The 51,883-nt window shown below is 46.0% G+C and carries 44 protein-coding genes and 1 riboswitch; of the genes, 16 read left to right on the forward strand and 28 right to left on the reverse strand.

Going from position 1 to position 51,883, the window contains the following annotated elements:
- The 10 genes from VST71_10100 to VST71_10145 all read right to left on the reverse strand — a co-directional run.
- The coding region (locus tag VST71_10100; protein MEC4686067.1) for a precorrin-2 C(20)-methyltransferase at nt 1-354 on the reverse strand (354 nt) is incomplete at its 3' end.
- Complete coding sequence (locus VST71_10105; GenBank protein ID MEC4686068.1) at nt 347-1,177, reverse strand: ABC transporter substrate-binding protein; 831 nt, start codon at nt 1,175-1,177, stop codon at nt 347-349. The genes VST71_10105 and VST71_10100, both read right to left, overlap by 8 nt.
- Entirely contained in the window at nt 1,174-1,923 is a 750-nt protein-coding gene (locus VST71_10110; GenBank protein ID MEC4686069.1) for an ABC transporter ATP-binding protein, read from the reverse strand. The genes VST71_10105 and VST71_10110 overlap by 4 nt, the downstream gene beginning before the upstream one ends.
- Complete coding sequence (locus VST71_10115; protein MEC4686070.1) at nt 1,916-2,893, reverse strand: iron ABC transporter permease; 978 nt, start codon at nt 2,891-2,893, stop codon at nt 1,916-1,918. Before VST71_10115 ends, VST71_10110 begins: the two co-directional genes overlap by 8 nt.
- A gap of 35 nt (nt 2,894-2,928) precedes the next feature.
- Nucleotides 2,929-3,666, reverse strand: coding sequence for an ABC transporter permease (locus VST71_10120; GenBank protein MEC4686071.1), 738 nt, complete (start codon nt 3,664-3,666; stop codon nt 2,929-2,931).
- A complete protein-coding gene (locus tag VST71_10125; GenBank protein MEC4686072.1) occupies nt 3,659-4,537 on the reverse strand; it encodes an ATP-binding cassette domain-containing protein in 879 nt (292 codons plus the stop codon). Before VST71_10125 ends, VST71_10120 begins: the two co-directional genes overlap by 8 nt.
- Entirely contained in the window at nt 4,534-5,097 is a 564-nt protein-coding gene (locus VST71_10130; GenBank protein ID MEC4686073.1) for a PepSY-associated TM helix domain-containing protein, read from the reverse strand. Before VST71_10130 ends, VST71_10125 begins: the two co-directional genes overlap by 4 nt.
- Before the next feature lie 2 nt (nt 5,098-5,099).
- Nucleotides 5,100-6,071 (reverse strand): sirohydrochlorin cobaltochelatase, encoded by a 972-nt coding sequence (locus VST71_10135; protein ID MEC4686074.1) that lies wholly within the window; start codon nt 6,069-6,071, stop codon nt 5,100-5,102.
- Between the two features lie 32 nt (nt 6,072-6,103).
- Nucleotides 6,104-7,408 (reverse strand): LbtU family siderophore porin, encoded by a 1,305-nt coding sequence (locus VST71_10140; protein MEC4686075.1) that lies wholly within the window; start codon nt 7,406-7,408, stop codon nt 6,104-6,106.
- Nucleotides 7,409-7,541: 133 nt separating this feature from the next.
- A riboswitch (cobalamin riboswitch) is annotated at nt 7,542-7,844 on the reverse strand.
- 71 nt (nt 7,845-7,915) lie between these two features.
- Complete coding sequence (locus VST71_10145) at nt 7,916-8,560, reverse strand: precorrin-8X methylmutase (GenBank protein ID MEC4686076.1); 645 nt, start codon at nt 8,558-8,560, stop codon at nt 7,916-7,918.
- Nucleotides 8,561-8,776: 216 nt separating this feature from the next.
- Here VST71_10145 and trpA point away from each other — a divergent pair, with 216 nt between their 5' ends.
- From trpA to lptD, 4 genes are all read left to right on the forward strand, one after another.
- Complete coding sequence (gene trpA / locus VST71_10150) at nt 8,777-9,550, forward strand: tryptophan synthase subunit alpha (protein ID MEC4686077.1); 774 nt, start codon at nt 8,777-8,779, stop codon at nt 9,548-9,550.
- Between the two features lie 112 nt (nt 9,551-9,662).
- Entirely contained in the window at nt 9,663-10,496 is an 834-nt protein-coding gene (accD, locus tag VST71_10155; protein ID MEC4686078.1) for an acetyl-CoA carboxylase, carboxyltransferase subunit beta, read from the forward strand.
- Complete coding sequence (locus VST71_10160) at nt 10,493-11,965, forward strand: folylpolyglutamate synthase/dihydrofolate synthase family protein (protein ID MEC4686079.1); 1,473 nt, start codon at nt 10,493-10,495, stop codon at nt 11,963-11,965. Before accD ends, VST71_10160 begins: the two co-directional genes overlap by 4 nt.
- A 108-nt stretch (nt 11,966-12,073) precedes the next feature.
- Entirely contained in the window at nt 12,074-14,020 is a 1,947-nt protein-coding gene (gene lptD / locus VST71_10165; protein ID MEC4686080.1) for an LPS assembly protein LptD, read from the forward strand.
- On the opposite strand, the gene VST71_10170 is transcribed toward lptD, so the two are convergent.
- From VST71_10170 to VST71_10190, 5 genes are read right to left on the reverse strand one after another with little or no spacing between them, the layout of a single operon-like run.
- Nucleotides 14,007-14,525, reverse strand: a complete 519-nt coding sequence (locus tag VST71_10170) for an adenylyl-sulfate kinase (protein MEC4686081.1) — start codon at nt 14,523-14,525, stop codon at nt 14,007-14,009. The genes lptD and VST71_10170 overlap by 14 nt on opposite strands.
- Before the next feature lie 29 nt (nt 14,526-14,554).
- Entirely contained in the window at nt 14,555-14,866 is a 312-nt protein-coding gene (locus VST71_10175; protein MEC4686082.1) for a c-type cytochrome, read from the reverse strand.
- A gap of 32 nt (nt 14,867-14,898) precedes the next feature.
- Nucleotides 14,899-15,726, reverse strand: a complete 828-nt coding sequence (locus VST71_10180) for a M48 family metallopeptidase (GenBank protein ID MEC4686083.1) — start codon at nt 15,724-15,726, stop codon at nt 14,899-14,901.
- Nucleotides 15,723-16,175: a YbjQ family protein gene (locus VST71_10185; GenBank protein MEC4686084.1), complete on the reverse strand. Its 453-nt coding sequence runs from the start codon at nt 16,173-16,175 to the stop codon at nt 15,723-15,725. Before VST71_10185 ends, VST71_10180 begins: the two co-directional genes overlap by 4 nt.
- Before the next feature lie 10 nt (nt 16,176-16,185).
- Nucleotides 16,186-16,500 (reverse strand): YbjQ family protein, encoded by a 315-nt coding sequence (locus tag VST71_10190; protein MEC4686085.1) that lies wholly within the window; start codon nt 16,498-16,500, stop codon nt 16,186-16,188.
- A gap of 263 nt (nt 16,501-16,763) precedes the next feature.
- Between VST71_10190 and trpC the strand changes: the two genes are divergently transcribed.
- Nucleotides 16,764-17,546, forward strand: coding sequence for an indole-3-glycerol phosphate synthase TrpC (trpC, locus tag VST71_10195; GenBank protein MEC4686086.1), 783 nt, complete (start codon nt 16,764-16,766; stop codon nt 17,544-17,546).
- Nucleotides 17,547-18,016: 470 nt separating this feature from the next.
- Here the strand turns inward: trpC and VST71_10200 are convergent, their stop codons facing one another.
- The gene (locus VST71_10200; GenBank protein MEC4686087.1) at nt 18,017-18,310 is read right to left on the reverse strand and encodes a hypothetical protein; all 294 of its coding nucleotides are present in this window, start codon (nt 18,308-18,310) and stop codon (nt 18,017-18,019) included.
- Nucleotides 18,311-18,428: 118 nt separating this feature from the next.
- On the opposite strand from VST71_10200, the gene VST71_10205 reads away from it, so the two are divergent.
- Genes VST71_10205 through VST71_10215 form a run of 3 tightly spaced genes read left to right on the forward strand, consistent with a single transcriptional unit; the run spans nt 18,429 to nt 35,568 of the window.
- Nucleotides 18,429-26,060, forward strand: a complete 7,632-nt coding sequence (locus VST71_10205) for a SpvB/TcaC N-terminal domain-containing protein (protein ID MEC4686088.1) — start codon at nt 18,429-18,431, stop codon at nt 26,058-26,060.
- A gap of 58 nt (nt 26,061-26,118) precedes the next feature.
- Nucleotides 26,119-35,385 carry a neuraminidase-like domain-containing protein gene (locus VST71_10210; GenBank protein ID MEC4686089.1) on the forward strand — a complete coding sequence of 3,089 codons (9,267 nt, stop codon included), beginning with the start codon at nt 26,119-26,121 and terminating at the stop codon, nt 35,383-35,385.
- A gap of 30 nt (nt 35,386-35,415) precedes the next feature.
- On the forward strand, nt 35,416-35,568 hold the full coding sequence (locus VST71_10215) for a hypothetical protein (GenBank protein ID MEC4686090.1): 153 nt from the start codon (nt 35,416-35,418) through the stop codon (nt 35,566-35,568).
- Here VST71_10215 and VST71_10220 read toward each other — a convergent pair.
- The 4 genes from VST71_10220 to VST71_10235 form a co-directional block, all read right to left on the reverse strand.
- Nucleotides 35,551-35,994, reverse strand: a complete 444-nt coding sequence (locus VST71_10220) for a hypothetical protein (GenBank protein MEC4686091.1) — start codon at nt 35,992-35,994, stop codon at nt 35,551-35,553. The two genes, VST71_10215 and VST71_10220, sit on opposite strands and share 18 nt — an antisense overlap.
- Nucleotides 35,995-36,048: 54 nt before the next feature.
- Nucleotides 36,049-36,249, reverse strand: a complete 201-nt coding sequence (locus VST71_10225; GenBank protein ID MEC4686092.1) for a hypothetical protein — start codon at nt 36,247-36,249, stop codon at nt 36,049-36,051.
- A gap of 190 nt (nt 36,250-36,439) precedes the next feature.
- Nucleotides 36,440-36,640, reverse strand: coding sequence for a cold-shock protein (locus VST71_10230; GenBank protein MEC4686093.1), 201 nt, complete (start codon nt 36,638-36,640; stop codon nt 36,440-36,442).
- Nucleotides 36,641-36,927: 287 nt separating this feature from the next.
- Nucleotides 36,928-37,935 (reverse strand): NAD-dependent epimerase/dehydratase family protein, encoded by a 1,008-nt coding sequence (locus VST71_10235; GenBank protein MEC4686094.1) that lies wholly within the window; start codon nt 37,933-37,935, stop codon nt 36,928-36,930.
- A 102-nt stretch (nt 37,936-38,037) separates the two neighbouring features.
- Between VST71_10235 and VST71_10240 the strand changes: the two genes are divergently transcribed.
- On the forward strand, nt 38,038-38,793 hold the full coding sequence (locus tag VST71_10240) for a LuxR C-terminal-related transcriptional regulator (protein MEC4686095.1): 756 nt from the start codon (nt 38,038-38,040) through the stop codon (nt 38,791-38,793).
- Between the two features lie 98 nt (nt 38,794-38,891).
- Nucleotides 38,892-39,839 carry a 4-hydroxythreonine-4-phosphate dehydrogenase PdxA gene (gene pdxA / locus VST71_10245; GenBank protein ID MEC4686096.1) on the forward strand — a complete coding sequence of 316 codons (948 nt, stop codon included), beginning with the start codon at nt 38,892-38,894 and terminating at the stop codon, nt 39,837-39,839.
- A gap of 20 nt (nt 39,840-39,859) precedes the next feature.
- Here the strand turns inward: pdxA and VST71_10250 are convergent, their stop codons facing one another.
- Nucleotides 39,860-40,267: a secondary thiamine-phosphate synthase enzyme YjbQ gene (locus VST71_10250; GenBank protein MEC4686097.1), complete on the reverse strand. Its 408-nt coding sequence runs from the start codon at nt 40,265-40,267 to the stop codon at nt 39,860-39,862.
- Nucleotides 40,267-41,268, reverse strand: a complete 1,002-nt coding sequence (lpxK, locus tag VST71_10255; protein MEC4686098.1) for a tetraacyldisaccharide 4'-kinase — start codon at nt 41,266-41,268, stop codon at nt 40,267-40,269. Before lpxK ends, VST71_10250 begins: the two co-directional genes overlap by 1 nt.
- 205 nt (nt 41,269-41,473) lie before the next feature.
- Between lpxK and rsxC the strand changes: the two genes are divergently transcribed.
- The 6 genes from rsxC (at nt 41,474) to VST71_10285 (ending at nt 47,085) form a co-directional block, all read left to right on the forward strand.
- The gene (gene rsxC, locus VST71_10260) at nt 41,474-42,781 is read left to right on the forward strand and encodes an electron transport complex subunit RsxC (GenBank protein MEC4686099.1); all 1,308 of its coding nucleotides are present in this window, start codon (nt 41,474-41,476) and stop codon (nt 42,779-42,781) included.
- A gap of 115 nt (nt 42,782-42,896) precedes the next feature.
- Entirely contained in the window at nt 42,897-43,907 is a 1,011-nt protein-coding gene (locus VST71_10265) for an RnfABCDGE type electron transport complex subunit D (GenBank protein MEC4686100.1), read from the forward strand.
- Nucleotides 43,904-44,572: an FMN-binding protein gene (locus VST71_10270; protein MEC4686101.1), complete on the forward strand. Its 669-nt coding sequence runs from the start codon at nt 43,904-43,906 to the stop codon at nt 44,570-44,572. The genes VST71_10265 and VST71_10270 overlap by 4 nt, the downstream gene beginning before the upstream one ends.
- Nucleotides 44,544-45,188: an electron transport complex subunit RsxE gene (gene rsxE, locus VST71_10275; protein ID MEC4686102.1), complete on the forward strand. Its 645-nt coding sequence runs from the start codon at nt 44,544-44,546 to the stop codon at nt 45,186-45,188. The genes VST71_10270 and rsxE overlap by 29 nt, the downstream gene beginning before the upstream one ends.
- A 47-nt stretch (nt 45,189-45,235) precedes the next feature.
- On the forward strand, nt 45,236-45,832 hold the full coding sequence (locus VST71_10280) for an Rnf-Nqr domain containing protein (protein ID MEC4686103.1): 597 nt from the start codon (nt 45,236-45,238) through the stop codon (nt 45,830-45,832).
- 77 nt (nt 45,833-45,909) lie between these two features.
- A complete protein-coding gene (locus tag VST71_10285; GenBank protein MEC4686104.1) occupies nt 45,910-47,085 on the forward strand; it encodes an RnfABCDGE type electron transport complex subunit B in 1,176 nt (391 codons plus the stop codon).
- 12 nt (nt 47,086-47,097) lie between these two features.
- Here VST71_10285 and VST71_10290 read toward each other — a convergent pair whose 3' ends face one another.
- From VST71_10290 to VST71_10315, 6 genes are all read right to left on the reverse strand, one after another.
- Nucleotides 47,098-48,369 carry a Ni/Fe hydrogenase subunit alpha gene (locus VST71_10290; protein MEC4686105.1) on the reverse strand — a complete coding sequence of 424 codons (1,272 nt, stop codon included), beginning with the start codon at nt 48,367-48,369 and terminating at the stop codon, nt 47,098-47,100.
- Nucleotides 48,369-49,109, reverse strand: coding sequence for a hypothetical protein (locus VST71_10295; GenBank protein ID MEC4686106.1), 741 nt, complete (start codon nt 49,107-49,109; stop codon nt 48,369-48,371). The genes VST71_10290 and VST71_10295 overlap by 1 nt, the downstream gene beginning before the upstream one ends.
- 1 nt (nt 49,110) lies before the next feature.
- The gene (locus VST71_10300; GenBank protein MEC4686107.1) at nt 49,111-49,938 is read right to left on the reverse strand and encodes an FAD/NAD(P)-binding protein; all 828 of its coding nucleotides are present in this window, start codon (nt 49,936-49,938) and stop codon (nt 49,111-49,113) included.
- Nucleotides 49,935-50,948, reverse strand: a complete 1,014-nt coding sequence (locus VST71_10305; GenBank protein ID MEC4686108.1) for a 4Fe-4S dicluster domain-containing protein — start codon at nt 50,946-50,948, stop codon at nt 49,935-49,937. The genes VST71_10300 and VST71_10305 overlap by 4 nt, the downstream gene beginning before the upstream one ends.
- A 119-nt stretch (nt 50,949-51,067) precedes the next feature.
- Complete coding sequence (gene phoU, locus VST71_10310; protein ID MEC4686109.1) at nt 51,068-51,736, reverse strand: phosphate signaling complex protein PhoU; 669 nt, start codon at nt 51,734-51,736, stop codon at nt 51,068-51,070.
- The coding region (locus tag VST71_10315) for a phosphate ABC transporter ATP-binding protein (GenBank protein ID MEC4686110.1) at nt 51,736-51,883 on the reverse strand (148 nt) is incomplete at its 5' end. The genes VST71_10315 and phoU, both read right to left, overlap by 1 nt.

Here is a 51,883-nt window from a genome sequence, read left to right on the forward strand (position 1 = left end):
TCCTACCGCCCTCAGCTTTTCGGTAATATAATTTGATGTGCTGAATATGGTCGGGTCACCCATTGTCACATATGATACCACTTTACCCTCTTCTATCAGCCCCTTTATCTTCCGGGCCAGCTCGGTATACCTCTTCGAGAGGTCCTCCCTGTCATTATTCATCGGGAAGTAATACATCAGGATCTTTGAGGGGTCTATGTAATGGAGAATAATATCCCTTGCCACGCTCCTTCCGGTCTTGTCGGACTGGGGTACCACCACGATATCCGACTCCTCAAGTATCCTTCTTGCCTTGACCGTCATGAGTTCGGGGTTTCCCGGGCCAAGCCCGATCGAATAGACGGTATTACTCATTATATTCTCCACGAAAAATTTTATTAAGGTCTATCACGGCCTCAAATGCATTGATGCCGGGCCTTGCAAACTCAAGCTCCGGAACCTTGACTACCTTACTGCGAAGAGACCTGAAAAAAGGCCTTTTCAGGGGGGGCTCCGGATTCTTGTTCATGGGGCCCACCTGATAGATGTAGAAATCAGGGTTTGATTCCAGCACCTTTTCAGGGGAGAGGAGTACATGCTTTTTTTCAACCTTTACAGCATTAACTCCCCCTGCCGCCTCTATGATAGAGGTAATTATGCTCATGCTGCCAGCCACCCTGAGTGATTTTGAGCTGATTTCATATATCACAGAGGGTTTTTTTGACAGGGCTGATACCAAGGAGAGCTTCGCCTGCAACCTCTTCACAAGAACCTCAGCCTCAGCTTCCTTTCCAAGGAGTCTGCCGAGATCTGTTATCTTCACCAGAATCTCTTCAAGACTTCTCGGGTCGTAGTAAAAGACATCTGCCTTAACCCTCTCCGCCATCTCCCTGGGAAAGGCCCTTGCAGAGCCGGCCACAATAAGGTCGGGCCTGAGGGCATTTATCAGCTCAATGTTCGGCCTCAGGTGTGAGCCAAGTTTAACGGCATCATTAAAGGTCTTGTCTGTCCTGGTAATGCCAACCACCCTGTTCCCGGCCCCAAGCTCCTTAAGAATGGGGCTTGCAGCAGCATAAAGCACCACTATCTTCCCGTATGCATATGCAGGGGGTGTTTTTATAAGGGCCACTGTTGATACAGCAATTAAAACAATACAAAAAAACCACAGTCTGAATCCTGAATCCTGAATTCTTCTCATCTTCCCTCCGTGTATACGAATATACCTTTATCATGTCTTAAGAATTTGACGCGCACTCCAAAAATTTCGGAGAGCCTGTCTTCCTGAATCTCGTGACTTCTTGCCTCATAGGAAAGGTCTCCGCCTGTAAAGAAGAGAAACCTGTCAAACTCCCTGAGTGCAAGGGATATATCATGGATTACAACCATAATGAGTTTCTTCCTGCTCAGCTCCTTGAGGAGTTTTATGGAGTCGTGCTGGTGCAGGATGTCTATCCCGCTCAGGGGCTCGTCAAGCAGTATGACCCTGGAGTCCTTGTTAATGGTCCTTGCAAGGAGCACACGCTGTTTTTCACCGCCTGAGAGCTCGTTGAACTGCCGCTCCCGCAGGTGCATGATATCGAGCTCTGTCATGGCCTGCTCGGTTGCCTCAAGGTCTGCATCTGTATAGCTCAGACCGTTTGTATGGATAAACCTGCCTGTAAGAACTACATAAAAGACATCAAAGGGCATGTTGAGGGTGGTCATCTGCGGCAGCAGGCTGATGAGGCCATGCCTTTCAGCTGTTGGAATCTCCTGAAACTCCCTGTCTTCAAGCATGTATTTACCCTCAAACTTCTTCAGTCCTGCAAGCACGGAGAGAAAGGTTGACTTGCCGCTTCCGTTGTTTCCAAGCACGGCCACAAAGTCTCCCTCCTTTAGAGTGACCCTTTCCGCACTGAGCAGAAAATTACCCTGCCTTGCCCTTATCCCTTCAAGTTCAATCAAAGTAGAAGAGCTCCTTCTTTCTCTTTATCAGGAGGTAGAGGAAGAAGATACCGCCTATTGAGGAAGTGATTATCCCTACAGGCAGCTCCTGACCCTCGGAAAGAACGGTCCTTGCAATAAGGTCGTTCAGGATCATGAACAGTGCGCCGAAGAGGAGACTCAACGGTATCAGCTCTGCTGCCTTTACATACTTCAGAAGCCTCACAACATGGGGCACTACAAGGCCTACAAATCCTATAATTCCTGCATATCCGACACTGAAGGCAGTAAGCAGGGCGGCAATAAAAAAAGCCTTCCGCCTCAGACGCGCCACATTCACCCCGCTTGAGGATGCAGTCGTGTCGTCAAAGCAGATGATATCAAGGCTGAGGTAGTCCTTCCTGATTACAAGAAAGGATATTAGAAGGACTCCTGCAAGTATCATCACCTTGCCCATGGAGGCAGACTGAAACCCGCCCATAAGCCAGAAGATAATGGAACTGACTGCATCGTCACTCAGAAACTTCATCAGACTGATGACGGCAGAGGCAAAGGTGCTTATTACTATGCCTGCAAGGAGCATTGTAATGGGTTGAACCCTTCCCCTCACAGATGATATCTTGTAAACCGCCAACAGTCCTGTAAGACCTCCCGCCAGGGCAAACAGCGGTAATATAGCGCCGAACCCGAGCATGATCGCCACAACCGCACCCATTGCAGAGGATGCAGAGACCCCTGTTGTGAATGAATCGGCAAGCGGATTTTTCATAACATACTGAAACAGGGCTCCACTCAATACCAGGGATGCACCCACAAGCCCTGCAAGCAGGACGCGGGGTATCCTTACGTAAAAGAGTATGTCCCTATCCACGCCGGTCATCTCCAGCAGGTCTATCTCCACAGCGCCTTTTGAGACGGCAAGTACTGTGATTACCGCCAGCAGGGATACACTGATGGCTATGGCAAGATTTATTCTCTTCGGATTAGTCATCCTTCACTCAATACCCCGCAAAACAGTTATTGCCGTCATGCCTCCACCCTCCGCACTGCCCACAGCGCCGTATAAAAGAAGAGGGCTGCAAACATCACTATCAGGAAGACAAAGAGGGGGTTAATCTCCCCGCCTGTCAGCGATGCCCTTATCACCTTTGTGGTGTATGTAAGGGGCAGGGCATAGACAATCATCTTGAAGAGATACGGCAGTTTGTCCACCGGGAAAAAGGTTCCGGACAGAAATATCATGGGGGTTATCACGAATGTATTTACCGTTGCCTGTGTTCCATGGTCGCGCACAATCATTGCTATTGTTATGCCCAGCGCTGCAAAGAGAAAGGTGTGCAGCAATATAGCCATGAAAAATATGGGGTTAAAGATCAGCTTTACCCCAAAAAGCATGGCATAGACAAAGATAAGTATGGTGCTGAGCAGCCCCTTGAACATTCCATACGCTGCCTCTCCGAGCACAATCTCCGTGTGAGATATGGGGGCTATAAGAAATTCGTCAAAGACATGGAAGTAGAACCGGGTGATATTCAGCTCCTGTGCAATTCCGTAACTCTGGTTCAGACTGCTCATGGTTATCAGTCCGGGGATAAGAAAGGTGATATAGGGAAGCCCGTCCACACTCACCCCCCTGCCAAAACTCCAGCCAAAGGCTATCAGATACAGGAGCGGTGAAAGGGAGGAGGATAGTATCTGCTTCTTTGCCCTTGTGCGGAAGACGCTCAGTTCCCTGTAAAGAACTCCTTTGAACCCGTTAAACATTTATCCTCCTTCCCGTCAGTTTCAGGAAGACATCCTCAAGTGTTACCTCCCTGACCTTGCAGGAATGGTCGCATCCTTTCAGGCTCTCCAAAGCCTCTTCCCTTGTGGAGAAGAACTTCTCCTCGATCCTGTTCTCAAGGAATATCTCAAGCACATACCCGCCTATATCCTTCTTGAGGTCATCAGGGGGGCCTTCGGCAATAATCCTGCCCCTGTTTATAATCAGGACCCTGCCGCAGAGTTTTTCTGCCTCTTCGATGTAATGAGTGGTAAGGAGTATGGCTGTCCCTTTTACCTGATTCACCTTCAGGATAAGTTCCCAGAGTGTGCGCCTTATCTGCGGGTCAAGACCAACGGTGGGCTCGTCAAGGAATAGTATGCGGGGCTCATGAAGGAGTGCCCTTACAATAACGAGCCTCCTGCGCATACCGCCGGAGAAGGTCTTGACCTGACGGTCCCTGTATTCCTTAAGGCCTGCAAACTCAAGTGCCTCATCAATCTTTTCAATGCGCAGGGGTTTTGGGATACCGTGCAGGATGGCGTGGAGGTAGAGGTTCTGAAAGGCCGTTAGGTCCCTGTCCAGATTACTCTGCTGCGGAACCATCCCTATAAACCTCTTGGCCTCTCCGGGATGACTTGAAAAGTCTTTGCCGTAGTAATAAACTTCTCCTTCCGTGAGCTTTGTAAGCCCTGTAAGTATCTTGATGGTGGTGGTTTTCCCCGCACCGTTTGGACCAAGAAGGCCCAGAAAATCTCCCCCCGCTATCTTAAAACTGACACCCTGGAGGGCTTTTTTCTTTCCGTATTTTTTGACAAGTCCCTCTACACTCAGTACAGTCCTGCCTTTATCACCTGCTGCTGAATTTTTCACTGTGCCAACAACGCTCCTGCTATCAGGATTAATACCCCGCCAAATACCATGATATAGTCAACCATACGATACCTCAGAATTACCAGACCCGTTACTGTTACTGCCAGTATAACCAGAGAGGCCAGATCGGAAAGCAGGAGCCAGAACATGTTGGTCTTAAAAGCCTTGTGGAGGTTATTCAGCCAGTACAGGGGCTGCCGCGGATATTTTTCGATCTTCTCCATTGTTCCTTCTTCAGGGTTGATGATATATGTCGTCTTTCCGTGGGAGCCATAGAGAAACTCTATGGTCTTTCCCTTGCGAATCCTTATCACGACCGGGTCATCACTCCTGTTTATCTGCTTCTTGTAAAACTCCACAAACGACTTCATCAATTCAATGTCAGAGGACGGAACCTTATATTCGCTTTTTTTCCTGATGACAAAATAGTCAAAAAATTCCCTGTGGTTAAGCAATATTCCGGTGATGCAGTAGAAAATGATGAAGGCGGCCAACAGCAGGCCGCCCCATCTGTGTATCTTGCGCATAAGCCGGATCGTCTTTGAATCAAGTCCGGGCACGGTTAGAACTCAAACTTCTTCAACAACCTGACAATACCTTTAATGTATATCCTGTTTACCTCTGGGTAGAAACCGAGTCCCTTATAGTATTCCTTCCCCTTGTAAACAATAGTTGTTGCCTCTGCCCTGAACCCCGCCTTTTGCATCTCGAGGGACCATGAGAGTTCTCCGTCATCCTCGGGTTCCGAGCCCATTATATCATTCATGATATGGTCGCCGGCAACGTACATGAAAGGAATGAACTTCACCTTTTTTGCCTTGCAGGCCTTTGCCTTTGCAAGGGCTGATTCCCTGGATGTTATCCCCTCAACACTTCCCAGAAAGGTATTATCGTACTTCAGGGACAGCACCCTCTCAAGGCCAAGGTAGGTGATGTTACTGCCGACCGCAGTCTCTCCTGTTCCGTGAGAGGCGAGGACATTGCAGCCTTCCTGAGGCGTGAGCAGGTCAGCCTTTAGTACATCTGCCACTTCGTCCAGATCCCACCAGTACTGAAGCAGCGGCTCTCCTACCTTAATCCTCAGGTTGAAATCCTTAAAAACCTCCCGCAGCCCTTCAACCATACCGAGCACGCTTTCATACTCTATTCCGGGAAAGATATGCAGGGGTTGCACCACTATCTTTCTGTATCCCTCATCCTCGAGGTCTGATACTACCTGGGCAAGGCTGCGGTATCTCTTTTTAATCCCGGCCTTTTCGAACTTCTTGTTGGCCCTTTCACGGACTATCTCGGAAGTGAATGCCCAGCGTATCTCGTAGTTTCTGTATTTTGCCGGCAGCTCCTTTTTCAGCTGTTCGTCAAAGAAGTCATAGGTTGCCTGTGCCCTTGTTGTAGTACCAAAGGTGGCAATGACTATTGCCGGGTCTTTCTTCAACGTCATGGTTTTAAGCATGGCGAAGACATTGCCGGTAAAGGCAAAAAGCATAAATATTGTCACTGATGCTACGGTAAGCACTGTATAGCGGGTACTCATTATTAAACCTCCGTTTTGGATCTGTTTGAATTTTAAAAGTTAACGCCCATTCTTGCATAAATCTCATCATTGGCCTCTTTCATATCCTCCGGGCTGTCAACTCTAAACCCGGTATGTCTGTACTCAACAGACAGAAAGGCATTCAGTCCTGATGCCTCATCATTGTAGAAACTGTACCTTGCTCCGGCACTGTAACGGTTTTTAACGCTCCATGCTTTCAGACTGTCTGCGAATCCGTCATCATCAAAATACTCATACCTCAGCGAGACCTCCAGGGGTTCCGAGATGATATGAGCCCTTCTCTCTTCAAACAAACCACCACCTATTACCTCCCTTTTCCTCAATACAAACTCGTAGGCAGCTGCCAGAGACAGCACACCTTCCCTAAACTCCCTGTCGGCTCCGGTATATCTCTCCCTCTTTACTGCCTTCATGTACTCCCCGTCTAACCTAAGGTTTTCAAGGAAGGGCAATACAAGGTTGAACCCCAGGTTCAGTGTTTCGTTCCTTCTTTCCGCACCGGGCTCCGAGAGATACCCTGCAAAGAGTGTCAGCGCTTCTTCAACCGGTTCTGCAGAAACCGATACAATGAATGAACCGACATCGTCTGAGGCATCGGTCCTGCTTACAGCCTCGGTATCAAACAGACCTGATTCAAAGAGATGATGCATCTGTTCTTCACCCTTGTAGACGGTCAGGGAGAGATCAACGCCTGCCGGGCCTGCATATCCGGCAGTTATGCCTGCCCTCTTGGTCTCATATCCGTCCTGGGTCATCGGGTCTGTGATAAGGTGGCTCTCAAACAGCCCAAAAGGCTGTGTCCTTTTACCTGCAACAATATAAAAGGGAACATCTTCCTTCCGGAGAGTAATGACAGCCTCATCAACTGTCAACATCTCATCTCCGGCGTTAATGTCATCTCCTATCCACTCTGAATTAAAGACGGCAGAGGCGATGATCCAGTCAGTCAGTCTTACCCCTATGCCGAGCTCTATCGTCCTCAGATAGAGGTCTGATGTGGAATCACTATCCCCTGCTGTTACTTCCCTGTGCTTCATCCAGCGGTACTCACCCTCTATGGCTCCTTCAATCACAACCCTGTCAGACATTTCAGTCCCGGCAGAAGCGTCAGTCACCGCCTTCTGTTCCTTCATTCCCTCCGATCTTCCGGCAGTAAGCTCCTCATACTCCTGTTCCGTGATAAGCCCCCTCCTCAGCAACAGGTTTAAAAGTGCCTCTGCCTCACCTGCATAGGCAGGAGAAGAGGCGATGAGTAATGTGAGTAAACCGAATGTGCAGATCAATACACAACAGACTGAGAGGGACCTGTTTTGCATTCTTTCCTCCATAGATTTACAGGACTGTCCATCACTAACCCTAACTAAAGTAAAGAGCAGACAGTTTGACTATGGGGGATTATGGGGAAAGACACCAAAAGCGGATAAAACCATCTTCATATGCTCACCTCCCGCGAGGTATTTGCAGATGGACAGGTGTTCCGGCTCAGGGCAGTTAGACAGTTAGCTGCGCATTCGGGTTGCGGGTTGCGAGTTAAACTGACTCTGGTTCCTACTTACCCGCCTTCCCGGGAAACCGTTCGAACAGTTTGAACCGTTCAACTCGTTATCCCAGTGGTTTTTGCAGGAGGTATGTTGCTTGCCTCCTGTACGGGTTTTCGTTCCCTTCACGGCTGCGGGGCAGCGGGGGATTTTCACCCCTCTTCCTCACATCCATCTGTGCCAGCGAGGAAAAGTTCCTGCACTGACGGTTTTTATTGAAACAGATCAGGCCTGTTGTTGTCAAATGGGGGTTGGGAGTGAATTGATGACCTTGCGTAAGGAGATTTAAGCCGGCGTATTACTCCGGGCTATCCTCAAAAGGGCATTGAGTGCCGCAACAGCCACTGAACTTCCACCCTTTCTGCCTCTGCAGCTGATAAAGGGATAATCCTTCTTCATAAGTTCGCTCTTGGACTCTTCCGCCATAATAAAGCCAACAGGTACACCTATTACAAGGTCAGGCTTGAAAAGACCGCTGTCAACCATCTCCATTATCTTCATAAGTGCTGTTGGTGCATTTCCAATGGCAACAATTCCAATCCCGCGTTCTGATTCCACTGCCTTTTCCATTGCTGCCTCAGCCCTTGTCTTGTCCTCGGCCTTTGCATTCTCAATTACATCACTGTCTGATATCATACAGATGGTCTTTCCCCCAAAATTCTCCAGTATCTTCCTGCTGATTCCTGATTCCACCATCTTAACGTCAACAAGGATGTCCCTGCCCTCTTTTATGGCCTTTAGAGCAGCCTCTATTGCGCCGGGATGAAACTCCATCAGTTCTTCATACTGGGGGTCTCCCGTGGCATGGATAACGCGCATAACCACCATGAGTTCCTCTGCGGAAAAACTTCTGCCTTTCAAAAGCCCCTGTATTACCTGAAAACTGTCCGATTCAATGGAAAGCCCTTTGGAAGTGAGATTTTCGATCATTTTCATCCCCCCTTTTTCAATAGTATGAAATTCATAAAAACCTCTGCATTTGAACCCGCCAAAGCCCCCTTTAATGAAGCAATTAGATAAAATAGTCAACCTCTGCCGGAAAAGTCAAATATCAGGAAACTGTGCTATAATATTTTTTATATGTAAAGCAGCGGGCATGGTTTTTCTTGAGGTGGTCTTCATATAAGTGTAAGGAGAAAATGGGTCATGGGCAGGATAGAGAGTCTTTTTGATGATTTAAGGCAGAGTGGCAAAAAAGCATTTATCCCCTATATAATGACAGGGGATCCATCCCTGAAAAAGACGGAAGAACTCGTGCTTTTGCTTGAGGAGTGTGGTGCTGACATCATAGAGCTCGGCGTTCCATTTTCCGACCCTCTTGCAGACGGGCCCACCATACAGATGGCTGCGGAGCGGGCGATCAAGCGGGGGGTAACGCTCAGAAAGGTTCTCGGGGCTGTCAGGAGAGTCAGGAAAAGGACATCTGTACCCATAGTCCTTATGACTTATTTTAATCCTGTATTCAAATATGGACTTGAATCCTTTATAGATGATGCATCCGCCTCAGGAGTTGACGGGCTGATAGTGCCTGACCTGCCCCCTGATGAGGCCAAAGACCTCATCAGACTTGCACGGACCAGGGATATTTCAACCATATTCCTGCTTGCTCCAACCTCAACCGATGAAAGGATAAGGCTGGTCAGCCGTACATCAACCGGTTTTATATATTACGTCTCGATAACAGGGATTACAGGTGCCGGACTTACTATAGATAAAGCCATGAGAAGGATGATTAAAAAGATTAAATCCGTATCCGGAAAGCCTGTTGCCGTCGGCTTTGGGGTGAAGAGACCCGAGGATGCAGAGGCAGTTGCTGAGCTTGCGGATGGTGTAATTATCGGCAGCTCCATTGTAAAGATGATCAACGAAGATGAAAAGGGGCTGAAGAACTATCTTAATTCACTGAGAAGGGCGATATGAAAAATAATGACCATTCGTCATTTATCGTTTACTGTTTTGCAATAGCCAATCAACCCAAATGATAAATGACAAATGGAAAATGACAAATGATAAATGATAATTCTGACTAACTATGGCGTGGTTTAAAAGAACAAAAGAACATAAGGCGGACCGTAAGGTAAAGATTCCCGAAGGGCTCTGGGTAAAATGCGACAACTGCAAAGAGATTATATACCGCAAGGAGGTTGAAAGAAACCTCAAGGTGTGTCCCAAGTGCAACTACCATTTTCGTATAAGCGCAATGGAGCGGCTAAAACTCCTTATAGACAGCGGCTCTTTTCAGGAGATGGACCCTGACCTTGCTTCCTCAGACCCTCTGAGGTTTAAAGACACTATCCCCTATAGTGAAAGGCTGGTAGAAAACCGCAAAAAGAGCGGGCTTAGTGATGCAATTATCAGTGGAGAGATGCAGATAAAGGGGACCCCTGTTGCAATTGCCATTATGGACTTCTCGTTTATGGGTGGCAGTATGGGCTCGGTTGTTGGTGAAAAGGTGACAAGGACGGCAGAGCTTGCCCTTGCCAAACAGATACCCCTTATTGTTGTCTCTGCCTCAGGTGGTGCCAGGATGCAGGAAGGGATGTTTTCGTTAATGCAGATGGCAAAGGTCTCTGCAGCCATCGGCAGGCTTAAAGACAGGGGAGTGCCATACATATCGGTTCTCACAGACCCAACTTTTGGTGGTGTAAGCGCGAGTTTTGCAATGCTTGGAGATATAATTATCGCTGAACCGAGGAGCCTCATCGGTTTTGCCGGACCCAGGGTGATAGAGCAGACTATAAAGCAGCAGTTGCCGCCGGACTTTCAAAGGGCAGAGTTTCTCCTGGATCATGGCCTTATAGATATGATCGTCAGCAGGAAGGACTTGAGAGAGACTATTTCCAGGATTCTTAAGCTTCTGCAATGAGTTACAGAGAGATTCTCGGCTATCTTTACGCCCTCAGACATCACGGGATAAAGTTAGGACTTGAAAATCCCCGAAGACTTATCTCCCTTTCAGGCAACCCTCAAAGGACCTACCATACCGTTCATGTTGCCGGCACAAACGGCAAGGGCTCAACAGTATCAATGATCTGCTCTATGCTGAAAGCGGCAGGCATCAGAACAGGGACTTTCACGTCCCCGCACCTTGTGAGCTTCACTGAAAGGATCCAGGTTGATGGCGAGAGGATCAGTGAGGAGGACGTCCTGAGACTTTCCGTGGATATCAGGGAACGGGTGGAGAGTTCAGGGGATTTAAAACCAACCTTCTTTGAATTCGTCACTGCCATGGCATTAATTTACTTTCGGGGGCAGGGGGTGGAGTGGGCAGTGGTTGAGACAGGCATGGGCGGCAGGTTTGATGCCACAAATGTGATAAGCCCTGATATTACGGTCATTACCCCTGTGGGACTGGACCACCGGGAATTCCTTGGTGAGACACTTGAAGAGATTGCCTACGAGAAGGCGGGTATTATAAAGGAAGGCGTCCCTCTTGTGCTTGCCCCCCAGGCGGGGGATGCACTGAATACTATCCTGAAAGCAGTAAAAGAGAAAAATGCACCTGTCTATAAATACGGTGATGATTTTAGGGCAGAGATACAGGAGATGACACCAGAGGGTGTGAGGTTTGATTATATGAGTTTCGGGGTAAACTCTCAACCCGCAACCCGTAACCCGCAACCCGCAACTGAAATAAAGGGTCTCTTTACCCCTCTTACAGGTTCCTATCAGGCAATAAACGGCGCTGTTGCAGTCAGGACAGCGGAGATAGTCCTGAAATCATACAGAACCCCTGCTGCTGATGTCCCCGGGGTAATCCGTTCAGGACTTGCCGGCACATCCTGGCCGGGCAGGTGCGAACTTGTAGATTTTAAGGGGATGCCGGTACTGCTGGACGGCGCACACAACCCCGAAGCAGCCCATGCACTGTCAGAAACCCTGGGCAATGTTTACCTGTCATCATGCAGGAGAGGGAATTATGACGACCTTATACTCATCTTCGGAGCAATGGCTGACAAGGATATTAAAGAGATACTCAGCCCCCTACTGCCACTTGCCCGTACAGTCATATTTACTTCCCCCTCCTACGGCAGATCTGAAAAACCTGAGACACTGCTCAGAATAGCAAGGGGTCAGGTCTCAACATTCAACATAAATCCTGATTCCTCTCCTGTAGAGGACAAAAGTGAACAGTTATGTCAAATGTTGAGACCTGACCCCTTCCCTCAGACATTTTATGCCACACCGAACATAAAGGAAGCCCTTGAGCTTGCCGCCCGGCTTTATCGCAGAGGTGCCCTCGTTGTTATAACCGGTTCCTTCTATACTGTCGGAGAGGCACGTGAGGTAATGGGAGAGAAGGCCGTTCTTGCGAAATTAAGGGAGCATAGATAAAAGGGGTCAGGTCTCAACATTCAACATAAGTCCCGGTTCCTCTCCTGTAGAGGATAAAAAATGGACAGTTATGTTGAATGTTGAGACCTGACCCCTTCCCTCAGACATATGAAGAATCTGCAATCTATAATTATATTGTTGGTGCTTGGCTTCTTCCTCTTCCCTGCTCTCAGCAGCGCTGAAGAAGTGGAAACTTCCATTGAGGCAGAATTCCTGACGTATGACGCAGCTCAGCAGGTCTATCACCTGAGGGGGCAGGTGCGTATAAGGAGGCTGGATGCCCTTCTTCAGGCTGATGAGGCAGCGTACAGGGAAAAGACCGGAGAGGCCAGGGCCACGGGGAACGTGAGGTATGAGGACAGGTGGGTCGTTATAGAGGCAGCGAATCTTGAGATTAATATGGAGACAAAGCGGGGCATTGTCTATAATGCGCGACTCTTCTTCAAAAAGGATAATTATCATATCAGGGCAGAAGAGATCGAACGGCTTGATGAGAAGAATTACGTCATAAGAAAGGCCACATTTACAACGTGCGATGCACCTCTGCCTGCATGGTGTTTCAGTTCCAAAAAGACCGAAGTCAGGATCGGAGACAGGCTGAAGGCAAAAAATGTGCTCTTCAGGATAAAGGGTCTCCCGGTTCTGTATAGTCCGATACTATGGGCACCCATTTATACTGAACGAAAGACCGGACTCCTCGTGCCCGAGCCGGGGTTCAGAAGCGACAAGGGGTTTTTCTTTCGTCAGCCCCTGTTTCTGGCACTCGCTGACAACAGGGATGCAACTCTCTACTTTGACTTGTACTCCAAGCGGGGTATTGGCGAGGGGCTTGAATACCGCTATATTGAGAAAAAGGCCGGGGCCGGACAATGGTGGCTCTATCACCTGAGGGACAGGACACTTGGAAAGGATTTCTATGAGTTCAAGGGAAAGCACACGCTTTTCAGGAAGGACTGGCTCTCCGGTTTTCTGAATATACACTACATTAACGACAGGAGTTTTTATCAGGAATACAGTCAACAGGTACAGGTGAGGACGCGCAGGTTTCTCGAATCCACTGCAGAGGTGTTTTATCCCTTCAAAAAGGGTAGGGTCTATCTCCTTGGGAGGGCGTGGCAGGACCTCAAGGAGCCTTCTGAAGATGTTATGCAAAAGGTGCCGGAGGCCGGCATTTCACTCTATCCCTCGAAAAAAGGGCCATTATACCTCTCACTGAAAACATCATACAGCAATTTCTACTCAAAAAAACTCCTCAGGGTTCAGAGGCTTGATATCTACCCCAGGATATACCACTCCATTGGTGACTCCATACAGCTTAGCCAGGTCATCGGCCTGAGAGAGACCCTTTACAATATCAGCAACTCGGATGAATTCCCTGACAGCATTAGCCGTGAGGCATTTGACTACAGCATAAGGCTTCACACAAGGCTTCAGAGAAGATACCCTGCCTTTACCCATATCATTGAGCCCGAAGTAGGCTACAGGTTTATCCCCCCCATTGAGAACGATATCCCCCTGCTTGACAGCACAGAACTCTATCGCAGGGTTTCAACTGTTGATTTTGGCTTCAGGAACTACCTATATGGCAGAGACGGCCAAATAGCCTCTGTGCGGCTGACCGGCCTGTACGACATCCTCAAAGCAGACAACCCCTTTGGCCTGATAAGGCTTGAAGCCGCCTTGTTCCACCCCCTTAGTCTCAAACTGGACACCTCTTACAACCCGAACTCCGGTGATTTTGAGCAGATTAACTACAGTGCCTCTTTAAAGACAGGCAGGGTGGGCCTTTCATTTGGACAGAGATACTCAAAGGACGATGATATTCTTTTTTACAGAGGAGGGATATCCCTGCCTGTAACGAGCAGGCTGGCTCTGAATTCCGCCCTGTGGTACGATGCCAAAGGGGGAGGGCTTGAAGATCTGAAGCTCAGTGCAAACTACTCAGCCCAGTGCTGGGGGATAAACATAACATTCAACAGAAGGCCGGATGATTACAGCATTCTCTTTCTTGTTGAACTGAAAGGCCTCGGCACCATAAGGTTCAGCGGTATTTAAGGGCTGTTTCCATAATCCGGACTGCCTCCTCAATGTCCGCAACCTCTGTGTCAATGACCACCTCAGGGTTCAAGGGCTCCTCATAGGGTACTGCCACACCAGGGACAGGCCAACCTTTTTTGCCCTTTTCATATATATCCCTTGGTGCAGCATGGGTCTCTCTTCTGAGCCTCTCCCTTCTCAGGCATTCCGAGATGGAGCACTTCAGGTAGACCTCGGCAAAGTCAGGGATTACCTCCCTTGCAAGCTCGCGCCATCTCCGCATGTTTCCGGTGGCGTCAATGATAACATCATGCCCAAGCTCTATAAGGGTCTTTGCAGTATAGACAATGCAGCGGTATACCAACTCCCTCTCTGTCTCTGAATAGGAAGGCCTGGGGGTGACTATCTTCCTCAGTTCGTCCATCCTCAGTATTAGAAACTCCGGATGTTTCTTTCTGAAGGCCTCAGCCACTGTGCTCTTGCCGCTTCCGGGCAGGCCTGTTATCCATATAGCTTTCGGCATATCCAAACACCTCTCAATAGCTCACCTTTTCAGCTCTTTAAATAATCTATTAATGCCTGAACCTCCTTCTCTGACAGATGTCCGAACCCGGGCATCGTAGAATCCGGAAAGTTTACCCCAGGGTCTTTAATCTGCTGTCTCAACCATTCATCACTCCTCTTCTTGGAAACATCAGTCAAGTCAGGACATATGCTCCCGCCCGCCTCCTTGAATCTGTGGCAGTTGATGCAGCCTTCCTTCTGAAAAAGTGAGGCACCATCAACAGAGCATCCAAATGAAAACAGGGTTACTGCAATCGTAATAACCATGCCGGCACTGAAAACTGTTTTCAGTATGTTCATAATCCCCTCCTGTTGGTGCAGCCGTTACCCCCCTATTGAGACTTACGCCTTAAAGACCCGTCTAAGGGAATCTTTTCCTTAACCTGATAGCCCCTAATCATTATATACTTTTGCAGGGCCTTGACACGATTTAAGGGATATGGATGAGTTGAGAAGAGGTATGCAAGACGGCCGTTCTTTTCCTTTCGGGCAATCCTGTCAAGGAAATCAACGGCTCCGCCTGCATGTCCATATTTCCTGTTTAACAGGTCAACAGCCCAAAGGTCAGCCATCTTCTCCTGTCCCTGGGAAAACCTCATCTCAACATCGAGCAGGGAATTACTCATAAACTTACTGATCGAACTGTCCTGACCAAATACTGGCGCTACCATGGCCAGAAGAACCAGCCTCCGGCCAAGCCCCCTGAGGTGGTCCCTGTGAGCAAAGTGGCCTAATTCGTGGGCGAGGACAAAGGCCAGTTCATTCTCCGACTCCACCTCATCGAGGAGCCCGGAATAAACAACGATATGCCCGCCGGGCAGGGCAAGGGTATTTATCCTCTTGTCCTGAACCAGATGGACCCTGTACTGCCATCCTTTATTTTCCGGTTGGACCGATGAGAGGCTATCAAGAACCTGCTGGAGCCTTTTTTCAGCACCTGTTTCTTCTGTTCCTGTATATGTACTGCCATATAGACTGCCGAGACGTTGCTCAAATTCAGGGGATAGTCCCGGCACGATAAGGTCAACAGCAAGGCCGAGGGCAACATAGACAACAAGGGTTAAGGTCAGGACGCTGCCTAAAAGAAAAAAGAACTCCCTTATAAGAGATGTTCGGGAGATATTGACATTGCCTTCCAATTCCCTGGGAGTATATTTCACTTCCTGAAAGTAACGGCCGTTCCGTAAGCTATTACCTCGATGCTTCCAACCGTTTTTCTCCTGTTGGCATTCTGACCGATAGCAGAAGTCTCGATCCGGAGATTCAGTATGATATCAGCACCCCCGGCCTCTTCTTTCATCCTGAGTATGGCCTCCCTGCGCCCCCTGTCTATAAGGGTTAAGTAGGATTTGACCTCCCCTCCAAAGAGATTTCTCAGTCCGGCTAACATTCGCTTAAAATAATCTATGGAGATCACTACACTGCCATGTACCAGCCGTGCATCCTGAATTTCCTGACCTTTTTCTATAAAATCCCTGGCTGTTACCACAGGGAGCTTCAGGAAGTTGAGTTCCCTCTTTTTAATGGAACGGTAATGTTTCGATTCCGCCATACTGCCGGCAAAATAGCCCAATGATAAAAGCACAACAAATACAATCAGGTCCTGCATACACTCCCCCTTATTCTACACGTACGGCGGTTCCGTAAACAAAAAGTTCCGAGGCCCCCTGAGTTACCGAAGATGTGGCAAACCGGATGTTGATGACTGCGTTGGCGCCGAATTGTTCTGCCTGTTTTATCATGCGTTCCATCGCCTGTTTGCGGGAATCCTGCAGGAGTTCAGTATATCCTTTCAGCTCACCGCCTACGATATTTTTCAGCCCTGCCATTATGTCCCGGCCAACGTGCTTGGCCCTGACAGTACTTCCTGAAACAATACCGAAGTGTTCGGCGATTTTTTTGCCCGGGATTGTCTCAATGTTTGTCAGTATCATCAAATGTCCTCCTTTTATGGTATATAATAATTTTTTTCGTCTATTAAAGAGTTTAACAGTATTTTCGGTCAAATTCTACAAATATTTTTTTATGAAGCCTTGAATATATCTTTTCCTGGTGTGGTTTTTTCACTGAATTCGGGGTCTTATTTTGTGCTCCTCAAGGGCTTTGCCGGTTTATTGTATAATAAAGAACCCGAACACAGAGATATAAAGGTTGTTGGAAGGGATATTCAGTTATTGAGACCTGACAGGAGATGTTTATGAGTATACTTGACGGGATTATCGAGAAAAAGAGGGCAAGGCTTGATGCCTGCAAGGTAAAGACCCCGCTTGTTGAGATCAGGGCAAGAGCCCTTGATGCCCCTGCCCCACGGGGCTTCTCCTCAGCCATAAGGAGGCCCAAAGGGGAAAAGTTACGGCTTATTGCAGAGATAAAAAAAGCATCGCCCTCAAAGGGCCTGATACGGGAGGATTTCGACCCGGCAGGAATTGCCGCTGTCTATGAAGAGAGTGGGGCTTCTGCCATATCGGTACTTACCGAGGAGGATTTTTTCCAGGGCAGTATTGATTACATGCCCATTGTGAAAGAGTCTGCCGGACTGCCGGTGCTCAGGAAGGATTTCATCTTTGATGAATATCAGGTTTATGAGGCCAGGGCCAATGGAGCTGACGCAATCCTGCTTATAGCTGCAATGCTGGGCAGGTCACAGGCTGAAGAACTCTTTCACCTTGCCGGAGAGCTTGGCCTTTCTGTCCTCTTCGAGGTTCATCACTGGAAAGAACTTGACACAGCCCTCCTCATTGACGTCCCGGTCATCGGCATAAACAACCGTGACCTCAGGACACTGGAGATTAACCTCAATACAACCGTGGAACTTTTGAAGGATATTCCTGAAGGAAAGACCGTGGTAAGCGAGAGCGGGATAGAGAGACGCGAGGACGTGGATTTTCTTTCAAAGACCCGTGTGGATGCACTGCTGATTGGTACAGCCTTCATGAAGGCTGAGGATATAGGGAAGAAGGTTAGGGAGCTTTTCAGATGAGAAATCTGTTTCAGAGGTTATCAGTTTACGTCTGAGAATCTAAACTCCGGTACCCAATCCTGATTCCCTGTTCTGAACAAGCAGCTTGGGGCCATCCTTAACTACTTCAACTTACGCCTTATGATATACTGTTGTTGAGTCATGTGCCTTCCTCCTTTGGTTAAGTTATTTTTGTTGGGTTAACTAACCGGAAGGCCTTGACTCATTTTTTTTTCATATGAGTCTTGAACTGTCAACGCTATTCGTGACTATCCCACCCCCCATCTATCATATCCCGCTCCTCGACGACCACACCCAGAACATTCAGGACGACTCTTCGCCCTCTCTCGAACCTCAATTTCTATTGTTGCTTTCCCTTCTCCCTCTACCCAGCTAACCCTTCCATATAAAAATGACTTGATTTTTAGTACCCGGTTTAGGATAACCTTTAGTTGCATCCTGCCTCCTTTGCTCTGTCAGTTGGTTGTTCTTCACTTCCATTTTGACAGACTTGGAGCAGGATGCGCTACTTTATTCCATCTCCCTCTTTCTCTCTCCTCTTCCTTCATCCTTTGCTTTACCCACGAATTTTCCTGAAGAGCCGAAAGTTCAAGTATTAAACGACAGGAGTTCCCCAATGTGAATTTTACCTTTACTACTCTTCCGGATAATGAAATACTGTAGGCAGAAGAAACAACCGGTGTTTTATAAAACACCAAAAGTCTCTCCAAATGCTTTAACCGGGGGAGAACCCCTTTTTTTCTCTCGGGGCCGTCCTGTTTCAACTAAGGATGTGACATGACCTGGCTTTGAGCTACAGCAACTAATTACACTTTAGAGATGTGTTACACTGACAACTTACGGAAACAATTATATAGACAGACAAAATAAACAGGAAATAAAATGAACAAAGAAACAGAAAACCCAAACTCATCTTCCCAATTCCTCAAGCCGGATGGAGGAAAGACAAAATCCAATGCGATTGAGATTCCATCCATTTCTTTGCCAAAGGGTGGTGGAGCAATCCGGGGGATTGATGAGAAGTTTTCCGTGAATGCGGTAAATGGTACAGCTTCTTTTTCCGTACCCCTTCCTTTCTCTCCTGCCCGGGGTGCTTCACCTGCATTAGGGTTGTCTTATAATTCCGGTGCCGGAAATGGTGTTTTTGGTTTAGGGTGGGCGTTGAGTTTGCCAGCTATAAAACGTAAAACCGACAAAAAACTCCCCCGGTATATGGATGAAACGGATTCAGATACCTTCCTTTTTTCTGAGGCTGAAGACCTCGTTCCGGAATTCAGAAAAGAAGCAGATGGCAGTTTTAGCAAGGATCCGGATGGGAACTACATAATTAAGGAAAAAGATTCAGCAGACGGCATATTTACTATTCGATTCTATAAACCCAGAATTGAAGGTTTATTTGCCCGGATTGAGCGGTGGTCAGGCAAAACATCACAAGAGATTAAATGGCGGGTAATTACGAAAGAGAACGTAACGACACTTTTTGGCTGGAGCTCTGCATCCAGAATTTCCGACCCGAAAGATGCAGGCAAAATATTCGAATGGCTGCCTGAATTCGTCTTTGATGACAAAGGTAATTGCTCCCAATATATTTATAAGAAAGAGGATAGTGCAGGTTTTGATGACTCACTCATACATAATCGTAACCGCTTTGAAAGCGGAAACATCACATACACCAATTTATATTTAGAAAAGGTTTTATACGGCAATAAAACCCCTTACAAAATTTTCAACGACCCCTTTCCTCCTGTAACAGATTATTTTTTCCAAACGATATTTGACTATGGTGAATACAATACAAATGCTCCTTACGATATAACAAATGCCTGGAACTTTCGAAAAGATGCTTTTTCAGAATATAAAGCGGGTTTTGAAATCCGCACTGCCCGGTTGTGTAAAAGGGTCCTGCTTTTTCATTATTTCAGTGAATTACCCGGAGGTTCAGCTTTAATAAAATCTGTAGATTTTAATTACGATACCACTACGGAAAAAGATTTCACATTCCTAACCTCCATGACTTTTTTCGGATACATTAAACAGGCCGATGGAACGTATACCCATAAAAACCTTCCTCCAAACGAGTTTGAATATCAAAAACACGATTGGAATAAGGGAGTAAAAACCATTTCAGCGGAAGATTTGATACATGCCCCAGCCGGATTGGATGGAGCACAATATCAATTCACTGATTTATTCAATGAAGGTCTTTCCGGCATACTGACCGAACAGGGTGAGGGTTGGTTTTACAAACACAATTTAAGTGATGGTAAGTTTACACAGGCCAAATTAGTCTCACCCAAACCCTCCTTTGCAGGCCTTGGCTCACAGTTGCAATTGATGGATCTGGATGCGGATGGATGTAAACAGATAGTAAATCTTAATAATGAACCCAAAGGTTACTTCGAATTAAGCGACGAAGAAGAGTGGCAGGCTTTCCGGACTTTTGAAAATCTACCCAATATCAATATGGGAGATACAAATGCCCGCATGCTTGATCTTAATGGGGATGGCAAACCAGAGGTCTTAATTACAGAAGATCATGTATTTACCTGGTATGAATCTGCAGGGAGAAAAGGATTTGAAACTGCTAATAAAACAGTGAAGCCTTTCGATGAAGAAGCCGGTCCGCATATTGTATTTGCTGACCCCGAACAAACCGTTTTCCTGGCAGATATGTCTGGTGATGGCTTAACGGATATAGTAAGGATTAGAAACGGAGAAGCATGTTACTGGCCTAATCTGGGTTACGGAAAATTTGGGAGAAAGGTGGGTATGGATCATGCCCCTGTTTTTGACCATCCCGATTCATTTAATCCCTCTTATTTGCGATTGGCAGACATAGACGGCTCCGGCACTACGGACATCATTTATCTGGGAAAAAACAAGTTTAGCTGCTGGATGAATTTAAGTGGAAACGCATTCAGCGTCACGCCTTTTGAAATAGCTGACTTCCCTGAAATACACAGCCAGGCTAAAATCACGGTTACCGATCTGTTAGGCAATGGCGTAGTTTGTATCGTTTGGTCAAGCAATTTATCCAAAGATGTTCAAGCTCCTTTGAAATACATTGACCTGATGAACAGCAAGAAACCGCATATCATGGTTGCTTACAAAAACAATCTCGGCAAAGAGGTTTCGCTGGAATATACCCCTTCCACCAGGTTTTACATTGAAGACAAGCTTGCAGGCAAACCATGGGTTACCAAACTGCATTTCCCTGTCCATTGCATCTCAAAAACCGAAACGAGAGATACCATATCGGGTTACCGCTTCATCAGCTCTTACAAATATCATCACGGGTATTACGACCATGCAGAAAGAGAATTCAGGGGCTTTGGTATGGTGGAACAAACAGATGCCGAACATTTCGAGCATTGGGTCAAAGGCGATGCCGGCAATATTGTTGACCGGGAACTGCACCAGGAACCGGTCATTACCAAAAGCTGGTTTCATACCGGAGCATTTTTAAGCAGGGAAAAAATACTCAACCAGTTTGCACATGAATACTGGTATGAAGAAATGAATCGGGAGGGCTTTCCCGTAGTGAACCATGAAACGCCTTTGCCCGATGCACGGCTTCTCGCTGCCCCGGGATTGGATGTATCCATCATAGACCACCTCAGCGCACAAGAATGGCGGGAAGCCTTGCGGGCCTGCAAAGGCATGGGCCTGCGTTCGGAAGTCTTTGCAAAGGATGCGCCGCTTGTTAGCGCTACGCCGGCTCAATGCCGGAAAGAATTAACTCCCTATTCCGTTGCTGCCCATAACTGTGTCATAGAACTACTTCAGCCAAAAGGGCAAAACAAACACGCTATTTTTGTTGTTAAAGAAAGTGAAGCCATCACCTACAGCTACGAGCGAAATACAGAAGACCCACGAATTGCCCATACCCTGAATATAAAATTAGATGAATATGGAAATGTATTAGAATCCGCCTCGGTGGTTTACCCGAGAATGATCGCGGATACTTCTTTGCCCATAGAAACACAGGAAACCCAGAACAAAACGCTGATTACTTATGTACAGAATAAATTCACTAATGACATAGATACTGACAATGAATACCGCCTGCGACTGCCTTCAGAAGTAAAAACCTATGAACTGAAAGGTGTGGCAAAAGCCAATCCTTTATACACAGTCGGTGATTTTGAGAACATCTTATCTGCTGCTAATGAAGTAGATTATCATCAAACAGAAACCAATCCTGCACCGGGAACTTCCCAAAAAAGATTGATTGAGCATATGCGAACCACATTTTGCAAAAATGACCTCACCGGAGCTTTAGCTTTATATCAGTTAGAATCAAAAGGACTCCCTTTTGAAAGCTATCAATTGGCTTATACGCCTGCCCTTATTGCCGATCTTTTTGGCGCAAAGGTAAATGCAGCCCTGATGCTGGAGGGTAAATTCACCCACAGCGAGGGCGATGACAACTGGTGGATCCGTTCGGGAACTACTCAGTTTATTGAAGGAGTAGAAACCGCAACTGATGCTCAAAATCGCTTTTACTCACCTATCTCCTATACCGATCCCTATGGCGCTAAAACGCAGGTGAAGTATTACAGTAATTACTTCCTTTTTATTGAAGAAACAGAAGATACATTAGGCAATAGGGCATTGGTTGACCTTTTCGATTTCCGCACCCTTTCACCGAAAAGAATGAAAGATCCTAATGACAATTTTTCAGAAGCATTGTTGGATGAACTGGGTTTGGTGAAGGCTATGGCTGTGTTCGGCAAAGGCAATGAAGCCGATGACCTCACAGGATTGAATGAGTTTTCTTCTCCTGCTGAAAATACATTGGTCAATGATTTCTTCAATGCACCGGCTTCCGATGTATTGGTTACGCATGGTAAGAGTTTATTGCAGCACGCTACTGCACGATTTGTCTATGACTTTGATGTGTATAAAAATTCCGGCAAGCCGGTAGTGGTTGCCTCCATTGTCCGGGAAGAACATTTTCAGAAAAACAACGATTCCCCTGTCCAGCTCAGTTTTGAATATTCCAACGGCTTAGGACAGGTGGTGATGAAAAAAGCACAGGCAGAGCCCGGGTTTGCCAAACAAGTGACAGTCAATCCTGATGACACATATGCCATTTCCGAAATTGACACTTCCACTCTCATCCCAAAACAGCTTCGCTGGATAGGCAACGGCAGAACGGTACTGAACAACAAAGGCAATGCCGTAAAACAATACGAACCTTATTTCTCGGTAACGCATCAATACGAAGACCTGAAAGAATTGGTGGAAACAGGGGTTACACCCATCCTGCATTACGATGCTATGGGGCGGCTTATCAAAACTGAAATGCCTGACAATACTTTCTCCAAAACCGTATTTGATGCATGGAAGCAAAGCATCTATGACCCCAACGATACGATATTGGAATCTTCCTGGTATCATAACCGCACCAATCGCCTGATAGATGCTGAATTGACAGCAGCAGGCAAAGACCCCGGTAGAGAAAAGGTTGCAGCCGATAAAGCCGCCAAACATGCCGGCACACCTGCTATACAACATTTCGATACTTTGGGCAGGTCGGTATTATCTGTTGAGCATAATAGGAACATTGCCACAGATGCCGATGAATTTTATCACACGAAAGTAACTCTTGATACCGAAAGTAACCTACGCCGTGTAACCGATGCTCGGGGCAATGTGGTCATGCAATACAAGTACGATATACTGGGCAATAAAGTATATCAAAACAGCATGGATGCCGGTCAACGCTGGCTGCTCATCAATATTCTTGGAAACCCTTTACGCACCTGGGACGAACGCAACCATGAGTTTCAATATTTCTATGACACCCTGCACCGTCCCATACAAAGCAAAGTAATAAGCGGGGATGGTGATACGCCGCTTGATAATGTGTTTGACAGAATATTCTATGGGGAAAGTGAACCTGATCCAGAACTAAAAAATCTCAAAGGCCAGGTTGTAAAACACTACGACACCAGCGGGGTAATAGAAACGCCTGAATACGATTTTAAAAGACAACCCAAGTCAACGACCAGAAGGTTATTCAAAAACTATAAAGCCGTAGCTAACTGGATAGATGCTAACCTGCTTACAGACCTTGAAGCCGAAAGCTATACCTTTATTACAGAAACAGACTCCCTCGGCAGAATTACCCGGCAAACCGCACCTGATGGCAGTATCATCACCCCTTCGTACAACGAAGCAGGATTGCTCAATAACGAAAGCGTTACCCATGCCGATCCTGCCATTACCACTGCCTACATCAAAGACATTGACTACAATGAGAAAGGCCAGCGTAATAAAATCATTTATGGCAATGATGTCATTACCAAATTTTACTACGATAAAGAGACATTCCGGCTCAAACGTTTAGAAACCAAAAGACAAAACAACGACCCGCTTCAAGATTGGTATTATACCTTCGACCCAGTAGGCAATATAACCCATATTGAAGACAAAAACATTCCGGTGGTATTTTTTGATAACCAAAAAATCACGGGAGTTTCTACCTACACTTACGATGCCCTATATCGACTGGGTGAAGCCACAGGCAGGGAAAACAATGCCCCACTTTCTTTTGATAGCAAAGACAATTGGAGCGATGCTGCTTTTATGCATCATTTGAATCCAGGCGATCCGATGGCTGTGCGGAATTATACACAACAATACCAATACGATGGTGTGGGGAATATTTTACAAATGCGGCACCAGGCAGCCGGTAACAGCTGGACAAGAAACTACAACTACCAGGTTGCAAATAACAGGTTGATTAATACCCAGGTAGGCTTAGAAACTTATACCTATCCACACCATGCTCAGCATGGCTTTATGACTGCCATGCCGCATCTGGAAGACATGGACTGGAACTTTAGAGAAGAACTCATAAAAACCATACGCCAGAGACGTACTGATGGCGGCACACCTGAAACCACTTACTATCAATACGATGGGCAAGGGCAACGAATCAGAAAAATAACCGAAACCCAGGCCGATGCAGGCATTACTCCAACCAAAAAAGAAGAACGAATTTATATAGCAGGATACGAACTCTATAAAAAACATAGTGGCACTCATGCAGGGTTGGAACGAATCAGCCTAAGCCTGATGGATAAGCAACACCGTTTCGTGATGATTGAAACCAGAAATGATGTGTATGATGGAACAGAAAAACATCTCGTTCGATATCAGCTACATAACCATCTCGCTTCTACTTCTTTAGAATTAGATAATGGGGCCCAGGTCATCTCTTACGAAGAACACCATCCATTTGGCACAACAGCCTACCAGGCCAAAAACGAAACCATTAAATCTGTTGCCAAGCGCTATAGATATACCGGCATGGAGCGGGATGAGGAGACAGGGTTGGAGTATCATAGCGCGCGATATTATCTGCCCTGGCTTGGAAGGTGGTTGAGCGCTGACCCGATTGGGATGGGGGATGGGGTAAATTTGTATAGGTATTCTCAAAATAAACCTATAATTAACATTGATCAAAAAGGTACACAGGTGAATTCTGGTGATCCTACAGATCCCAATAATTTTGCTGATTTTGAAAGTTATAGGGGAGCAAATTCTGGCCAACCTGAAGATGTTGTTTGGGCTGTTTGGGTAGATGCAAATCAAGACAATCCTGCCGCATTAGGATCAGGAGTAACCAATTCCCCTACAGCGTCGGATTCGCTTTCATCAGGGACATCATCGGGGGGTGATGAGTGGGAACTCCTCGATAATCCTATCTGGAATGCAACCACCAATAACGCTATGAGCGGTACGGCAGCATTAATTGAGAATGTTAATCCAATCATAGTCAATATGCCAACATTTAGAAATCTACTCATTAGAGTAGGTGGAATGAGAGGGTGGGGTACAGCATTGAGAGCGGAAGATGTTTTATCCTTCCCGGTGTCCAGAGCGCCAGGCCTATTGGGTCCTTCCGGTTCAGTTGCTGGCAGCAACCTCCCCATGGGGATGAGCAGAGTCAGCGCGGTCCTGGCTCCGCTGGGAGTAATAAGCAATGCCGCAGGTATTTATGACGAAATCACTCGACCAAGTGGTGAGCCTGGAGGTTCAGGGCTTGAAAGAGGAGGAAATATTATATCAAATTCGGCAGGCCTTTTCTCTTCCGGAGTGGGTACAATTGCATTAACAGGCTCAGGCTTGACAGCATTAGGGGCTACAAGCACAGGAGCAGCGGTAACAGGATCAGTTGCGGCATTAGGTCCTGCTGCTGCTGTTGCTGGCGCTGGTGCGGGAGGATACGCATTAGGTCGGTTAGGTGATGAAGCTGTTGGTGGATTAATGGATTTGACAGGAGCAAGTGATTTGATTGATAGTGCACGAGGGATTAGGCGTCCTGAAGGACAGCATGGAGACTATAGCATCAGCGGCATGGGTGCTGATGCCGCCACATTAGCTGATCAAGGCGTTACATCAGTAATGCGTAACATTGGGGTGTTTGATGAATCTAGACCTGCATACACTCAGACCTTGGGGTGGCGTTTAGCAAATATTTTGCCCTCCTGGTTGCAGTAATATAGAATTAATGAATTCAAATAAATAATACTGAAATTCAGTATACGAAGGAGATACCATGGCAAAGCAAATAGAAAAACAAAAACCAAACCTCGTTCTCGGTCGAGTAACAGACAAACTCAACCGCCCTTTAGCAAATCTCATCGTGCAAGCATATGACAGGGATATGCGGAGCGAAGAACTATTAGGTGAAAGCATCACCGACAAGAACGGTAAATACGAAATTACCTGGTTGCACAGCCAGTTAAGCGGTAGGGGCAAAAAAGAAGCGGATATTGCCATTAAGGTTTTGACACGGAAAAAGAGAACACTGCTTTTTGCGTCAGACGTGGATGCGGTAAGGTTTAATGCTTCGCCAAGGGAAGAGATCAACATTACTATTAAGACGGCTATTAAGCCTGAAGTGGTGGAGTATGACCATATCTTAAAAGAGGTTGGTTTCCTTGCCAATAAAGTCGCCATCACCGATTTGCAGGAAAATGAACAACACAGAGACATCAGTTTCCTCTCCAGAGAAGCTGAAATACCTGCGGAAAAAATAGAACATTTGGTGGTAGCCCACCGCTTGAGTGAGGCATCTAAAATTGATGCTGCCTTTTTCTATGCCCTGCTCAGGAAAAACACCTTGCTTAAGAACGACTTTGCCAAATCATTCCATGCAAGGTTGATGATTGATATCAACACAGAGATACAACCATTGCTCTATGATGTGGCATTGGCGGACCCAAAAACCATTCAGCGCGATGTGGAAGCTGCCGTGAAAGAAATGATTGTCTCTTCCAAAGTAGCCAAAGAATGCAAACGAAATGTGGAGCAATTGCAACAATACAGAAAGAAGGCGGAAGAATACTATAAAAATGAGCATCCCCGTAAAGTGCTTAACATCATCAGCCGCTTTGTGCTGGAAGATAAAATCAGCGAAATAGGCAAACTCTTCCAGGAAAATAAAAATGACCTGAATGTTTTTCTCAAAAAAGTTACTGACGATTCCTTTTTCAAAAGCGATGAAAAAGCAAAAGAAGCAAAAGCATCCATTGCATTGGGTGAGTTATTAGGTTTTGATGAAGCAATCATATCCCAGGTAAAGGAATCTCAAAAAATCAGAAAAACGGAAGATGTAAGGAAGCTGGCGGTTTTGAACAAAGCCGGCTGGAAAGAGGTTCTTACAAAATCTGCTGCTAAAATAAATTTGGCTGGTAAGCCAATAGACAAAAAACTGATTGATTTACATGCCTCTTCTTTGGTTCGTAAAATGGAAAAAGAATTCCCGACAATTGCGTTTTCAGCTCAATTAGCAAGGGAAAAAAAGAAGAACATTATTTTAAAAAACCACAAAGAAATCACTGAATTTCTTACTATGCATGATGATTTTGATTTGCAGCACAGCAACATAGATCTTTTCCTGAAAAAGAAAAAACTTGCTGCAAAGAAAAATGAAGCCATGCGGGAAGAATTAAAATCCGTACAGCGCGTTTTTAAATTAGTTCCTCACTACAGTAAAACCAATGCTCTTCTAAAACAGAATATACATTCTGCACAAAGCATTGCTGCTATAGGCGAAACCCGCTTTGTAAAAGAAATAGCCCCAAAAGCCGGTATTGAAACAAAAGAAGCCGAAGCCATTTTCAGAAGGGCAGAAAGAACCAATACAGCTGCCATGCTCATAGTTGGTGAACTACAAGACACCATGCGTGCGATGGATGTCCCGGCTTTAGAAATGAAATCTCTTGCCATGAAGTTGGAAGCGGTAAGCAGAGATTTTCCTAATCTAAAGTCGCTGTTCAAACTTACCGATACCTGTGCCTGCGAACATTGCCGTTCGGTGTATAGCCCGGCAGCATATCTGGTAGAGATACTACAGTTTTTGGATAAGAGGAGCGTTACTAACCTTACGGTAACCCCACATGTAACCACCAATCTTGCCAAAGATGTATTGTTTGAACGCAGGCCCGATTTAGGCGAAATTGATTTGGGATGCGAAAACGCCAATACACCTGTGCCTTACATTGACCTGGTGTGTGAATTATTAGAAGAAGCGGTGGCACCGGATGCAGGTATCTTTTATACTGGTTTACTCTCTGACGGAGCGGACCCTTTAACGGGAAAAATTTCAACTGCTTTGCTTGCAGCACTGCAAACAGATGGTATGCCAGTAACAGATCAGGCACAAATTTACCGTACTGAAGAAGCGACAACTGTAAACGCACCCGAAACGCCACCTTATAAGCCCCATTATTTGAGGGACAAAAAAGCGGTTTGCAAAATCATCAACACCGGAGGAAATAATTATAAAGTATTCCGGTTGCGACAAACCCTTTCTTCTGCCGAAGAATTAGCAGCAGCGCCTGAGTATGTGAATGCCAAAGCTTATGATACTTTGCGGAATAATGCTTACGCTTTCAAACTTCCATTTGATTTAAACCATACCGAAGCTAAAGCCTATTTCATGCGATTTGGTATAGAACGCCATACTTTGATGGCGGATTTTCAATCAGCAGGAAATCCGGCTGATGAAGCAATCGCTGCGGAGAAGTTGGGATTGACGAATGCGGAAAGGAAATTGATTGTTACACCTAAGGCCAGCCTAGTTGACCAGCAATTATATTGGAATGCTCCGGCTCAGTGGGGCACGCCTGTTGTTTCTGGGAATGTGGTAGATTACATGAAGGTGGTTGATCACTTCCTTACGAAAACAGGATTGACTTATAAAGAACTGGATTTATTGCTTTCTTTAAAATTTATTGATCCTTCTGGAAATATCTTCATGGAACATCATTATGATGACCCTACAGTAGATAAACCGATTATTTCGTGTGATACAACAAAAAAAGATATTGCCAATCTGGACTATGCGGCATTAGATCGAATTCATCGTTTTTTGATGCTGCAAAAGAAAACGGGCTGGAAATTGGAGGTATTGAATGAAATCATTTCACAAGCTAACCTTGGCAATGGGCAACTCAATGATACATGCTTAATCAAAGCAGCAGACTTAGCAAGGATTTCCGAAGAAACAAGCATTAAAATAGAAGAGTTGATAGGCTTTTATGGTGATATTCCACACCAAACATTGAAAGATGATGCTCCAAAACCTCTATATCATCAGGTATTCTTAAACAAAGCAAAAAATGGGTTTATTGATGACCTGCTGCTGTTACCTGAAGAAAAAACCGGTTCGGAATTGCTAAATGATGTCAAAAATAGCTTATCGGTTTGTCTGCAATTATCAGAACAGGATTTTGATAAAATAGCACTTGCAGGAAACATTACAACCTATGGCTCACCTACATTTGGTGTTAACAATCCAAACAAATTCACCAATCTAAGCTACCTGTTTGCCGCATCAAGATTGATAAAGAAACTGAAGCTTAAGACAGATGATTTCTTAATACTTACCGAACTCACCGGACTGAACATATCCGATTCGCCCGAAAAGACATTGGAATTTGTAGAAGCAGTTGCTGATTTTAAAAAATCTCCTTTAAAAACAGCGGATGTAAAATTCATGCTCCGACATGAAGCGACCAATCTTGCTGACCGGGAAATCAAAGATGATAAGATTACCCAAATACTGGAGAAATTACAAAAGGATTACCAGAGTAATTTTACTGCAAACAAGTCTCCTTTTGATGTCAATTTATCTGCCGACGAGCAGAAAGAAAGATTGCAAACTGCGTTATCCAAACTGAGAGGCATTGGAGAAGAAGATGTAAAAATATTTATTAAATTCATTGACAGGGGCTGGACATCGGCAAATGATGCAAAGACATTTACGGATGACAAACTAAACGGCTTATTTGATACAGCAACTCTTAAAACAAGCATTGATGCTTTAGCAGCAGCACCCGGCCCTGATATCAGCAATGAACAGAAGGATTTAGTCAAAGCCTTCTTAGATGCCATAGCAGATTATCAGTTTCATTTTGGTAAGCTATCCATTCTTGAGCAAAGCCTCTCTACTACTTTTAAGGCAGATTCAGAACTGGTGAAGATTGTTTTGGAATATGCCATATTAAAACAGCCTGCCCCAGGGACCAGCCCCCTATCGGATATCCTGCTTTCAGATACCCTTATTGATGTAGATATTACACATACAATTCCTGTTTTGCCGGTCATTGCCAGCGCTGCTTTTGCTGATCAGTATCGTGCTATCCGGCTGCTGCATAAGTTATTCCCTTTGGTAAACGCTTTTAAATTGGGCAATCAGGAGGTAGCCTGGTTCTTTGAAAATAATACAGCATTGGGATGGCTTATGTTGGATGACATTCCGTATGAAGCAGGACAGATAGCGATTGATTATGGCAAATATGCCGCTTTTGTAGAAATTATTGAGCTATCAAAACAATTGACACCTGTGCCCAACCCTGCAGATGCAGAATCGCCAATCACTTTTCTCACCATTGCAGAAATGCTCTTACCCGCTGGCGCTGCTACCCGACTTCAATTTCTGGAGGCATTTTCATTATTGACAGGATACAACAAGGAAGATGTGGATGCAATTGATGCCCATTTTTTACCGGTATTTGACCTTAGCAAGTATAGATATGTAAAAACATGGAAATCTATAAGCGATTGTACCGAACATCTAAGAAAGTTAGGTTCAACCGTTGCCCAGGTCAAGGAATATATCAAACCGGTATTAACAAGTGCTGATACAAATCTTCTGCGTACTGCACTGAAAGCACGATATGACGAAGATACATGGCTGGGCACACTCAAGGAAATCATGGATGCTATCCGTCCTCAAAAAAGAGACGCTTTAGTGGCTTATCTTTTGGCTGCGAATCCAGAAATGAAAGACGAGAACTATTTGTATGATTTTTTCCTGGTAGATGTTGAAATGGAAGCCTGCATGCCTTCTTCCAGGATTGTACAGGCGCATGGAACCATTCAGCTTTTTGTGCAGCGCTGCCTGATGGGGTTGGAATCTAAAGCGGCAGCCGACGTAGACAACGATAGAAGCTGGGAGCAATGGAAGTGGATGAAAAATTACCGTGTATGGGAAGCCAACCGCAAGGTGTTCTTATATCCCGAAAACTGGATTGAGGCGGAGCTCAGAGATGACAAGTCCTTCTTGTTTACAGAACTGGAAAATGAGTTACTGCAGAACGAACTTACTGAATTTACAGCTGAAGAAGCATTGATCAGGTATCTTGAAAAATTAGACAATATTGCATTCCTTGAAGTGGTAGCGACCTGGTACCAGTCGGATATTAAAACCATGCATGTCTTTGCCCGAACCAAAGGCGGAGACCCGGCCATTTATTACTACAGAAGATTTGAACAGGAGAGATACTGGACGCCATGGGAGAAAGTAGAATTGGATATTACAGGAGACCACCTGTTAGCCTTTGTCCGCAATAACCGCCTGAGTCTGGCATGGCCTGTATTTAGTGAAGAGCCTGATCCTGGACAGGGCGCAACCCTTCCGAACCAAAGTGACCCAACCGAACAGCCTGTTGATAAGCCAAGAAAAAAACTGAAAATACAACTGGCGTTCAGTGAGTTTGCCAATAAGAAATGGCAGCCGAAAAAGATATCGAAGGATGCGATTAAAACACCTCCGGATGCGGACCCCAACAATCCGATTTATACGGATGAGGATATACCGAGGGGTAATTTAAAACTTTTTTACAATGAATTTGCCCAGCAAGTCGTGGTATTCAATACAATTAAAAAATCAGTTTATTATAATGAGTTTGAGACCCAGCCCGTCGACGATGAAGTATTATCCGGCGCTTTTGATATAACAGGCTGTAAGGGTTATCCTGAACTGGCACCGGCTAAACCTTTCACTTTGGACTTTATCCCCAAGTTTAGCGATACAAAATTGATCGATCAGCGTTACAAGGAACAGGCATTAGACTTGACTAATGATCTGTCTGTTTTGAGTGTCCATTCTATTTTAGCAAATATGCCATTTGATGAAATACTGAGTAAAACACCTGGTTTTTTCAGGCTCACGTATCCTCACCAATTTACCAAAATTGACTTTGTGGCCTTAATTTTAGAATTGCTTCATTTGTATTTTTCAGGGAAAGACCGAAATTACCGATCAATTAAAATACCTCTTGGCACATTACTCCCTTACTTTAAAGAAGACAGCATTCATGCCTATGTGATTATTCCAGGGTTCTATAATATAGAAAAGGACGAAAATAGTGGAGATGAAGTCTATGTTAAAAGAACCGGCTCGGATGTGATGCAGCTTATTGAGGATGTTGCAGCCTTCATTAAAAAGATTGTTCTATATCAATCCGACCCAACAGAAGATAAAACCAAAGAGCTGCTTGATGATTTCCAAAAAATTGTGGACGAGCTAAAAGTATATGGCGGATTGAAATATGGGGAGCAGTTCAAAAATATGTACTATCCATTGGTCTGCCAGCTGAGAACCACACTATACAAACATGGAATTTCTGAGTTAATGAGAAGGGAGACTCAGATGCAAACTGCTCCTTTCAATTTTAATATGTATTATCTGCCAAGCCCAATTGTTCCATTGTCCTATCCGGTTGAGGATTTGGATTTCAGCAGTGATGGAAGTTACAGCGTCTATAATTGGGAGTTATTCTTCCACGTTCCGTTTTTATTGGCTACCCGACTCACCAAAAATCAACGCTTTGAAGAAGCGATGACCTGGTTTCACTATATGTTTAATCCAACCGGGGCATTGGAGGGAAGCACACCGCAAAAATACTGGGTAACTAAACCATTTTATTTGACTCAGGATAACGATTATGTCAATCAGCGAATTGATACCTTGCTCTATAAAATTGCCGACCCCAATACATCTGAAAGAAAAGAACTTGAATTTGCCATTGAGCAATGGAGAAACAAGCCTTTCAAACCGCATGTAGTAGCACGTTTCAGGCCTGTAGCCTACCAAAAAGCATTGTTGATGAAGTACATTGACAACCTTACAGAGTGGGGAGATTATTTGTTCCGCCAGGATACGATGGAGTCCATTATCCAGGCTACACAGATGTATATTTTGGCTGATAAATTATTAGGACCAAAACCGCGTACTATTCCTCCGACTATTAAGTCTCCGTATGAAACCTATAACCAGATGGAGGCTAAATTAGATGCCTTTGGCAACGCATTAATTGATTTGGAAAATATTTTACCTGATTTCTCAGCATTGCCTGAAGGTGGTGCGGAATTGCCGCCGGGCCCGGTTACTTTATCCATGCTTTATTTCTGCATTCCGCAAAACGACAAAATGCTGGAGTATTGGGATCGAATAGCTGACCGCTTATTTAAGGTTAGGCATTGCCAAAACATTGACGGTGTTGAACGCACCCTGGCCCTGTTTGCGCCGCCTATTGATCCGGGCATGTTGGTGCGGGCTGCGGCGGCAGGGCTTGATATTTCATCCATCCTGGCAGGCATAAATGCTCCTACGCCTTATTATCGTTTTAATGTGCTTTCTCAAAAAGCAACTGAATTGGCCCAGGAAGTCAGAGGTCTTGGCAGTTCATTATTGCAGGCCTTGGAAAAGAAAGATGCCGAAGCCGTGTCTTTGTTGCGTAGTGAATTGGAGATTAAGGTACTCAATGCGGTAAAAGATATGAAGCTTCTACAAATTAAGGAAGCTAAGGAACAGATTGAGATTCTGAAAAGGACGAAGGCGGTTACGGAAGAAAGGAATAAATACTATTCGAACATTGAAAAGATAATTTCGAAAGAGCAATTGAATCTTGATAAGTTAAGTGAGTCTCATGACTTTCAAATGGCATCTCAAATAACTCAAACATTGGCAGGGGTAGTCGCTTTAATTCCTGATCTTGTAGGTGGAGCTTCTGGATTCGGAGGAAGCCCTCATGTAGTAGTACAATGGGGTGGTCTTAATTTGCTGGGTGCAGCAAAGTCAGCATCAGATGTTTTAAATATTTTTAGTACTGCAGCATCTTATGAAGCTGGGAGAGCGTCTATTTTAGGAGGATATGAAAGAAGATTTGATGATTGGAAACTACAAGAACGCCTGGCTAAAAAAGAATTGGATCAAATCGACAAGCAGATTGTCGCAGCAGAAATTCGCAAAGAACTATCAGAAACAGATTTGAATAATCATGAACTGCAAATTGACAATGCCAAAAAGACCGATGAATTTATGCGTACCAAATTCACCAATAAAGAATTGTATGATTGGATGATCGGGCAAATCAGTTCTGTATATTTCCGGGCTTATCAATTGGCGCACGATTTTGCCAAGAAAGCAGAGCGGAGCTATCGTTTTGAATTGGGGAATGATGATTCTTTTATCTCTTATGGCTACTGGGACAGCATGAAGAAAGGCTTGCAGAGTGCAGACCATCTCATCTACGACATCAAGCGAATGGAAACGAGCTATTTAGATAAGAACAAACGGGAATATGAGATGACCAAACATATTTCTCTTTCCATGTTAGATCCGTTGGCATTGGTAAAACTGAGAGCAACAGGGGTAAGTGATTTTGAAGTGCCGGAGGTTTTGTATGATATGGACCATCCTGGGCAATACTTCAGAAGGATAAAATCCGTGAGTATCAGTTTGCCTTGTGTAGCCGGGCCTTATACATCGATAAGCGCCAAACTCTCCTTGGTTAACAACAGGTATAGAAAAAACACAAATCCTGATAATCTTGCCACAACCGGATATCTCGAAGACCACGGCAATGATGAGCGTTTTGTTTACAATGTCGGAGCTATTCAATCTATTGCTGCCAGCAATGCCCAAAACGACAGCGGCATGTTCGAACTGAATTTCCGGGATGAACGCTACTTGCCTTTTGAAGGCACCGGAGCCATTAGCAGTTGGAGATTAGAACTTCCAAAAGAAGTGCGTCAGTTTGATTACAATACGATTTCAGATGTTATTGTTCATGTAAAATATACAGCCAGAGAAGGCGGCTCGGCACTGCTCGGATTAGCTGAAACTTCATTAAAAACTCGCCTCGCTGCAATCAAGGAACAGCTTAATCAAACGGGAATGCATATCGCCTTGAATATGAAACATGACTTGCCCAATGAGTGGCATTTGCTCAAAAAGAACGGAACTGTAGATTTAAAAATTGATAAGTCAAGGTTGCCTTACATGGCTCAAACCATTGATGCTGCCATAGAAAATGTGATGTTTGTGGTAAAGGTCAAGAATAATCCAGCCACCTTTTTAATCAGTATTAAGGGGACGGCTACTAATCTTGCCAGAATAGATGAATGGAAGCTTTGCCGGGGAAATAATGCGAATATTGACCTGGATACATCATTTGAAGTAGTGATTGCTCCAGCACAATTAAATAATCTTGAAGAATTGATGATGGTTGTAAACTATAGTTTTTAATGCCTTTCCGGTAAGCATGTGTGAGGGCACTTGGATGATGAATATAGCGATGACTCAGGAGGACAACCTGACAGAGAACGCCTTTTCCATCCCTTTGTGGTGGGGAGGAAGAACTGGCTGTTTTCCGGGCATCCACGGGCTGCAAAGGCCAGTGCAGATGAAGAGCTAAACTCCAAGACCTGATTCCCTGTTCTGAACAAGCAGCCTGGGACCATCCTTAAAGAGAATTTCTATTTTATTGATCTGAATTACAGATGAAACTATTCCGATTCCAAACCTGGGATGGTTTATTATCTCATTTTTTTCAAAACTTCCTTCTGTCCTGTATTTTTTGGCATTGGAAAGCTCACTGTCTGTTAATCGGGATATACACTCGTTGTAATTTATTTCCTGAACTTTAACTTTTTGAGGTGATTTTTTCGACTTTATCCGCTTTTTTTCAGATGGTTTAGCGCGAAAGTTGTGTTGCGAATTACAGGTATTGCATTTAACTTTTTTGGGGGAATTAGCGACCATGGCAACAATTGTATGGCCCAGTTCCAGCCTGCACTTTGTACACCATGCCTCAATATGTCCACCTGCTGTGTAACTATTTGTCATGTTTTTCACTTTTAAACCTTTTAAATACCGAATTGAAAGTTATTATCATTTCTACAAAACCGGTTAATCCTCTGTACTACCCGTTACTTCAGGTGTTTCTCCAGATGATTCCGGCTCACTATTTGTCGTCTCCGGTCCTTCAGCTTCCTGAGGAGTATCCTTGGCGCTATTCTGGCGTCTCAGTCTTTTCTCTTCCTGTTTTTTCTGTCGCATCAATTCTTTTTTCCGCTTATTGTTCTTGTACATGGGAGAACGCATTACCATAGTTGCCTCACCTGAATTAATTAATTTTTCTAAACATTAAAAATTCTGAATATCTATTTTCTAAACAGCAGTTACTAAAGTGAAATTTCAACAACCAATTTACCAAAGAGTGTTCCAAGATCGAGAAGCAAGAAGATTTAGCGGCCTATTGAAAAAGCAGGCCCCTTTACCCGGGGCCTGCTTTCCGGATTTACAGTTTTTCGATGTTTGTTGCCTTAGGGCCCTTATCGCCTTCAACGACATCAAAGCTTACTACGTCGCCTTCGGCCAGGCTCTTGAAACCATCGCCCTGAATCTCGGAATAGTGCGCAAAAACATCGGCACCATCATCCTGGGTTATGAAACCAAACCCCTTGGACTCGTTGAACCATTTTACCGTTCCGTTTGCCATACTGATTTACCTCCTTACTTAGTGCTTAATAAACCAAATCCCTGAGGAATCCAGTCCTTAATAAAAAAGGCCACAAAGCACAAAGTCTTTGTGGCCCTACTTGTGACAAAAACTCCTGAAACTTCCTTATTCCTGAATGCTCTTAATTATTATTCCTGATAAAGAATGGCATCTTTTGTTCTCAAAAGTCAAGTGCCAATTACTTCCGGCTGAAGATAACGCTGAGAGATTGCTCTAACAGGTCTCTGAAAGTCCTGTCTGTCCTTCTGTTTGAAGTACCCTTGCCATTACCGATACTCCTCCTTATACCACCTGAGTGTTTTTTTTAGGGCATCCTGCCATGTACACTTTGGGGCAAACCCGAGCTCCTTTACAGCCTTGTCAATAGAAAGATGGAGACCTTTTCCGCTCATAAAGGCCATGGTTCTACACAGTGCAGGTTCCTTTTTTGTAAAACGATGCCCGATCTCCATTAAAAAACCCATTGTCTTTGCAATTGAAAATGGGATATTCCTTGCGGGCCTTTCATAATTCAGCTCATCAGCAATAAAATCAATGATATCCTTCATGGTTACCTTCTTGTCTGATGAAATATGATATATCTGTCCGGCAGCATTCCTGGATTTTACAGAAAGATAAAAGGCCTCAGCCACATCCTTAAGAGAAACAACGGATATAACAGCCTTCCCCCCCTGAATATAAGGCAACTGTTTTTTCTTCAGACCTTCGGCAAGCCCTATAACCATTGAATGGTCTCCACCCCCTTCCCCAATAAATATTCCGGGGCGAATAATTACTGTTTCCATCTTGCCCTCTCCCTGGTGCCTCTCCAGGAGTTCCTCAATTTTGATCAAGATATTCTGGTGGGGCCAGAAGGATAACGGTCTTCGAGGCAGGGATTCTTTTGCATCCTGCAGCCCAAAACCCAAAACCCCCGCTGCACCGGCAAAAATAAATCTTTGCACCCCTTTGGCATCACATCTTTCGATCAGCTCTTTTGTTGGTTCGTAATAGTATCTTTTCTCTTCTTCAGCATGATTATAGAGTGTGGCAAAAGTAGCAGCATGAATAACTACTTCCGTCCCTTTCAATGCTTTATCATAAGAATCCGGCCTGAGAAGGTCACCGTAAATCACATTATTGTTATTGAGTTTTTTCAGGAAATCATCCTTCCTGTCCACACGGGGACGCACCAGACATCTCAGTTCAATATCCGGCTTATCAGCCAGGGCTTCAGCCAAATGACTACCCAGGTATCCTGTGGCTCCTGTAAGTAAAACAGACCGTTTTTTCAATTCTTATCTCCTGTTTCCCGTTCATTGAAATCTCTTTCAGCTTAGAGTATAATTAAGCAGAGAAACAACTACCCAAATTGGTAGGTAGGGGGGACAGTTCTAATGCCGCAACATCTTTCACATGGAGAAAAATCCGTTATTCTTGATATTATTGATAAGGGACTTGCCTGTAAATCCGAGGAGGATTTTAAGACCCGTCTCCTGTTCCCTGTTCGGGAATTGGTTGGTACGGAGATTGCATTATCTATATGGAATAATCCTTCCAATAATAGTGCCGAAGGGGTGATAAACCTGGATTTCCCGGAGGAGTATGTGCAAATCTACCGCCATCATTTTTTCGAGGATCCGGTCTTCAGTATATGGCTCTCAAACCAGAAACCTTTTATTTTTTCGAAAAAATACTGTGGCAATACAAAAAGACCGTTAAAGACTCACCTTAATTGCATTGCAATAAATTTTGATTTTAAGACCGGGAGAGGAATTTTTCATGGCCTGATAGAAAGAGGCCTTCAATTTGGAAGTTATTTCACTTTTAGCCGGCCAAATGAACGATTGGGTAAAAGACATGCCTACATTATGGAACTATTAATGCCTCACCTGCATCAGGCATTGGTCAGGGTTTTAAGAAGGAACGAAAAGCCTTTTTATGGAAATAATGGTGTCCCTCTTACGAAAAGAGAGTTAGAGATACTGAGATGGACAAAGGAAGGGAAGACCGGATGGAAAATCTCTGTTATAATGAACATAAGTGAAAACACGGTGAGATTCCATATCAAAAATATCCTTAAGAAGCTGGATGCCGTTAACAAGACACATGCTGTTGCAAAGGCGATAGAATATAGATGGATCGACCTCTGAATATTTCTCCCTGAAGTCTGCGGCATTTGTTTTTCCCCCGTGGCTTAACAAGCTTTGACGAAATTCGTATTCATACACGGCTGAGCAGGTACATTAAAATGGAGAAGAAAAAGATTGCCATAACCATGGGTGACGCCGCCGGCATAGGGCCTGAGGTGGCTGTGAAGGCCGCCCTGTCGGAAGATATACAAAAGATCTGTCATCCCTGCCTGATTGGCGACAGGGAGGTGCTGGATGAGGCCGCCCGGATATCGGGTGTATGTCTCGACCCTGAAAAAACAGAGGTCATACAGCCCCAACCAGTTGAAAGTTTTTTGAGGGGCGGCCCCTCTCCGGAGAGCGGCAAGGCCTCATATATATACATAAAATATGCTGCTGAGGGATGCCTCAGGGGGGATTTTCATGCAATGGTGACTGCACCTGTCTCCAAGGAGGCCCTGAGAATGGCCGGACTGCCATGGCCGGGACATACGGAGATGCTTGCAGAGCTTACCTCAACAGAAAAATATGCAATGATGCTCGTTGGCGGCCCCCTCAGGGTAGTGCTTGTTACAACCCATATTCCCCTCAAAGAGGTCCCAAAAAAACTCACTGAAGAGACAATTCTCCACAAGATTGAGCTTGCCTATGAGGCCTGCAGGATGTTAGGGGTTAAATCTCCTGCCGTGGCAGTATCAGGCCTTAATCCCCACGGGGGGGAGGGAGGGCTCTTTGGCAGGGAAGAGATTGAGATGATAGGGCCTGCAGTTAAAGAGGCACAGGGCAGGGGGCTTAACGTGAAAGGCCCTTTTCCGCCGGATGTTGTCTTCAGACTCGCCTATACAGGCAGGGTGGATATGGTGGTTGCAATGTACCACGACCAGGGACTTATTCCCCTGAAGATGATAGCCTTTGACCAGGGAGTGAATATAACCATAGGGCTCCCGATAATAAGGACTTCTCCGGACCATGGCACAGCCTATGATATAGCCTGGGGTGGCACGGCACGGCCGGACAGCATGATAGAGGCCATTAAACTTGCCGTTAAACTCTCCCGGCCGGAATAAAAATCGTTTTAAACCTGCCCTCAGGGCTCCCTGAACCCCATAACCTTCACTGCAACCCTTCTGTGCCTTGGGCCGTCAAACTCACAAAAGAAGATTGACTGCCAGGTGCCGAGTTGCAACCGGCCCTGCTCAATCAATACAAAGGTGGAGGTGCCGACAAGGCTCGATTTGATATGGGCATCAGAATTCCCTTCCAGGTGGGCATATCCTGCGTCACGGGGAACAATCTTCTGGAGAGTATGGATTATGTCCCTCCTGACAGACGGGTCAGCACCCTCATTTACTGTAATACCGGCCGTGGTATGGGGGACATGCAGATAACAGACACCCTCCTGGAACCCCGCTTCCTCAACGAGTCTCTCTATCTCCGGGGTAATATCAATGAACTCAACCCTTGCCCCTGTCTTTACATTTACATGTTTTATCATTATCGGATCTCCGGGCCAAGCCCTTTGAATATGATATCATAAAACTCGCTGCTATTTACCTCAAGAGATATTTTCACGGCCAGGATATCCCTCAACTCCGTGTCTGACAGCAATCCTCTGAGTTTCACCATATCCTTTTCAGTTGTGACAACAATCTCAGCCCGCGCCTCCCGAACCCTTTTTATTATCTTTTTAATATCCCTGACCCTGTAGCAGTAGTGGTCCCTGAAGGCCTTGTGCCCAACAACAGATGCGCCAAGTTCGTCAAGCAGACTCAGGAACTGTCCCGGATTGCCAATGCCTGCAAAGGCAAAAACCCTCTTCTCTTTCAGCGTGTCAGTCGAAAGTGCCCTGCCATCCAGGGCAACAAGCCCCTCCACACGATAATCCGCATAGAAAACAGCGGCTTTTTCATTATACCTCCTGATGGTCTTCTCCAGCTCATATTCCTTCTTCCTTGTCTTATTGATTATAATGATGTCCGCCCTCTTCATCTCGGCAACCGGTTCTCTCAGTCTTCCCAGGGGGATCATTCTTCCGTTTCCAAAGGGGTTGGTAGCATCAACAATGAGTATATCTGTATCCCTGTGCAGCCTCCAGTGCTGAAACCCGTCATCCAGGATGAATATATCCCTGTTGCTGGCTATAAGCCCTGCCCTGTATCGGTTTGAGTCCTTTATCACCCAGGCGCCTTTAAGCCGCTCAGCCATCAGGATTGCCTCATCCCCTGCCTCAGACCATGAGGCAAGGAGTCTGTCACCCTTACTGACTATCACAGAGCCTCTTCCAACACCCTTATACCCCCTTGTTAGGATACAGGGCCTGAGATTTCTGTTGATGGCCTCCCTGGCAATGGCGATTGCCGTTGGGGTCTTGCCCGTACCTCCAACTGTGAGGTTACCAACGCTCACGACCCTCCCTTCAAGCCTCTTCTGCGCTGAAAGCCTGTACTTCCTGTGAAGGGAGTACCCCAGATAATAGAGGTATTCAAGAGATGTCATTTAACTATAATACACTATTAAGCAGCATGCCGGCACCAATGGAAATGGGGACAATCAAAGGGATATGCGGGGTTTTGACTCTCAAACTACAAAGTGGTCAAAATGGTCACTAAAAGATTATCTGATAATTATATCTTGACATATCCGGTCATTAAATGTTATTAATTATACGTTTTTTAACCCCAACGGTTAAACAGGAGGATCAATGGCACTTCTAACTTTTAAGGGCGGAGTTCATCCCCCGGACCACAAGGAATTATCCTCAGGCATTCCCATAAAAGAGGCCTCTTCACCTTCACGGGTACTTATTCAACTGAGCCAGCATATAGGGGCACCCTGCAAATGTACTGTACAGATAGGGCAGGAGGTCAAGAAGGGAGATTTGATCGGAGAACCCACAGGTTTTGTCTCGGCTCCTGTTCATACTTCTGTCTCCGGCAAGGTGGTTGCTCTGATGGACATACCGAATGCAATGGGAAGAATGGTACCTGCAGTCATAATAGACAACAACGGCAAAGAGGAGTGGACCCAGCTCAGGGACAACCCTGACTACATGAAACTCTCTCCGGAAGAATTAAAGGAAAAGGTAAAGGATGCGGGAATTGTAGGCATGGGTGGCGCCACATTTCCGACCCATGTAAAGCTCTCGCCCCCCAAGGAAAAACCCATTGATGTGGTCATCATAAACGGGGCGGAATGTGAGCCCTACCTGACGGCAGACCACAGGTTGATGGTGGAAACACCTTCAGACATAATAGAGGGCCTGAAGATTTTAATGAAGGTTCTGGGGGTAAGCAAGGGTTATGTGGGGATCGAAAACAACAAACCCGATGCCATAGAAAAGATGAAAGAGGCCTCTTCAGGCGAAGCGAACATAGAGGTAGCGGAGCTTGAGGTTAAATACCCTCAGGGTGCTGAAAAAATGCTGATAAAGGCCATTATAGACAGGGAGGTACCGGCTGGTGGACTGCCAATGGATATTGGCGTGGTTGTCCAGAATGTCGGCACTGCCGTTGCCGTGTTTGAGGCCTGCCGTTATGGCAAGCCCCTTATTGAGCGGGTAGTGACTGTCACAGGGCTTGGGGTGAAGAATCCCGGCAACCTCAGGGCAAGAGTCGGCACCCCGGTAAGGGAGTTGATTGAAGCATGCGGTGGTTTCAATAACAGTCCTGCAAAGGTTATACTTGGAGGCCCGATGATGGGGTTTGCCCAGTATACAATTGATGTGCCTGTTGCAAAGGGGACATCAGGTGTCCTGGTCATGTCCGAGGAGGAGCATAGCACTTCAGACAAGTACGGCCCCTGCATAAGGTGCGGTAGCTGCATAGACGTCTGTCCTATGGGCCTTATGCCGTCCATGCTCAGCATATTGTCTGAAAAAGGTTTTTATGAGGAGACAAAGGAGTACAACCTCCTTGACTGTTTTGAGTGCGGAACCTGCACCTACGTCTGTCCGTCAAAAAGGCCTATTGTTCAGTTTGTTAGGCTTTCAAAATCATTGATTAAGAGGTAAAGGAAGCCATTGGTCACCGGATTTCCTGTCAACGGTTAGCATATTGAAGATAATTTAGTTGCAAATGACCAATGATAACTGACTAACGACTAAATTTTATAAAGGAGCTGATAGCATGGCAGTGGCAAAGAAAGAACAGGAATTGATAGTAACTGTTAGTCCTCACATCAGAAACGATGAGACGGTCAGCAGGATTATGTGGACAGTGAGTCTCAGCCTGTTGCCGGCTTTTGTATTCGGGGCGTATTTCTTTGGTCCAAGGGCACTTTATGTAACCGCATTGTGTATAGTCGGGTCTTTTTTCAGTGAATGGCTGGTAGAGAAGATGACCGGCAAGGAGATAACAATCAGAGACGGAAGTGCCTTTCTGACAGGCCTGCTCCTGGGAATGAACCTGCCGTCCAGCGCCCCTTTCTACATTCCCCTGGTGAGCTCCTTTGTGGCAGTAGCTATAACCAAACAGCTATTCGGGGGACTTGGTTACAACATATTCAACCCCGCTCTTATAGGCCGTGCCTTTGCCCTAATCGCCTGGCCAAGGGCAATGACAACATGGTTTGAACCGACCGCTGCATTTGTCGGGCTTGATGCAAAGACGACTGCAACCCCCCTTGCAATCCTGAAGGAAGGAGGAATGCAGAAAATTATCGAGGTTTTTGGCGACAAGATGAACCTCTATACAGACCTGTTAATCGGTCACAGGGCAGGCTCACTTGGGGAAACCTCCGTGATTGCACTCCTTATCGGCGGGGCCTTTCTCCTTTACAAGAGATACATCACCTGGCATATACCCATTTCTTTTCTTGCAACCGTAGCTCTTATGGCATGGATATTCGGAGGCAGAGAGGGGTTCTTTACCGGAGACCCCATTCTACATCTCTTAAGCGGAGGCTTGATCCTCGGTGCCTTTTTCATGGCCACTGATTATGTAACCTGCCCCTCTACCCGAACCGGACAGATAATTTTTGGTATTGGCTGTGGATTGCTTGCAATCCTGATCAGGTTAAAGGCAGGATATCCAGAGGGGGTAATGTTTGCTATACTCCTGATGAACTGTTTTTCACCGTTGATTGACAGAAACATGAAGTCGAAGGTGTTTGGACTTGCAAAGGAGGCCCAACAATGACCTTTAAGGATATCCTTAAGATAACCATGAACCTTGTGGTATTATATCTTGCAGGTGGCCTCTTGCTGGCTGCTGTATATGCAAAAACGTCCCCTATTATCTTTAAGAAGAACGAACAGGAGAAGAAAGAGGCCCTGCAGAAGATGATGCCGGAGGCCGACGTTATCGAGAAACTGGGCGACTGGTACCCCCATGAAAAACATGCGGAGTACTTTGTGGCAAAGAAGTGCGGGGAGCTAAAGATAAAAAAGATTAAGGATGAAGAGACCGGCAAAGTGAAAGAAGAAAAGGAGTGTATCAATCCACGCCCGATTGGATACATCGTTCAGACCTTTGGAAAGGGCTATTCAAGTTATATAAACATCCTTTTCTCTGTTGATAATAATTTCAGGGTACAGAAGATAGACATCCTTCACCATGCTGAAACACCGGGTCTTGGGGATGAAATAGTGCTTGATTACTTCAAAAATCGTTTTAAGGGTAAAGACATTGACCATTTGAAGGTCTTAAAGAAAGAGACTACCGAATACATTCAGGCCATTACCGGAGCAACCATTTCATCAAGGGCTGTTGCTGAAGACGGTGTAAGAAATGGGCTGGAGTTTTTAGAAAAAGCCCTGAAAGGAGAGGTGAAGCATGAGCCATCAGCATCAAGAGAAGGTTAGTTACTGGGCAATAGTAAAGAATGGAATAATCAAGGAAAATACCATCTTCAGGCTTGTCATCAGCCTTTGTCCGGCTATAGCCGTTACCAACAGTGTAAAGAATGGTTTTTTATTAGGCGCTGCCGTGGTATTTGTTCAGGCTATGGTTAACTCAACAGTAGCCCTTTTGAGAAACTTTATCCATCCCAGGATCAGGATCCCGATATTTATGCTCATCATCTCAGGCTGGGTTACAGTTGTTGATATGCTTATGGCTGCCTATGCACGGGCTGCATACAAGGAGATTGGGCTCTACATCCAGATAATCGTTGCCTTTGCCTCCATCCTTGCACGTGCTGAGGTGTTTGCGAGCAAGAACAAGGTTGGAGCATCATTTTTCGATGGAATCGGATCAGGCCTTGGCTTTCTCGTAGCCCTTGTTACCATCAGTTTCTTCAGAGAACTTTTGGGTAAAGGCACCCTTATCGGATTTACCATAGTACCGGTCAAACCTATGCTTATCATGATCCTGCCTGCAGGTGGCTTTCTGGTAACAGGCCTGCTGATGGGATTCTTCAACTGGATTGATATGAAGTTTTACGGCGGAAAGGGTGCAGGAGGCGTCGGTGGACACTGATTTGATTTGCCGTTTGTTACAATGACAACTTCAGTATTTCGGAGGATATGATGGAAAAGGAATTCTTAAAACTTTTTGAGCTGTTTATAGCAGCCTCGGTCATAAACAATTTTGTCTTTACAAGGTTTCTCGGTCTCTGTATCTTCTTTGGTGTTTCAAAGAAGATGGAGACGGCAATCGGGATGAGCATAACATTTACAGCAGTCATGGTTGTTTCTGCAGCATTGAGTTGGCTTGTCTTTTTCTATATAATGATTCCCCTTGAGATTACGTTCCTGAAGATAGTTATTTTTATAGGAATTGTTGCTGCCTTTGTTCAGGCATCAGATACAATAATGAGGAAGATAAGTCCGGGATTATACTATAAGTTGGGTGTTTATCTTGCCCTTATCGCAACTAACTGTATCATTATTGCAGTTCCCTTGATAAATGCCGGAGAAAAGCATACCTTTATCGAGAGTCTTGTGTTCGGTCTTGGCTCCGGAATAGGTTTTGGTCTGGCGCTGACCATAATGGCAAGTATCCGCGAAAAGCTTGAGCTTGCAGATGTGCCGAGGCCCTTCAGGGGCATGCCGATTGCCTGGGTTACTACAGCTTTGATAGCACTGGCATTTACAGGTTTTTCAGGACTGATAACGCTATAACACAATTAGAGAGAGAAGCCTGAATTATATTATAATAGCCTAAAGACTGATGACCTGAATGATGGAGGTATTGGAGGATGATGGATTTTCAGAGCATTTCAGAGATAATAAATACTATTAGAGGCCTCGACCTCACAAACATAATCAACCTTATCCCCCTTCCCCACGCAGGGGTGGGTGGAGGCATTGAGGCCAAGGAGAGTGTCGACTTAGTATCGACTCTGGAATTTACATTCATATTTGTACTTGGAGTGGGAGCCACATTTGGAATGGGGCTGGCCTTTGCGGCAAAGAAGTTTGCAGTGAAGAAAGACCCGAGGGTTGAGCAGGTGCGTGAAGTCCTTGCAAGTGCTCACTGCGGGGCCTGCGGCTATGCAGGATGTGAACAATATGCAGAGGCGGTTGTTTCAAACCCCGACGTCTCCCCGAACCTCTGCACACCGGGTGGGGCCAAGACCGCAGAACTGGTTGCCATGATTACCGGAAAGAAGGCAGAGGCTGCAGAGCCGATATTCTCAAGAATCATGTGCCAGGGAGACTGGCATAAGTCGGCAAAGAGGTTTAAGTATGAAGGAGTGGCAGACTGCAGGGCAGTTGTCCTGGCAGGCGGCGGTGACAAGTCATGTGTCTATGGATGTCTCGGATACGCTACATGCGTGAGGGCATGTCCCTTTGATGCCATACATATGAATGAAGACCACATTCCGGTTGTTGATATAACAAAATGCACGGGATGCCGCAAGTGCGAGTCTGCCTGCCCGAAAAAGGTTATCGAAATACTGCCGGCCGGCAAGGCAGTGGTAGTTGCCTGCCATTCAAAGGACCGCGGTGCTGAAACGAGAAAGAACTGTCAGGTCGGCTGCATTGCCTGCGGTGTCTGTGTGAAGATCTGCCCCTTTGATGCAGCAAAGGTTGAAGACAGCCTTTCACGCATCGATCTTGATAAATGCCGCGTCTGTGGCCTGTGTGTAAAAAAGTGCCCGACAAAGGCGATTGTGGATTATATACCGGAAAGGTCCAGGGCCTATGTTCTCAGAGACAAGTGCATCGGCTGTAATATGTGCATGAAGGTATGTCCTGTAAATGCTGCCGAGGGCGAACTGAAGAAGGTGCATACAATTGACCAGGGCAAGTGTATCGGCTGCGGTATCTGTACTGCAAGGTGTCCTAAACAGGCCATTGACGGGACATTTAATGCCCAGGAAGTCTTTGCAAAGGCAGAAGAAAAGAAAAAGAAGAAGGCAGCAGCTTAAAAACTCCTCTGCTTACAGCCTTACAATATGCACAGAGCAGGATATGCAGGGGTCGTAGGCCCGGACAAGTGTCTCAAGTGCCGGTTTTATATCAGTGGTGTCCTTTATAAGAGCCTCTGCCATAATCATGAGGGTACGCTCCATATCCGAGAGATTCATGGCAGTGGGTGTGGTTATGTCTCCCCCGGTTACATAACCTTTCTCATCAAAGGTGTAGGTATGTATAAGCATACCCCTCGGTGCCTCAATAGCTGCCGTACCCGTAGCCGCCACCGGGCTGAACTCAGCCGTTATGCCGCCATCCTGTCCCTCGGGAAGGTCAATATCCAGCAGATCACCTATGATCTCCACCACCCTCTCAAGGGAAAAGAGTATCTCAACGCCCTGAGCCATGTTATTCATATAGGTACTCCGGCTCTTCATGATGCCGAGTCTCTTCAAAAGGGCCCCTGCACTGCCCTTGAGCTTACTGCCGGAGTTGAGAATCCGCGGCAGGGCTCCGACCATGAAAGGCTCCTCACCGTAAAGGGTGTGCTTTGTGTAAGAGGGAGGAAGGGCTGATTCATGGAACTTTTGGTAAAAGTCCCTTACCGGCACCTTCTCTTTACCATTTACGAGGATATCACCACCGGTATAGCCATAATCCCTGCCTGCAAGTGAAACCCAGTTACTGACCCCGACAAGGGGTGTGTATTGAAGGGTGGGAATCTCTTTTGACAGAAAACGCAATACTTCATCTATAAGGGGCGCTGCCTCCTGCTGGATACGCTTAAGACCTTCACTTGAAGGACCTGCACTCATACCGCCCACTACAGGCGTTATCTGATGAATCGCCCTCCCGCCGACACACTCCTGCATCCTGTTACCAATGCCCTTTACCTTAAACCCCAGAGAAGCAGCATCAGGTAAATCCCTGGCCATATCCACAAAAGAGCCGTAACCGTAATAATCCGGCAGGGCAAGCAGAAAGAGATGCAGCCCGTGACTCTCAAGCGTCTCAGCATGAAGCAGAAGCTCCCTTAAAAGCACTGCCTCCCTCGGCACCTTTACACCAAAGGCGTCCTCTATGGCCATTACCGAGATGACCCTGTGTGAGGCAGAGCATATGGAGCATATCCTTGAGACTATGGTGGGCACGTCATTAAAATGCCTTCCCACAATGAGCTTTTCAAACAACCTCGGAGGAGTAAGTATGTCGAGTTCTACAGACTCCACACGACTACCTTTTATCTTAAGGCCGATACTCCCATGTCCTTCTACCCTGCTTATCAGTTCTTTTTTCATTATCCTCTTTCCCAAAAGAGATCAAACCTCTTCTTTATCTCATCCTCACCAAGCCCTATCTGCCTGAATATCTCTGTAAGTGCCTCCCTGTTTGCATCCTCATAAGCACCGAAACAGCCGTCACACGGCCTGCCCACTGACGGCTGCCTTGCACCGCAGCCCGCCCTTGTAACAGGCCCGAGGCAGGGAAGCCCCCTGTATCTGAGCAGACACTCATTACCCTTCATCTTGCACTCCATACAAAGCGGATAATTGGGCACCTCAGGCACCACACCCCTGAGCAGATATCCCAGGCAGTGCATAAGATAACCCTTCTCTATAGGACACCCCGGAATTGAAAAGTCCACAGGGACAACATCGCTGACCGGTCGAGGAAACCCTGAAATAAACCCCTCGCCTGTTTCAGGATAGACATCCCTTAACCAGCCCTTCCTCTTCTTCGGCCCCCGTGCCACCACACCGCCCGTACATGCGCAGGTGCCTATGGCAACAAGGTATTTGACCTTTTTTCTCAGGCCCCTCAGAAACCCGGCCTCTCCTGCCTGGGTGACAGCCCCTTCCACAAGTGCGATGTCAGGGCTCATGCCTGTAGCCGGCATGGCAACGTTGAGGTCAACCACCTCAACGAGGTCAAGCAGCTTAAGGAGGTCCTCCTCAAGATTGGTTATCTCAAGGATGTCTCCCGAACAGGATGTCAGGGAGTAAAGCCCCAACCTGGGTTTTTCCTTAGCCTTTGTCATATCAGAAGATCTCCGGCAGATTTATAGCATCCCAATACGTAAATATAGGTCCGTCAATGCACGTGTACTTATGCCCCACCACGCAGTGTCCGCATTTGCCCAAACCGCACTCCATCCTCCGCTCAAGAGACATATAGATGCTTCCCTTCGAGTAACCAAGTTTCAGGAGCTTGTCAAGGACAAACTTGTAAAATACAGGTGGCCCGCAAACAGCCACGGAAGTACCCTCCAGGGGCATCGTAATCTTGTCAAGAAGCTGGGTTACCCTGCCCACTTGTCCCTGCCATCTGCTATTTTCCGGCACACTGTCCACGGAAAGCATGCAATTTATATCAGTCCTCTCAAGCAGATTCTGCATCTCTCCATAAAAAAGGACACTCTCGGGGTCTCTTGCACCATATCCAATGCCAACCTCTCCAAAACGCTCCCGCCTGAAGAGCACATAGCGTATAAGGGATCTCAGCGGAGCTATTCCAAGCCCACCCGCCACTATAAGGAGATTTCCGCCCTCCATGGTCTCAACAGGATAACCATTGCCATAGGGGCCTCGGATTCCAACCCTTGCATTCTCCTCAAGCTCATGAAGTACGCCCGTCACCCTGCCTGCCTTTCTCACACAGAGGTCTATAAACCCCTTCTCATCCGGCCCGGAGGTGATGGATATAGGGGCCTCACCCACCCCGAATATACTGAGCATAACAAACTGCCCCGGCTTGAACGAGAAAGCCTTTCGCCGGTCCTCATCGTTAAAGACAAACCGGAAGAGGCTGTGCTGTGCATCAAGGTACCTCTTCTCTACAAGGATGGCTAACTCTGGTACAAGGCTCATTCCCTTATGCTCCTTACTACCTCCACCATATCTATCCCCGCAGGGCACGTCTCACTGCACCGGCCGCAGCCCGTGCATGTTGCCTTTCCGTGCATCTCTGCAAAGCCTATCTCTTTATGGAGATACCTGAACCTGAACCTCTCGGGCCTTGCTCCACGGAAATTGTGGCCACCCGTAACAAGGGCATAGTCCTTGCGCATACATGCATCCCACCTCCGCCACCTAACAGTAATGTCAGTCAAAAGGTCTGTTGAGTCATAGACATCAAAGCACTGACAGGTGGGACAGACCATGACACAACTGCCGCAGAAGAGACATCGGTGACTGTATTGCTCCCAAACATCGCTTTTATACTCAAGCGTAAGCAGGTCGGCGAGATTGGTGATATCCATTATACGGGTAAACATGGACTCCCTTTCCTCTATCCTGTCCTTGTATTCAGCTATCTCTTTTCCCGTGGGCTCCCTGAACAGCTCGGGGCAGAGCCTCAGCATATCATCACCAAGTGCAGTCCGCACACTTACCATATAGACCTCATCAAGCGTGTAGAGAAAGAGGTCATAAATATCCACTATAAAATCGGTATGCATTGATTTACAGAGGCAATACTTGTCCGGCAGGCAGCTGAGTCCTATAAACCCTGTCTTCTCACGCCGTCTCCAGTAAAAGGTGTCCTTCCCCCCGTATGAAAATGCCTTGTCAAGTATGTCTATGCCGTGAAGGTCGCAGGAATGAAGGCCGAAGATGATACTGAAAGGTTCCTCTTCTGCACCAACCTCAATATCAGATGTCCCGCTTACGTGGAAGAGGTCCTCTTTTGGAGGCAGGAAAAACTGCTTCGGGGGGATTATGGTACGCAGAAATTCAGTGGCCACGTTTGAAAAACCGCTGTACGGTTTGAAAGTGTAAGTCTCCTTGCCCTTTTGCTCAGGCACTATCAACCTGTAGTTCTTGTTTACAGTGTCGAGAAACCGCGGCAGCGTCTTTTTTATCATGGTCCTGTAGATCATGTCTTAATCAAAATGGTAGCAGAAAGCAGGGGTGGTGTCAACTAAAGAATTTTTTATTAAGGATTCCCGACTCGCTACACTTGCGGGAATGACCAATGACTGTAATTTATACACGGACTCTATATATCAATTTCCTGAGGCGCCATATGTCTTATTATCTTCCCCTTGACCATATAGACCACCATCTCGGCCACGTTGGTGGCATGATCTGCTATGCGTTCAAGGTATTTTGATACATAGCTTATCTTCATCGCCCTGTAAACGGTTGACGGATCCTGGGTCATTATAAACATCAGCTCTTTCAAGACCATATCATTGAGGTCGTCCACCTCGTCATCACGCATTATTACATCCATGGCGAGCCTCTTGTCTTCATTCACAAAGGCATCAATAGCATCCCTTACCATTCCCTGGGCTATCTCCCTCATCCTCGGGATATCTATGTAGGGCTTCAGAAGCGGTTCCTTGTTCAGCTCAAGCGCCCTCTCCGAAATATTTACGGCATTGTCGGCAATACGCTCAAGGTCAGTGGTTATCTTCATTGCAGTGGTGATAAACCTGAGGTCCTTTCCCATGGGCTGTTTTAGTGCAATGAGTCTTATACACTCCTCGTCTATCTTCACGTCATACGAGTTGATCTTATGGTCCTCCTCGATCACCTTGCGTGCCAATTCTGAATTCCTTTCAGTAAGTGATTTTATGGATTTCCTGATGGAGGTCTCTACAAGACCCGCCATCTGCAGTAACAACCCGTTAAGATGCTTCATCTCCTCTTCCCGTACAGGCATTATCCAAACCTCCCTGTTATATAGTCTTCCGTCAGTTTCTGAGAGGGATTTGTAAAGATTTTATCAGTTCTGTCAAATTCTATCAACTCACCAAGCATCAGAAACCCCGTCCAGTCCGAAATCCTTGCCGCCTGCTGCATGTTGTGG

Source organism: Nitrospirota bacterium (genome assembly GCA_035873375.1).
Lineage (GTDB): Bacteria > Nitrospirota > Thermodesulfovibrionia > Thermodesulfovibrionales > JdFR-85 > BMS3Bbin07.

Coding starts and splice junctions, on each gene's coding strand:
- VST71_10105 (MEC4686068.1), bottom strand. CDS start 1,177: ATGAGAAGAATTCAGGATTCAGGATTCAGACTGTGGTTTTTTTGTATT.
- VST71_10115 (MEC4686070.1), bottom strand. CDS start 2,893: ATGACTAATCCGAAGAGAATAAATCTTGCCATAGCCATCAGTGTATCC.
- VST71_10120 (MEC4686071.1), bottom strand. CDS start 3,666: ATGTTTAACGGGTTCAAAGGAGTTCTTTACAGGGAACTGAGCGTCTTC.
- VST71_10135 (MEC4686074.1), bottom strand. CDS start 6,071: ATGAGTACCCGCTATACAGTGCTTACCGTAGCATCAGTGACAATATTT.
- VST71_10140 (MEC4686075.1), bottom strand. CDS start 7,408: ATGCAAAACAGGTCCCTCTCAGTCTGTTGTGTATTGATCTGCACATTC.
- VST71_10145 (MEC4686076.1), bottom strand. CDS start 8,560: ATGATCGAAAATCTCACTTCCAAAGGGCTTTCCATTGAATCGGACAGT.
- trpA (MEC4686077.1), top strand. CDS start 8,777: ATGGGCAGGATAGAGAGTCTTTTTGATGATTTAAGGCAGAGTGGCAAA.
- accD (MEC4686078.1), top strand. CDS start 9,663: ATGGCGTGGTTTAAAAGAACAAAAGAACATAAGGCGGACCGTAAGGTA.
- VST71_10160 (MEC4686079.1), top strand. CDS start 10,493: ATGAGTTACAGAGAGATTCTCGGCTATCTTTACGCCCTCAGACATCAC.
- lptD (MEC4686080.1), top strand. CDS start 12,074: ATGAAGAATCTGCAATCTATAATTATATTGTTGGTGCTTGGCTTCTTC.
- VST71_10170 (MEC4686081.1), bottom strand. CDS start 14,525: ATGCCGAAAGCTATATGGATAACAGGCCTGCCCGGAAGCGGCAAGAGC.
- VST71_10175 (MEC4686082.1), bottom strand. CDS start 14,866: ATGAACATACTGAAAACAGTTTTCAGTGCCGGCATGGTTATTACGATT.
- VST71_10185 (MEC4686084.1), bottom strand. CDS start 16,175: ATGCAGGACCTGATTGTATTTGTTGTGCTTTTATCATTGGGCTATTTT.
- VST71_10190 (MEC4686085.1), bottom strand. CDS start 16,500: ATGATACTGACAAACATTGAGACAATCCCGGGCAAAAAAATCGCCGAA.
- trpC (MEC4686086.1), top strand. CDS start 16,764: ATGAGTATACTTGACGGGATTATCGAGAAAAAGAGGGCAAGGCTTGAT.
- VST71_10205 (MEC4686088.1), top strand. CDS start 18,429: ATGAACAAAGAAACAGAAAACCCAAACTCATCTTCCCAATTCCTCAAG.
- VST71_10210 (MEC4686089.1), top strand. CDS start 26,119: ATGGCAAAGCAAATAGAAAAACAAAAACCAAACCTCGTTCTCGGTCGA.
- VST71_10225 (MEC4686092.1), bottom strand. CDS start 36,249: ATGGTAATGCGTTCTCCCATGTACAAGAACAATAAGCGGAAAAAAGAA.
- VST71_10230 (MEC4686093.1), bottom strand. CDS start 36,640: ATGGCAAACGGAACGGTAAAATGGTTCAACGAGTCCAAGGGGTTTGGT.
- VST71_10240 (MEC4686095.1), top strand. CDS start 38,038: ATGCCGCAACATCTTTCACATGGAGAAAAATCCGTTATTCTTGATATT.
- pdxA (MEC4686096.1), top strand. CDS start 38,892: ATGGAGAAGAAAAAGATTGCCATAACCATGGGTGACGCCGCCGGCATA.
- VST71_10250 (MEC4686097.1), bottom strand. CDS start 40,267: ATGATAAAACATGTAAATGTAAAGACAGGGGCAAGGGTTGAGTTCATT.
- lpxK (MEC4686098.1), bottom strand. CDS start 41,268: ATGACATCTCTTGAATACCTCTATTATCTGGGGTACTCCCTTCACAGG.
- rsxC (MEC4686099.1), top strand. CDS start 41,474: ATGGCACTTCTAACTTTTAAGGGCGGAGTTCATCCCCCGGACCACAAG.
- VST71_10265 (MEC4686100.1), top strand. CDS start 42,897: ATGGCAGTGGCAAAGAAAGAACAGGAATTGATAGTAACTGTTAGTCCT.
- VST71_10270 (MEC4686101.1), top strand. CDS start 43,904: ATGACCTTTAAGGATATCCTTAAGATAACCATGAACCTTGTGGTATTA.
- rsxE (MEC4686102.1), top strand. CDS start 44,544: ATGAGCCATCAGCATCAAGAGAAGGTTAGTTACTGGGCAATAGTAAAG.
- VST71_10280 (MEC4686103.1), top strand. CDS start 45,236: ATGATGGAAAAGGAATTCTTAAAACTTTTTGAGCTGTTTATAGCAGCC.
- VST71_10285 (MEC4686104.1), top strand. CDS start 45,910: ATGATGGATTTTCAGAGCATTTCAGAGATAATAAATACTATTAGAGGC.
- VST71_10290 (MEC4686105.1), bottom strand. CDS start 48,369: ATGAAAAAAGAACTGATAAGCAGGGTAGAAGGACATGGGAGTATCGGC.
- VST71_10295 (MEC4686106.1), bottom strand. CDS start 49,109: ATGACAAAGGCTAAGGAAAAACCCAGGTTGGGGCTTTACTCCCTGACA.
- VST71_10300 (MEC4686107.1), bottom strand. CDS start 49,938: ATGAGCCTTGTACCAGAGTTAGCCATCCTTGTAGAGAAGAGGTACCTT.
- VST71_10305 (MEC4686108.1), bottom strand. CDS start 50,948: ATGATCTACAGGACCATGATAAAAAAGACGCTGCCGCGGTTTCTCGAC.
- phoU (MEC4686109.1), bottom strand. CDS start 51,736: ATGCCTGTACGGGAAGAGGAGATGAAGCATCTTAACGGGTTGTTACTG.